Here is a 56,506-nt window from a genome sequence, read left to right on the forward strand (position 1 = left end):
CCCGGACAACGTTGCCACTCGCGTCGAGCTGGTAATGGCGGATGTCGTACATGTCGTAGGCGCGTGACAAACCGCCCATGCGCCGATGGCCCACACAGAAGAATTCGTCATGGTTCCATGGCACTTCCCAGATGCCGCCCGGGTCCTTGGTGCGAATGGCATAGATACGACGGGTCTTCCGGTTCAGGCGGATGGGGCGGCGCTTCAGCGTGAACATGTTGCGTCGCATCGGATCGAAGGCAAGCAGACCGAAGAAGCCTGCTGCGGCGAAGGCAATCAATGCGCCAATAATCGTGCCAGACCAGTACCCGCTCTTCACCATCATTTCGCCAGAGTCTCTGAATGGACTCGTAGCTGCGAGCACACCAAAAAAGAGAAATAGCGCGGTGAGTGCCGAGCAGATTATCCAAAGCATCCCGACGTTCTGCATACGAGTCTGCGACTCATCGGTGATCTCCAGGCAGGTCGAATTGATGCTGTAGATGTTACCGCTCTCTATTACGTGCTCGCCGGCGGGGCGGACAATGGACAGCCTGTGTTCCAACTCCCACGCTCCCAGCGGTTTGCCCTGTTGCCGAAAATAGAACGGCGTACGCTCATCTTTGGTCGGGAAATTCATCGATCCCCTCTACTTGAGGTCCTTGAGCCCCAATTGCACAAATTCAAACGATTCCGCCTCCAGGCTGCTGTAGCGCTCGCTGGCAGGCGCTTTGCCGAAGCGGCAGCGCTTGGTCCACTTGAGAGTGGCGGGATCGTCCAGGAGTAGGATGCCTACATTGACGGCGAGCAGCACAACGAGAAACGGCCAGCTCGGTACGCCAACCAAAAAGACCAAAAATTCTTCAGATGCCAGGGGTAGAACTGAGGCAGCGCCACCAGATACGGCTGAAGTCAGGTAGAGAGCAAACAGCCATCGATGACCTTTTCCAAATTCGTCGTAGGCATGGTACGCATCCCATCCCACTCCAACTGCTGCCCCCGCAAAACCAATCCAGCGCCCTCTGACAGCCAGCTTCTTGCCCATTTCCAGCCATTCCGCCTTCGGCGGCGAGCGCATGATGCGCCGGACTAGTGCGTGCGTCGGCGCCTTCTCCAGCACGACTCCAGCCTGCTCTGCAAGGGTCCCGGCCATGGACACCAGGCCGCCGACCAGCTTCACTCCTCTTTCGGGTTCGTCGAACTCGCCAGCAGCCCGGAACGATTGCGTGGCGTGATAGAGCGCCAGTCCCTGCAGGATGCAGGCGACCGCCCCGACATTCACGAAGCGTGAACCCAGGACCGCCTTGACTTGCCGCACCCCAGGCACGTCATTGGCGGTACGCAGCTTGAGGGCGCTCAGTTCCGGAATGCGCTCCAGGTCCTCTGTCTTGAACCACACCAATCTGGCGGTTTGAGCCATGCGCTTGGCCGCGCGTCCGAGTGCCACAGCATCCTCGCGCCGTCGGGTGCGGTCCAGTTGCTTGTACAACTCCGGATTCACTGTGGAGAGATCGTTCAGCACGACCGCTCGGATTTGCATGACGCTGGCCGTCGGAGCGATCAGGCGCACGCCGCCTAGCAGGCTCATCCCGTACAAGGCTAGCCTGGCCGCTGCCGAGCTGAAGCTGTTTGCAAGGGTCGGAATGATCTGGTCGGCCAGTATCCAGGTCAGGCGCGGTACCAGGCCCATTTTCGCTAGGGCTTCGGGAAGGGTGAGGCCCTTTGCCATGGAGTCCATCTTGTCGAGACCGCTCCTCAGGATGCCGAAGATGGCGGCATAGCCCTGATCGGTCGGGTCCGGCATGGTGTCGATGATGGGCTTGTGGTCCAGCAACAGGGCGCGCGCAAGCAGATTGCTGTGGTTTTCCGGATTCGCCTCGTTGAACCAATGCTGGATGACCCGACGGCATTCCACGGTGTCGAGCGCGTTCTCCAGGCAGCGCGTCAGGGATTCGTTGTAGACATAGCCGTGCGGCAGGTCCATCTTGTCATGCCGGTATTGCATGTAGGAAGCAAGCTGAGGACTCATGAGCCACTGTGCGAGCGAGGTCGCAATGGGTGCCAGCACGTTCTCGTTGAGGGCCTTCAGTCTGGGACTCAGGTCCTGGTGGCGCTTGCCTGGCGTGAGTTCGTCTTCGTAGGGTTTCCAGGCGGCGTCACTGGCGGCCTTCTTGCGGGCAAGTCGCGTGGCTTCGCGCGCAGCGTCTTCGCGTTTCCATCGCTCAGCCGTCGCTTTTCCATTAAACAGAATCGACATGAGTTCGTAAGCCGGAAATCCATCCGGCGTGGTCGCCATGCGCTCGGCCTCGGCTGCCGCGGCCTCCGCCTCTTTCGTGTGCTGCGCCTCGGCGTTGGCCCGGATGTTCTTTTCGAGCGTATCCAGGAACAGATCTGTTGCCTTGTCCCAGATGACGCCGTTGTTTGCCTTAGCGTGCAGCTTGGGATTGGTCAAGATGCCCAGGTCTTCAGTGATTGCGAGCGGATCATTGAACGCCAGCATCATCGCCTTGCCGGGGGACACGATCTCCATCCGGTCCGCAAGCATCGAACCGCTTGTGGGGCCAATCGGAGCAATCTCGCCCAGGTTAATGGTTCCGGGCGGTGTCGCGCTCAGATACCGGAATGCTTGTTGTTGCGCTTCGGGCGTCATGGCGAACGATGCCACGCGCTTGTTGATTTCCGTCGCGCGGCCGGCGTGTGGCTGGTTCTGGTTGCCCATCCAGGCGGCCACGTCGAGGCATTGCATATGCGCCCTACGCACATCGACTTTGTGCTTGTTGTCATCCAGTTGTGCCTTGGTCCAGGCTACATGCGAATAGGCGTACCAGACATGCGTCGCGTGCGCGGGATCGGGAATGGTGAAATACAAGGATTCAAGGCTATGGTGCGAACTGACACAGCAATTGAACGCCTCCGGGACTTTGGCTGGGCCAGGATTCTCCGGTATGACCTTCCACAGGTGACCGCCCTTCATGACCACATAGGCATCCCACATTTGCATGGCTTCATGGAAGACGTACAGGAAGCCGGCGCGCATCGTGCGAAGGATGTACTGCACCCCGCTGCCGAGCTGGGCAGGGGCGTTCTCGATCCTGAAGTTCCCTGAGAGCGGCGGCGCCCCGTTCTTGTCCTCGGGTCCGACGACGGCGTACCGGACCGGCAGCACGGCCAAACCGGGTTCATGGTGACAAAAATTGCACGCCTTCACCGGTTTGGATGAACATTCCATCGTGCTGTCAACGTTATACATGACCATGGTGGCGTTCCGATGAGATTTGCCTGGCGTGCTGCGCCATGATTTTCATGAGTTCCCAGTCGTCGCTGGACAGCGATCCCAGTGCCTGGCGCAGCGTCATTTCGCCTGCGGCCACGGCGGGCCATGCGGCCTGCAGTTTCGGTTGGTCCTCGAACGGCTGCCCAAACGCCGCGACGTGTGTGGCGTAGTGACGGCGATCCGCCGGCAGGGTCAGATGCAGCACTTCGTCGGCGTGCCGCAAGGCGCGGTCCACTGTGCGGGCCTGTGCCAGGGACGGCTTGTTGCGCCCGGCAATGCGTGTCAGGACCTGCGCAATATCGGCGGTTTGCTCGACGGTGGGCCACTGCCTGGCGTCTGGCCACCAGGGTCGCGGCAACGTCGGCGGTGCCTCCGCCAGCGTCGGTCTGGCGAACTGGTACCAATCGCCCGCCCAGGCGAAGCCCCACGACTCGCTCGGGCCAAGGAGCGCACGGAGTTGGACGGGACGCAGCAGCCACGTCATGTGCGCAAATACGCGAGGGTCGTAGAAGCGCCACAGCGCGTGTCCGCCGGCATGGTCGGTGCCGGTGAGGCAGGACGCCAGATGGCTGCTGACTTCCTGGACAGGGGCGGCGCTCTGCAGCCACGCACAGATGAGGGGCGGATCTCCACGCGCGGCTTCATCCTGGGCCACGTTCAATAGCATCTGCCGGTCTGCCGGCGACACGGTGGCCAGCTCTACCACGGCGGGCATCAGGTGTGCGTTGTCGCCGATGCCGGCGGGCAAGCACTGATGTAGCGTCAGGGCAGACAGATCCGCCAGGATGGGATCGTGATTTAGCGGATCGAGCACCAGGTAACCGTCGCCCCAGGCCTGCGGCCAGGGCAGTTGGGTCAATGGGTTGCCGATGGGTGCGGCCATGTTCGTCCTCAATGCAGAGGCACGGCACCGGCGCCGGATGCCGCCGCTCCCGCGGCCAGGTGCGAGCAGATCTTGGTGGTGGGCATCGTATAGGGAGCATTCTTTGGCCCGGTGAGCGACTTGCTGGCCGAGAACACAATCCACTTGCCCGTCGAAATGTTCTCGATGCCCTCCGGCGTGATGCGCAACTCGTTGCCTTCGACATTGACCCGAACGCCTTTCTTGCCGCTGATCTCCACCCAATCAGTTGTGGACAGCAGGCGCAGCACTTTCTGTGCGATCACATCGACGCCATCCGACTGGGCCTGCACCTCCACCTTGCCCTTGGCCGAATACAGCTTGATCCCGTCGCGCTGGACGAAGAGCGAGAAACGGTCGCTGATCGTGGCGTACATGCCACCGCCGCAGGAGAATGAGAGGTGCTGGCCGCTGGTCAGCGCAATGTGTTCGCCGCTGTAGACGTGCGTGGATCCCGGCGCGGTGGTGGCAATGCCTGCCCGGCTGGCAACGGTGATGTGCGGCTCGGTGAATTCCCCCAGCTTGCCGCCACCCTTGACCGCATCGGCCTGGCTGCGCAAAGTCTTGGCAACCTCCTGCTGCTGCCCGGTCTGGGCCTGGGCATTGACCGCGCTCTGGGCGAGCGAATCCGCCAGGGTCAGGGCTTCCATGAACACATGGATGACATCCTCCACGTTCATGGCGTTGCCCTCGGCCCGTTCACGCGGGTAGGTGGTTAGCAGCATGCCCAACGCCGCGCGTAGCGCGGCATGTCCATCGGTGCGCGCCTCCAGCCCCTCACCACGCTTGTCGCGGCGTCCCTGCACGTCAGGAATGCCGGTGATGTACCCCATGCTGATCTGCGACTGCAGGTGGTCCGATGCGAGCTGCGCCTGGATTTGTCCCTTGGTGTCGTCCAGCACCAGGTGGTTACTACGACCACCATCGTGCTCGCGGCTGCGAATGCCGGTGAGAGCGAGCTGGTCCGGCAGCTGCCATGGCGGCATGTTGAGGCTGTTCGGCACCGCCCCCATCACAATGGGCTTGTCCGGATCGCCGCCGTCCAGGAACATCACCAGCACTTCGCTGCCGATGCGCGGGATGCTGACCTGGCCGTACTGTGAGCCCGCCCACGGCGTCGCCACGCGTACCCAGCAGGACATCTTGTTGAAGCGGTCCCACGGGAACTGCACGCGGACGCGTCCATACTGATCCGGCCACACGACATGGCGGTCTTCCGGCCCGACCACGGTCGCGCTTTGCGGCCCAGCGACCACCGGCCACGGGATGCTCAGCGCCGGACGGAAGACCTCATGGGTGGGGTGGCACTCGAACTCGACGCGGCAATGCCAGCGCTGGCCCTCGCCGGAGGCCTCGGCCACGTCTTCCAGCCTGAGGCTGGCGCCAAGCACCACGTACTCGCGGTTGGCCGCCTGCTGGGGGTGTCCCTTCACGTTCATGGTGCAGCCTGGCACCACCGCGCGCAGGTTGCCGGTGCCAAAGCAGCGCAGGCCACGCGAACGGATTTCCTCCATGCGGATGCGGGCGATCATGTCGCCTTCGTCCCACGGGCGGTTGTCCGTGGCCGGCTGGGCATGCTCGCTGGGGAAGTCGTACACCTCCTGGTGCAGCGCGCCAGTGTTCAGGCCGGTGTCTCGCGGGTCCGAACTGCTGGCGCTCAGGTTGCCGCGCGGCTGGGTGAAGCTGTAGGCATTGGTCGTGTACTTGCCTGCGACCACGGCATCGACGACCGAGAACGCATCGAGGTGTTCCTGGTCGACCCTGACGCCAGGCGGATGGATTTCCAGCACCTGATACGCCTCGCTCGGCATGCTGAAATAGCCACCGACGTGATCGACCAGAACCAGGCGGTGCTTGCCGTCAGAATGTTCGAAGAACCACGATATTCCCCAGTGCTGCATGAGGCGGGCGATGAAGGTGTAATCGCTCTCGTCGCACTGGGTGCGGTAGACCCGCCTGGGGTATTTCGCCACGTCGAGCCTGCGCTCAACCGGAAAGGAGTACGCAGACAGGACCTCTTCGATGATCTCGATATCGGTGCGGTTCTCGAAGACGCGGCTGTTCCTGTTCTGGGAGGCAATCCACAGCCAGGGGCGCAGCGTCAGTCCGTAGACGAAGTGCCGCCCTTCGGCGCGCAGGTAGCGGGCGCGATCGACGATGCCGCTGATCTCGCGAGTGCCTGCGCCAATGCGTCCCGCCAACCCCGTGCCCATGCCGTCGAGTTCGATATGGACGGTCAGCTCGCGCCCGTTCATCTCGCGCAAGTCGAAATTACCTTCCGGGCCGTGGAAGTTATAGGCCTTGTCCGGCGTCTTCAGTTCGATGTCGTATTCGAACAGGCCGCAGACGCCTTCCTTGCCCTCCAGGCGTACGAAGGTGAAGGGGGACTGTCCGAAGAGTTCCGGCAACGCCGGACCAGACACGGTGACGGTGCGGGAGGAAAGGAACGGCGGTCGGTTATCCAAGTGCAGCACTCCGTAGCGTTGAACTTTCTCTTGCCGCAGAAGCACCAGTGTTCCGGTGCTTTGCTTTTCTCGTCATTTGCATGACCGTCAAGAAGATACGTTCGTCGCGTACGGTAGCCGTTATGCGTTGAGGAAGGAAGGTGGATTATTCAGATATCGCCATTGTTTTCGATTGAATGATAATTCCAATTGAAATTAAGGGATGTCCTATATCAATCTCGTTTCGCCATGATCTATAGGGTCGTTCCGTGCGATTTCGTTCGCCTTGTGAAGCGTGAAGAGTAAGCACAAAGGAAAATGACCCGACACGGAGCGACAGCCCGGGATGCGTTCTTGAGATTGGCGCCCTCTCCCACTTTGCGGGGAGCGTCCGCGGGACAGGTGGCAGCCCGCCCCGGGTCTCCGTAGCCTCAGCCGCTTGGCCTCAGCCCCGCATGAACGGGCAGCAGTCCGTTTCAAAACCGATGCCGCAACCCCACGCTCACCGACTTCGCATCATCCCCGCTGCCCGGATCGATCACGATGCTGTTGTTGCTCACGCTGCCGCCGGGGCTGTTATGCACCAGCACCGCCCGCACATAGGCGGTGGTGCGCTTGCTCAGGTCATGGTCCCACCCCAGCGTCACCGCCAGCGGCCGCTGGCCGCCGCCCAGGATCTGGCGCTTGAGTGCGGCGGCCTTGAAGGTGTCGCGCTGCGTCACGTTCCAGCTGAAGGTCACGCCGTAGTGGCGTGCCGAGCGGGTCTCGGGCCGGTCGCTGCTGGCGGCGCTGTACAGCAGGCCGATCTCCACCGGCTTGAAGCGATAGGAGCCGCCGACGAAATGGTTGGAAGTCAGCGTCGGTTCCACCGGCACGTTGGCGCCCGAATACATCCCCTGGTAGGAGTAGAACGCGTAGACGTTGCCGGCCTCGTAGGTCGCATTCATGCCGAAGTTCAGCCCTGAGCGCGCCGACCCCGGCACCTCGCCCGGGGCCACGGCCGCGCCAAAGGAGAAGCCGCCCCACTTGGGCGAGAAATACTGCACCGCGTTGTCGAAGCGGGCGCCGTAGGCCACGTGCCCGGTGCCCTGCGATGCGGTCGCGCTCAGCAGGTTGAACGGCGACACCGCGCCATTGAGCAGGAACGGATCCAGCCGCAGCAGCGCATAGAACGACGGCGTGTATTGCCGCCCCAGCCGGAACTCGCCCCAGTTGCCCGACAGGCCCAGATAGGCCTGCCGCCCGAACAGCCGGTTGTTGCCGAAGAACTCCGTGCCGTTGTCGATGTTGAAGCCCGACTCGACCAGGAAGTTGGCCTTGAGCCCGCCGCCCAGGTCCTCGATGCCGCGGATGCCCCAGCGCGACGCGGCCTGCTGGCCTTCGCGCATGCGCACCACGCTTTCCGAGCCCCTGGCGTATTCGATCGATGCATCGACCACGCCGAACAACTGCATCGTGCCGGCCACGGCATTGCCCGCGGCCAGCGCCGCGCCCATCACCATCCACTGTCTTGCCTTCACGCTGCCTGTCTCCCGTTGTTGTTGTGGTCCAGCCTTACTTCGCCTGCAGCCCCGCCACCTTCACCACCTCGCCCCACGCGGCCAGGTCGGCGCTGACCAGCTTGCCCAGGTCGGCCGGGCTCGACGGCGCGGCAGGCTGCAGGTTCATGGCGGTGAATTTGTCGCGGTCGCCCGGTGTCTGCAGGATGCGGTTCACCTCGGCGTTCAGCCGGTTGACGATCGGCGCGGGCAGGCCCCTGGGGCCGAAGATCGCGACCCAGCTGGCTTGCTGGAAGGGCACGCCCTGCTGCGACATGGTCGGCACGTCCGGCGCCGTCAGCAGGCGCTCCGGTCCGGAGACCGCAATGCCCCGGATGCGGCCGGACTTCAGGTGCGGAACCGACGAGATGGCGTCGGTGATGCCGATGGTGACGTGGCCCGCGGCCAGGTCGTTGCTGCACTGGGTGGCGGTCTTGTAGGGGATATGGCGCAGGTGGATGCCGGTCTTGGCCTTCAGGTATTCCATGGCCAGGTGGCCGCCCGAGCCCACGCCCCATGAGCAGTACGCCAGTTCCGTCTTGCTGGACCTGGCGTAGGCAATCAGCTCCTGCAGGCTGTGCACCGGCACATTGGCGCTGACCGCGAGCAGGTTGCCGCCGGGCTGGCTGGGGCGTGCGATGGGGGTGAAGTCCTTGATCGGGTCATAGGGCAGCGACGGCGTGGTCCACGGGTTCACCGTCATGGTCGCGGCATAGGTGAACAGCAGCGTGTAGCCGTCGGGCGCGGCGCGCGCCACGGTCTCGTTGGCGATGATGCCGTTGGCGCCGGGGCGGTTGTCGACCACCACCGGCTGCCTGAGCGCGGCGGTCAGGCGCTCGGCCACCAGCCGTGCCGTCTGGTCGGTCACGGTGCCCGCGCCCGAGGGCAGCACCATGCGGATGGGCTTGCTGGGGTATGGGGCCTCGGCGTGCGCGCTGGCGGCGCCCGCCAGGGCCAGCGCCGCGGCCAGGGCTGCTATGCGCGTGGCACAAGCCCTGCGGGCGCCAGTGTGCTGGCTGCTCATATTCCTGTCTCCGTTGCGGCGCATTGGCCGCGCATGCCGGTGCGTTGCCGGCGTGTCATGGGTGGGCGCACCGGGCACCGGCCCGGGCGCCCTGGCTGAACCGGCTCAGGCTTGCGCCTGCGCGGCGTGATCGAGTGCCGCCAGCCGTTCGTAGTGCCAGTCGGCATCGCCGAACAGGTTGGCGTGGGCTGCCAGGCGCTTGTAGCAGTGGCCGATTTCCATCTCGTCGGTCATGCCCACCGCACCGTGCAGCTGCACTACGTCTTCGCCGAGCGCGCGCCCGGCATCCGAGACAAAGGCCTTGGCATGCGATACCGCGCGCATGCGCGCCACCGCATCGCCATGCAGGGCGTTGGCCGCCAGCTCGGTGATGGCGCGTGCCTGCTCGACGCTGACATAGAGGTCCACCAGCCGGTGCCGGATCACCTGGTTGGCCGTCAGCGCGCGGCCGAACTGCTCGCGCGTCACCAGGTAGTCGCGGGTCAGGTCGAACGCGCGCGACATGGTGCCCACGGCTTCGGCGCAGGCCATCACCGTGGCCTGGTCGATGGCGGCTTCCACCAGCGGCCAGGCGCCGTCCACCGGGCCGATGCGCGCGCTGTCCGGCACGGTCGCGCGGCGCAGCGTCACGCTGGCGGTCTGGCGGCCGTCGTAGGTCGGCAGCGCATCGACGCTGATGCCGCGCGTGTCGGCCGGCACCGCGAACAGCGTCAGGCCGTCGCGGTCGCGGCGCTGGCCGCCGCTACGTGCCAGCACCAGCAGCACCGCGGCGCTGCCGCCGCCCAGCACCAGGGTCTTGCGGCCGTCCAGCGTCCATTGCCCCGGCTCATGCTGTTGCGCGGTGGTGCTGATATCGAAAGCGTCATAGCGTCCCTGCGTTTCCCATGCGGCCAGCGCCAGCATCGCGCCACCCTCGGCCATCGCCGCCGCGATCGCGGCGTGGGCGGGATCGCCGCAGGCGGCCAGCAGCGGCGCGCACAGCGCGGCATTGGCCAACCAGGGCTCGGCAGGCTGGGCGCGGCCCAGTTCCTCGGCCAGCAGGGCCTGGTCCGCGGCATCGCCCAGGCCGCCGCAGGCTTCGGGCAGCCCCACGGCCAGCCAGCCCATTTCGGCAAATGCCTGCCAGTGCTTGCGCGAGAAGCCATCGGGCTCGGCCAGCGCCGCGCGGCGCTGCTCGAAGCCGTAGCCGCGCTCGACATAGCGCCGCACGCTTTCCTGCAGCATGCGGCGATCGTCCGTTGAATCGCTCATGTGTTCAGTCCTTGTCCTGAATTGCGGGCACGATTGGAGCCACTACAGGCCCAGCACCTGCTTGGCCAGCAGCTCGTGCTGGATCTCGCTGGAGCCGCCGGCAATGGTGTAGCCGCGGGTGACGAAGCGGCGCGCCGATGCCGCCGCGGCGTACGCCGACTGGCCCGCTTGCGGCACGGCGGGCTCGAAGTGCGCGGCGCGGTCATAGGCCAGCGTGTCCGGCCCCAGCGCATCGACCGCCAGGTTCTCGATGTCCTGGATCAGCCGGCTGCCCAGCAGCTTGAGCATGCCGGTCTCCGGCCCCAGCGTTTCGCCGGCGCGCGCGCGCTTGCGAAAGCGCAGCACGGTTGCAGCCAGCGCTTCGAGCCGCACCTCCAGCGCGCGCATCCGGCGTGCAAACCACGGGCGCTGCGACAGCGGCTGGCCGCCCTCCTCCAGCTCGTCGCCGATGGCGCGCACCTTGGCCAGGCGGCGGCGGTTCTCCGCCACGCGCGCCAGGTTCAGCCGCTCATGCTCGAGCAGGGACTTGGCGATGGTCCAGCCGGCGTTCTCTTCGCCGACGAGGTTCTGCACTGGCACTTCCACCTCGTCGAAGAACACCTGGTTGAACAGGTGCCAGCCATGGATGCCCACCAGCGGCCGCACGCTGACGCCGGGGCTGCGCATGTCGATCAGCAGGAAGCTGATGCCCTGCTGCGCGCGCGCCTCGGTATCGGTGCGTACCAGGCAGAAGATCCAGTCCGCGTACTGCGCGTAGGAGGTCCAGATCTTGCTGCCGCTGACCACGTAGACCTCGGTGCCGTCGGGCCGCGTCCTGCGCACCGCACGCGTCTTCAGCGACGCCAGGTCGGAGCCGGCGTTCGGTTCGGAATAGCCCTGGCACCACCAGTGCTCCTGGTTCAGGATGCGCGGCAGGAAGTACTGTTGCTGCGCCGGCGTGCCGTAGCGGATCAGGATCGGGCCGATCATCTCGAAGGTGATGCCGCCGCTCTCGGGCGCGTGCGCCAGCACCAGTTCTTCCTGGAACGCGGCGCGGCGCTCGGCGCTCCAGTTGCAGCCCTGCCATTCAGGCGGCCAGTGCGGCGCCAGCCAGCCGCGTTCGGCCAGCCGGTGCTGCCAGTCGACCAGCTCTGGCTTGCTGAGTTCCAGTCCGAGGCGGACTTTCTCGCGCACGGCATGGGGCAGCGACCGGGCGACGAACTCGCGCACCTCGCGGCGGAAATCCTGCAGCGACGCGTCGTCGTCGGTGGTGATGGAATCTGTCATGGAAATATCGGTCCTCAGGAATGCTTGTCGCGCGCAGCAGATGCCATGCGCCTCGTCGCGGCGCGCATGCCGCCCTTGATCGCGGCCACGCCTTCCACCGGAAAGCCGCCGATGGTGGCGGCCAGGCCGCGCGCGCGGTCCAGCACCTCGGCGTCTTCGACCAGTTCGGTGGCAATGCCCAGGCGCAGCAACTCCGGCGCGGGCACGCGGTCGCCAAGCAGGCACAGGCGCGCGGCCACGGCCTCGGAATGGCGCAGCGCCAGCCAGTCGGCATTGCGCGGCGCCGCCATGCCCAGGCGGATCTCGCCGATCTGCAGGAAGGCCCCGGCGCCGCACACCAGCAGGTCGCCGGCCAGCGCCAGCGCCGCCCCCCCGTTGATGGCATGGCGCTCCAGCGCCACGATCCATGCCTTGCGGCTTTGCAGCAGGCCCAGGTGGACGCGCTCCCAGACCGGCGCAAACGCGGCCAGCCCGCCCGGCTCCGCCTGCAGTGCCTGCAGGTCCAGGCCGGAACAGAAGGCGCCGTCGGCGCCGCGCAGCAGCACGGCGCGCACGCTGTCGTCGGCGGCCAGGGTCTCGATGGCGTCGCCCAGCGCGCGGGCCAGCGACATGTCGACGGCATTGCGGCGGGCCGGGCGGTTCAGCACCACCTCGGCCCAGCCGGCATGGCGCTGCAGCAGTACGGGGGCTTGGGGGGTGTTCATGCGGGCTCCTGCTGGGCTTGTTCCACGCCGATCGCGCCGGCGCGGGCCATGGTGTGAATCTCCGCGGCGCTGTAGCCAAGTTCGGCCAGCACCTTGGTCGTATGCTGGCCGAGGCGCGGCACCGCGGGCATCGCCCCTGCCGGCATGCTGGCCATGGTGAAGGGCAGGCCCGGCAGCTCCAGCTGGCCGCCCTCGCCGTCGTCAACGGCTTGCAGCACGCCGCTGGCGCGCACGTCGGCGCTCGCGTTGACCTGGTGATAGTCACGCACCACGCCCACCACCACCTGGTGGCGCTCCAGCAGCGCACGGGCGGCGTCGCCGCTCAGGTGGCGCATGGCGTCGTGCAGGATGGCCAGCAGCGCCGGGCGGTTCTGCACGCGCAGCACATTGCAGGCAAAGCGCGCGTCCTGCGCGAGCGCCGGCTGGCCGATGGCCTCGCACAGGCGCGTCCAGTGTTCGTCGAGATAGGCCGACAGCACGATATGCCCGTCCGCCACCGCGATCACATCCGCGGCCGGCGCCGCCTTGGGCTGGCTGTTGCCGCTGCGCACCGGCAGCGCGCCGGAGCACTGGTACTCGGCCCACAGCTGGGCCTGCATCTGCACGCCGACCGAAAGCAGCGAGGTCTCGATAGTCTCGCCGGCGCCGGTGCGCTCGCGCCGGAACAGCGCCGCCAGGATGGCGTTGCCGGTCGCCAGCGCGGTGGCCGCGTCGATCAGCGCGAAGCCGGCCTTCAGCGGCTGCCCGCCGGCCTCGCCGGTCACGGACATCATGCCGCTCTCGGCCTGCGCGGCAATATCCAGCCCGGGCCGCGTGCGCGACGGCCCGCGTGTGCCGAAGCCGCTGATGGAGGCATGGATCAGGTCGGGACGCGCCGCGCGCAGCGTGGCGGCGTCCAGCCCCAGCGCTTCCATCACGCCCGCGCGGGTGTTGTGCAGCACCACGTCGCTGGCCAGCGCCAGCCGCCGTGCGGCGTCCAGCCCGCCGGGCGTGCGCAGGTCCAGCGCGATGCCGCGCTTGCCGCGGTTGTAGGCCAGGTACATCGGGCTCTGCGGGCTGGTGCCGTCAAAGCGCCGCGCACTGTCGCCGCGCAAGGCCTCCACCTTGACCACGTCGGCGCCCAGGTCGGCCAGCATCATGGCCGCACCCGGCGCCGCGATGAACTGCCCGAACTCCGCCACGCGTATGCCTGCCAGCGGCAGGTCTTGCCGGTTCGCCATGCGATCCCACTCCTGGAAGATGCCGGCGCTGCCGGCGGTTTGCGACGATGTGGAGCGATCATGCGTTGGCACGGCGCATCACGGCAGATGCCAAAACTGCTTCGGTGCAAACCAGCGGTTAGCACCCTGGGGTTATCCCGAACCCGCCGGAATGCCGCTATGCTGTGCGCCCAGTGCGTCGTTTGAGTGGAGCCAAATCCATGCGTCTGAGCCAAGTCCAGGACTTCATCGCCGTGGCCGAGCACGGCAGCATCCGCGCCGGGGCCCGTGCGCGCGACGTGTCGGCACCGGCACTGACCAAGAGCATCCGCCAGCTGGAAGAGGAGCTGCATGTGCCGCTGCTGACCCGCACAACCCGCGGCGTGGTGCTGTCGCGCTACGGCGACGCCTTCCTGCGGCGCGCGCGGCTGATCGCCACCGAGGCCCGCAAGGCCAGCGAGGAAATGGCGCAGATGCTGGGCGCGCGCAACGGCGTGGTGCGCGTCGGCACCACCCGCGGCCCGGCGCATGTGCTGCTGCCCGCGGTGGTCAAGCGCTTTCGCGTGCAGCATCCCGACGTGCTGGTGTGCATTGACAGCTGGGGCTACCCGACCCACCTGGACGAACTGCGCTCGGGCGTGATGGACATGGCAGTCAGCCCGGTCCCGGATGAGGGCATCGAGCGCGAATTCACCTGCGAGCCGCTCTACAACAACGACTCGGTCGTGATGGCGCACCGCGAGCATCCGCTGCGCAACGCCCGCAGCCTGCGCGAACTGATCGGCTCGGACTGGATCCTGACCGGCCAGCGCATGCACGGCCCGGGCGCCGCCATCCTCGATGCCTTCCGTGAACGCGATCTGCCGTTGCCGCGCGTGGCGGTGCGCTGCGACACCATCGGCATGATCGAGCACCTGATGCAGGACCGCCACCTGCTGTGCATGCTGCCGCGCCAGATGGTGGCCGGCCGGCTGGCCGCCAATGGCCTGGTGCCGTTGCCGATCGAGGACAAGCTGCCCAGCCACACCGTCAGCCTGATCTACCGCGCCGATTCGCCGATGACGCCGGTGGCGGCGCAGTTCGCCACCCTGCTGCGGCGTGAAGTCCACTATCTGTCCAACCTGCCTGACAGTCCGCTGCGCCGACTGGACTGAAGGCAGCCGCTACCGCAGCGCGCGCCGGCGGGGAACTCCCTGCACCCGCGCGGTGCTAACCAGCGGTTTACACCTGAAATTCCAAAACCTCCGCCGGGCCGCACCGGCGCTTGGTTTGCGGCCGGTACGCCGCATCCCGGCGGGACTTTCCCCAATCCCCGGGATGCCCCTTCTTGCGTGACAGTTGCGCTGGACGCGACCTGGTTCGCTGAGGAGGCAAGCATGCAGGACATTGAGGACCGGCCGGCGGCACTGGTCACTGGCACCGGTATCGAAAGCGTTGGCGACGGCGTGTGGCTGCTGCACGGGCAAGGGCAGAGCTTTGTCGCCGACGTGGGTGGCGGCCTGCTGGTGGTCGACAGCGGTCCCGGCGGGCGCGTCACGCGCGGCATGATCGAGGCGCTGCGCACGCAGACCGGGCTGCCGGTGCTGGCCATCTGCTACAGCCACGGCCATATGGGCTACAACGCCGGCCTGCAGCAATGGCTGGACCACGCCGCCGCGCGCGGCGAGCCCGCGCCGCGGGTGCTGGCCCACGTCAATGTGCTGGCGCGGCAGGCGCGCTACCGCGAGACCCAGCGCATGCAGGAGCGCATGGCGGAGATCCAGTTCCGCCAGCCGGCCGGCGCGCTGGCGGGAAAGCTGGTCCACATCGAACCCACCGAGACCTTTGCCGATGGCCTGACGCTGGGCCGGGGCGAGCGGCGCGCCGAAATCCTGTGGGCACCGTCCGAGACCGACGACGCCGTGGCGGTCTGGCTGCCGGGCCGGCGCCTGCTGTACGGCGGCCCCGCGGTGATCGATTCGATCCCGAACATCGGCACCCCCTTCCGCACCATGCGCGACACCGTGCGCTGGGCCGATACGCTGGAACGTTTGGCCGGCCTGCAGCCGCGCACCGTGGTGCGAGAGTTCGGCGCCACGCTGCAGGGCGAGGACGAATGCCAGCGCGTGCTGTGCCAGACCGCCAGGGCCTTGCGCTGGCTGCGCGCGGAGGTGGTGCGGCTGATGAACGCCGGCTGCAATGAACGCCAGGTGCTGGCCGCGCTCAAGCCGCCGGCTGAGCTGTTCGACCAGCCCTGGATGCGCCCCACCTATGGCGACCCCAGCTACATCGCGCGCGACATCTACCGCTCGGAGAACGGCTGGTGGGACCGCAATGCCACCACGCTGCATCCGGCCGCGCCGCAGCGGGCGGCGGCCGAGATCGCCGCGGCCGTCGCCGACCACGGCGCACTGATCCGCCACGCGCAGGCCCTGGCCGCGCGCGGCGACACGCAGCTGGCGCTGCACGTGATCGACGTGCTGGCGCTGGCGCCCGATGAAACGCCCACCGTGCGCGAGGCCCGCCAGCTCAAGGCCGCCTGGCTGCGCCAGCGCGCCACGCAGATCCGCAGCTATGTGTCGCGCAGCCTGTATGGCGCGGCCGCCGACGCGCTGGAAAGCGACGCGGCGGACAACTTCGGCATGCACTAGGGCCTGTTCACATATAAAACGTACGCGCGTTGGCCCGAGCCGGGGTCAGCTACGCGAAGGGCGTCGCCGCAAAGGGTCATTCCCTTTGCAAGGCGCCCGACAAAGTAGATGGCCCCGGCTCGGGCCAACCCGAAGGGCAAGGGGGATACGCGGCGCATGGCGTCGTTGCCAGCCGCTTGCTTGGAATGACCAAGCGGCGCGACTGGCGCCTAGCCCTGCGCCGCGTATCCCCCTTGCGCGCGCACGTTTTATATGTGAACAGGCCCTAGGGAGACGCCATGCCACAAGCAATGAACCCGGTTCCGACGGAACTGCCTGGCAACGCGCGCCGGCGCGACGTGCTGCGCGCGCTTGCCGCACTCGGTCTTGGCGCGGCGGCCGGCCCGCTGTGCGCCAGCAATGCCTGGCCCGCCAAGCCCATCCGGCTGGTGGTGCCGGCCCCGCCCGGCGGCGGCACCGACCTGTTCGCGCGCGCGCTGGCCGCATCGCTCGGCAAGGCGCTGGGCCAGACCATCGTGGTCGACAACAAGCCCGGCGCGACCGGCATCATCGGCAACGATACCGTGGCCAAGGCCAGCCCCGACGGCTACACGCTGCTGTTCACCTATGCCGCCACGGTGGTGATCAACCAGACCCTGCAGCCCAGGCTGCCCTATGACGGCCTGCGCGACCTGTTGCCGGTGGCGCAGGTCGGCGCGGGCGGCAATTTCCTGGTGGTGACGCCGGACTTCCCGGCGCGCACGCTCAAGGAGTTCGTCGCCCACGTGCTCAAGCGCCCGGATGCATACGACTACGGCTCGTGGGGCATCGGCTCGGGCGGCCACCTGACCATGGAAGCCCTCAAGATGCAGACCGGCATGAAGCTGCGCCACGTGCCGTACAAGGGCGTGGCGCAGATCCTGACCGACATGCAGGGCGGCGTGGTCAAGGTGGCCTTTGTCGATACCTCGTCGTCGCTGCCGCTGATCCGCGCCGGCAAGCTGCGCGCGCTGGCCATCAGCGGCACGCGCCGCGCGCCGGCCACGCCGGACGTGCCGACCATGACCGAACAAGGTTACCCGTTCGATACCGACAGCTGGTATGGCCTGTTCGCGCCGGCCGGCACCAGTGCCGCCATCGTGCAGCGGCTCAATGCGGAAGTGACCCGCCTGCTGGCTGACGCGCCCATGCGCGAGCGCTTCCTGCAGCTGAACATGGGCATGGCGCCCGCCAGGAGTGCCGAGCAGTTCGCGCGGACCGTGCGCGACGACGTGGGCGTGTGGGGCAAGGTGATCCAGGCCAACCACATCACGGTCGACTGAAGACCACCAGGGGACGCTGTTCTGGCGCGGCTTGCCGGAATCGTGGCGCTGCGCTTCAGTGCGAGAACAGCACCGGCACCGTCATCGACTCCAGCACCACCCTGGTCACGCCGCCCAGCACCAGCTCGCGCAGCCGGCCGTGGCCGTAGGCGCCCATCACGATCAGGTCGGCACCAAAGTCCGACGCTCGCGACAGGATCAGCTCACCGATGGCCAGGTCGCCACCGCCCGGGCCGTGCTCCACCTCAACTGCCACACCCTGTCGCGCCAGCACGTGCACGGCGTGGCTGACCGGAGTGGCATCGGCACGCGGCTCCCTGGCGGCATGGGCGCCCAGCACCCGCGCGCGTGCCCCGGCCATCAGCGGCAGCGCGTCGTGCAAGGCACGCGCGGCCTCGCGGCTGCCATTCCAGGCCACCAGCACGCGTGTGCCCACGGTGGCGAAAGCGCCGGAACAGGGCACCACCAGCGCCGGCCGGCCGCTCTCAAGCAGCAGCGCCTCCAACAGCTGCCGCGCCACCGGGCCTTCAGCGTTGTCGGCGTCGTACTGGCCGGAGACGATCAGGCCGGCCTCGCGCGCCTCGCGCAGCGCCAGTGGCACCGGATCGCGCTCAACGATGCGCCAGTCGCAGGCAACCGCCAGCTCGCGCGTGGCGGCCTCAAAGGCACAACGCATGTTCTCGCGCTGCAGCCGGCGCCGCTCCTGGTCTTCGGCCAGGCAGCGCTGGGCATTGTTCATGCGGTAGAACCAGCTGGGGTCCGGCACGCGCCCGGCCAGCAGGCCGATCAGCGGACACTGGCTGGCGGTGGCAAGGCGTGCCGCAACCTGCAAGCGCTGCATGGCCTGCCGGTTGCCGTCGAGATGGACCAGGATGCTGTCGTACGCCATGATGCCCTCGCGTCCGAATCTTTTGCTTTCAGTCTAGGCCGCGTCGCAGGCAATGCATGCCGACTTGCCGATCGCGCCAGCAACGGTGGTGCGCGGTGCGCCAGCGCCGGCACGAACCAGTCGACTTCCTCCTATATCGATGTCGGAACCTCACCGACGGCGAGCGTGCAGGCCAGCCACTAGTATGCATTCAGCAACCAGCACGCCCCCACGAATCCTGGTGCCGCAAGCGGCATCGTGGCCGCGGCTGCGCGCTGCGTGGACCGAGACCGCAAGCACAGGAGGAGCGCCATGGACCGCCGACAGTTTCTCAAATGGGGAAGTTTCCTGACCGTCACCGTTGCCACCGGCGGCCTGAGCGCCTGCGGCGGCGGCGACGACCCGGAACCCGACACCGGCAATCCGGAGAACTTCAATTTCGTCCATGGCGTCGCCTCGGGCGATCCCAAGCCCGACAGCGTGGTGGTATGGACGCGGGTGGAAGGCAGCAACGGCAAGCGGCCGGTGGTGGTGCGGCTGCAGGTGTCGACGCAGCCTGACTTCCCGCCGCCGAGCCTGCTGGTCAATCAACCGCTGATGGCCCTGCCGGACTGGGACTACACCATCCGCAACAAGGTCACGGGCCTGAGCCCCGGCACCCGCTACTACTACCGCTTCCTGCTGGGCAACCGCCCCAGCACCGTCGGCCGCACCCGCACCGCGGCAGCGGCCGGCACGCCCTTGTCACAGCTGCGTTTCGCCTTTGTCAGCTGCCAGGACTGGAATGCCAACCACTGGGCCGGCATGGAAGAACTGGCGCAGCAGGAGCTGGACTTCATCGTCCATGTCGGCGACTACATCTACGAGGCCGTCCCGGGCGGCTCGCGCGCCGGCAATGTGGAGGATCGCCACGGCGTGCTGCAGCTGCCCAATGGCACCGCGCTGCCGGACGGCAGCGTCTACGCCACCACGCTGGACGACTATCGCCACCTGTACCGCAGCTATCGCACCGACGCGCGCCTGCAGGCCCTGCATGCCGCGTTCCCGATGATTGCGATCTGGGACGACCATGAGTTCGCCGACAATTGCTGGCAGGACCGGCAGACCTACGACTCCGACGACGACCTGACGCCGCGCACCGCGCGCCGGCGCGCTGCCAACCAGGCGTGGTTCGAGTTCATGCCGGCCGATGTCAGCCTGGACGTCAACAACCCGTCGTTCCAGAACATCCAGATCTATCGCTCGTTCACCTTCGGCAATCTCGCCACCCTGCTGATGACCGACGAGCGCCTGTACCGTGCCGACCACATCATCTCCGAGCAAACCACCGGCCGCGCAGTCGGCGCGCTGTACTTCGTCCCGGCCGAGACACTGGCCGCGGCCGAAGCGCAGAAGATTGCCGCCGCCGGCGGCACGCTGACACCGGTGTCGATGCTGGGCGATGCGCAGCGCGCGTGGTGGCAGGACCGCGTCGGCGCCGACGCCACCACGTGGAAGCTGTGGGCCAACCAGCTGTCGCTGTTGCGCATGCAGGTGGATGTGATCCAGGCGGTGGCGCGGCTGATCGCCAGGGCGCTGGTGCTGGCCAACAATGCCCTGTCCTCGCTGGAGAGCGCCATTGCCAATGCGCTGGCCGACGACTTGCGCGCGGCCAAGACCGCCGGCACCTATGCCAACCTGGCCTACACGGCGCTGCGCAATGTACTGGCGCAGGTCGGCATCGACAGCGCCGCGTTCGATGCCAACATCAAGCCGCTGATCGAAAGCCGGTTGCCGGCCATCGCGCTGCTCGACCGCTTTATCCTCAATGCCGACCAGTGGGATGGCTACAACGCCGAGCGCAAGAACCTGATGGCGTTCCTGAAGAACAACGGCGTGCGCAATGTGGTGGCGCTGAGCGGCGATATCCACGCCTTCTTTGCCGGCCAGGTGATGGACGACTACGATGCGCCGACGCCAGCGCCGGTGATGGTGGACCTGGTCACGGCCGGTCTGTCTAGCAACTCCCTGCTCAGTTCATTCCGCTCGATCGTCGACAACGACCAGGCCTTCGCCGCGCTGCGTGAACTGGTCTACAGCAACGTGGGCGGCGCGGTGGTGAACACCTTCGACACCACCTTGCGCGCCTTCAACGCGTGGCTGCGCCACGCCGACTCCAACGCCGAGGGCTACGCGCTGGTCACCCTGACGCCCGAGAAGCTGAGCTGCACCTTCCATACGCTCAAGCTGCTCGAAGGCGGCACGGCTCCGGCGCTACCTGCCACGGCGAGCACGCGGCTGCTGGAGGTGGCGGCCGGCACCGCCGATGTGAGCGTGACATAGCCATCCGGACGGACCGGCACGCCGGGCCCTCAGTAGCCCGCCTGCCGGTCCACCTGGTTCAACAGTTCACGCCCGTCGCGCGCGCGCCGCAGGTTGTCGATGCATTGCCGCGCCACCAGTTCGTACGAGGGGTCGGCCGCGATATGCGGCGTGGCCTCGATGCGGGGATGGGTCCAGACCGGATCGTCCGCCGCGGGCGGCTCCTTGGCAAACACGTCAAGCGCCGCGCCGGCAAGGTGGCCTTCGTCGATCAGTGCGACCAGGTCGGGCTCGACCACATGCTCGCCACGCCCGACGTTGATCAGGAACGCCCCCTTGGGCAGCCGCGACAGCGTCTGGCGGTTCAGCATGCCCTCGGTGCGCGGCGTCAGCGGCAGCGTGCAGGCCAGGATCTCGCTCTGCGCCAGCATCGTATCCAGCCCGTCGTCGCCGGTGAAGTCGGTCACGCCGGGCAGATGCTTGGCGCTGCGACTCCAGCCGCTGACCGGGTAGCCGATGGCGGCAAACATGCGCGCCACCTCGCTGCCGATCTCGCCCAGCCCCAGCACACCCACGCGGCAGCGCGACACATCGCGCCCCGGGTGGCGCTTCCATTCGCCGCGGCGCTGCTGTTCGGCGTACCGGCCGAGCGCGCGGGTATGGCGCAGCGCCATCGCCAGCACGTAGTGGGCGATGCCGGTCTGCTGGCCGGGATCGACGATGCGCGTGACCGGCATGCCAGGCGGCAGGTCCGGCGCCGCCAGCAGCTTGTCGACGCCCGCGGTGGCGGCGCAGACCAGCCGCAGCTTAGGGTAGGCCGGCAGCACGCCGGGCTTCAGGCCCCAGGCGATGATGGCTTCGACCTGTTCCACGACGGCGGCCTCGCGGCCGTTCCACACGGTGATGTCCGGCGCGGCTTCGCGCAGCGCGGCAGTGATGGGAACCGCCATGAACGACGGCAGGTGAACGAGGATGGCCATGGTCAGTTGCGGTAGTCAGGGTTGATGCGGTCGAGGCGGCGCAGCAGGCCCGGCCAGGCCAGGTTGGAGCCCTTGCCCTTGGTGGCCTGGCGCGCCTGCTGGCCCATGTTGGCGCTGGCGGCTTCGGGCACCATGGTCAGCGGCGTGCCGCCGCTTTGCGCCAGGATCTGGATGCGGCAGGCGGACTCGAGCGTGTACATGGTCAGGAAAGCATCGGATACCGTGCGCCCGCACGTCAGCAGGCCATGGTTGCGCAGGATCATCTGCTTGCAGCGGCCCAGGTCGGCCACCAGCCGCGCCTTTTCGTCCTCGCGCAGCGCCACGCCCTCATAGTCGTGGTACGCCAGCCCGGTCAGCGCGAACATCGACTGCTGCGAGATCGGCAGCAGGCCCGCCTGCTGCGCCGAGACGGCGACGCCGTGCGAGGTATGCGTGTGCATCACGCAGCCGACTTCGGGGCGCGCCTCATGCACGGCGCTGTGGATGATGAAGCCGGCCGGGTTGACGTCATACGGCGTTTCCAGCACGGGCTGCCCTTCGTGGTCGACCTTGACCAGGCTCGATGCCGTGATCTCGTCGAACATCATCCCGTACGGGTTGATCAGGAACTGGTCCGGCGCTTCGGGCACGCGTGCCGAGATATGGGTGAAGATCAGGTCGTCCCAGCCAAAGTGGGCGACCAGGCGGTACGCGGCCGCCAGGTCCACGCGCATCTGCCATTCGGCGTCGGAGACGCGGTCCCTGATTGAATCGACGAGCTGGATTTGCGCCATATGCGTACACCTCCCCGGGGCATGTGAGTCATTGAATCGATGCATTGTCCGGGCGCACCGCGCCAAAGTCTGTTAAGTATTGGACAATCTCGGCTCCAGCAGGAGAGCGATGTGAAGGCTGATGTGAAGAGTGGATCGAGAGCGGTGGAGCCGGTGCGCACGCTGCCGCGCAGCGTGCTGGCCAGCGGCTGGCTGCGCAATGCGCCGCCGGGCGTGCTCGATGCCGTGGCGAACGCCGCACGCCGCCTGCGCTTTGGCGACGGCGAGATGATCTTCGCGCGCGGCGATCCGCCCACCTACTTCTGCATGGTGCTGTCGGGCCGGGTGCGCATGAGCCGGGTCAGCACGGGCGGGCGCGAGTCGGTGTACTCGGTGATCGGGCGTGGCCGCTGGTTCGGCGAGATCTCGCTGCTGGACGGCAAGCCGCGCACGCACGACGCCTTCGCCGTCGGCAACACGGAACTGATGGTGCTGAGCCAGCGCGACTTCCACCGCATCCTGGCCGCGCATCCGGAAGGCATGCAGCTGATCGTGCAGCAGATCTGCGCGCGCCTGCGCGTAGCGTTCGACCACGCGCAAAGCGCGGCGCAGGCGCCCATCGACGCGCGCATGGCGGCGCGCCTGCTGGAACTGGCCGACCGCACCGACCATGTCGTGCGCATCAGCGCTGAGGACCTTGGCGACATGGTCAACCGCTCGCGCCAGACCGTGGCCAAGTACCTGCAGGCGTGGGAAGACGCGGGCCTGATCCGCCGCGAGTACCGCCAGATCGAACTGCTGGACCCCGCGGCGCTCAAGCGATTGGCCCGGCGTTGACGGCCGCGCAAGATTTGCAGGCCGCGCGCGCAATTAACCTGCCCTGGCCGCGATGGCAAGGCTGGTTAACGACCGTTGCAAAATCAAACAGAATGTCAGGTGCCGCGGCGCTACAGTGACTGTTCCCTTGCCTGTAGGCGTTCTAGGAGGTACACGAATGAAGCAACATCTGGCGAAATCCCTGGTCGTGGCTGGCGCGATGATCGCGTCCTACCCGCTGTTTGCGCAGCAGGCTCAGCCCCTGCAGCCGAGCCAGCCGATGCCAATGACGCAGCCGATGCAGCCGATGCAATCCACTCAGCCGGTGCAGTCCGCCCAGCCTGTGCAAGCCATGCCGTCGGCAGCGCCGTCGGCCCAGGTGGCACCCGCAGCGGGCGGCAGCTATGCCCAGGCTCCGGTGCAGGCGGCCCAGCCGGGCATGGCGCCGGCAGCCGCCGACCCGACCATGGCAGGCAGCCCCGCCTCGGCCGTGGACCCCGCCAGCATGAGCCTGGCCCCCGATGCGCTCGGCTCGCGCCTGGGCCAGCGCAGCGCGTTCCTCGACGGGGCCTGAGCTCCCGTCTCAGCGCAGGCCCGCATCGCGCGGGCCGCGCGCCACCCTCACCCCGCTTCCCCGGCGCGCGCCGCTTCAGGTCGCCGCGGCCGCCTGCCCCTGCTGCTGCAGCCACTCCAGGAACGCGCGCAGATGCAGCGGCTTGTCGGCATCGCGCGGCACCAGCGCATGATAGGTATTGCCCGGTGCGCGGATAGCGGCAAACGGCGTCGCAATGCGCCCGCCCGCGCGGTCCGTTTCCAGGGTCGGAAAGGTGCCGATGGCAAAGCCAAGGCTGTCCACCACCGCCTGCAGCGTGACAAAGAAATGGTCGAAGCGCAGCGTGCGCACCGGCAGCAGCGAGGCATGTCCCGCCTGCTGCAGCCACGATTCCCAGCTTCCCGGCCGGGTCTCCGTATAGAGGAAGACGCCCTCCACCAGGTCCTCGACACCCTGCAACGGCACCTGCTCCAGTATCGCCGGACTGGCGATCACCGTCTGGTACTCCGAAAAGATCGGCACTGACTCGAACTGCTCGCCACGTTCGAGGGTGCGCCGTATCGCCACGTCAAAGGTGCCGTTGAATCCCGCCTCGTTGCTGAAGGCGGTCGACACACGCACATCGACCTCCGGCTGCTGGCGCCGGAAATCATCCAGCCGCGGGATCAGCCAGCGCATGGCAAAGGTTGCCGGGGCATTGACGCGCACCACCTTGCGCGTGGCAATGCGGCCATAGCGCTCGGAAGCGGCGCTGATCTGGTCGAACGCCGTGCTGATCTCGCGCGCGAACGCCTGCGCGTGGACAGTCGGCACCATGCGCTGGCCCTGGCGGATAAACAGCGGCTGCCCCAGCCATTGCTCCAGGATCTCGATCTGCCGGCTGACCGCGCCATGGGTCAGGTGCAGCTCGCGCGCGGCCGCCGAATAGCTGCCGGCGCGGGCGGCAACCTCGAAGATGCGCAGGGCGTTGAGCGGGGGCAGCTTGTGCGGCATTGTGAGATTTCCTGACAGGATCTGGAAAATAAACTCGATTGTGAGAGCTTATCGCCTAACTTAGCATGGGTCTCAGGCAAATCCCATTCACAATCCCTCCGCAAGAGACGCCATGAGCACCCAGATCCAGGTCAACGGCCACCACTACCAGCTTCCCGCCCGCCCCACCGTCATCGTCTGCATCGACGGCTGCGAGCAGGAATACATCAACCTTGCCGTGCAGGCGGGCGCCACCCCCTTCTTCGCCAGCCTGGCCAAACGCGGTACCGTGCTGACCGGCGATTGCGTGGTGCCATCGTTCACCAACCCCAACAACCTGTCGATCGTGACCGGCGTGCCGCCGTCGGTGCACGGCATCTGCGGCAACTTCTTCTACGACACCGAAGCCGGCGCCGAGGTGCTGATGAACGACGCCCGCTACCTGCGCGCCCCCACCGTGCTGGCCGCGGCAGCGCAGGCCGGCGCATCGGTGGCGGTGGTCACCGCCAAGGACAAGCTGCGCGCGTTGCTGGGCCACGGCCTCAAGGGCATCTGCTTCTCGGCGGAGAAGGCCGACCAGGCCACCATCGAAGACAACGGCATCGACGACGTGCTGCGCAAGGTCGGCATGCCGCTGCCCTCGGTCTACAGCGCCGACCTGTCCGAGTTCGTGTTCGCCGCCGGCGTGGCCTTGCTGGAAACCGTCCGCCCCGACCTGATGTACCTGTCCACCACGGACTACATCCAGCACAAGCATGCCCCGGGAACGCCGCAGGCCAGTGCCTTCTACGCCATGATCGACAGCTACCTGCAGCGCCTGGACGCGCTCGGTGCGGTCATCGGCGTCACCGCCGACCACGGCATGAATGCCAAGACCGATTCGCTGGGCAAGGCCAACATCCTGTTCCTGCAGCAGGTGCTGGACGAGCGTTTCGGCGCGGACGCCACGCGCGTGCTGCTGCCGATCACCGATCCCTACGTCGCCCACCATGGCGCACTGGGCTCCTACGCGACCGTGTACCTGCCTGCCGGCACCGATCAACAGGCCGTGCATGAAGCCATCGCCGCACTGCCCGGGATCGAACTGGTGCTGGACAAGCGCGCCGCCAGCGAGCGCTTCGAGCTGCCGCCCGACCGCATCGGCGACCTGGTGGTGGTCAGCGAACGCCTGACCGTGCTCGGCACCACGCCAGCGCGCCATGACCTGAGTGGCCTGGATGCCCCGCTGCGCTCGCACGGCGGCCTGTCCGAGCAGAAGGTGCCGCTGCTGTTCAACCGCAAGGTCACTGCGCCCGCAGGCCAGCGGCTGCGCAATTTCGACATCCTGCGGCTGGCGCTGAACCACGCGGACTAAGTCCGGTGTGTGCCGGCCTGGCCGGCACGCTTCCTCAACAAGCAGATAAGGGTGGCCGCGAAGACAGCCACCACCAGGGGGCGGCGCCATGCAAATCCTGCTTTCCCTGATGTCCGGGGTCGCACTACTGATCTGGGGCGCGCATGTGACGCGCCACGGCATGCTGGAGCTGTTGGGGCCGCGCTTGCGGCTGGTGCTGGCCGCGGGCACGGCCAGTCCCGCGCGTGGCTTCCTGGCCGGGCTTGGCGTGACCGCGCTGATCCAGAGCAGCAGCGCGACGGCGCTGATGACCAGCGCCTTCGTGGCAGGGGGCCTGGTTTCGTTGCCGGCGGCACTGCCGATCGTGCTCGGTGCCGACGTCGGCACCAGCCTGATGGCGCGCTTGCTGTCGGTCGATATCTCCTGGCTCTCGCCACTGCTGCTGGTGATCGGCATTGCCCTGCGCCTGTCCGGCAAGGCCGGCCTGCGCGGACAGGCCGGCGAAGTCATCGTGGGACTGGGGCTGATCACGCTGGCCTTGCAGCTGATCCGCCTCTACGCCGCGCCGCTGCTGCACGCCGAGATCGTGCGCGCCATCTTCACCTCGCTTGGCAACGACGCACTGCTGGCGCTGGTGATCGGCGCCCTTGTGACGTTGCTCGCGTACTCCAGCCTGGCCGCGGTACTGCTGACTGCAACGCTGGCCATGGGTGGTGTCATCGGCCCTGCCACCGCCTTGCCGCTGGTGCTCGGCGCCAATCTGGGCAGTGGACTGATAGCCTGCCTGGCCAATTCCGGCAGTGCGCCTGCTGCCCGGCGCGTATCGCTCGCGAACCTGATCTTCCGGTTCGTGGGGATACTGGCATTCCTGCCGCTGCTTGACGCCATCCCCTGGCTGCTGGCGCGCCTGGGCAGCAGTGCCGGCACCATGGCCATCGACTTCCACATGGCCTTCAACCTGACCCTGGCCGCAACGCTGATCTGGTTTGTCAATCCGGTGGCGGCCCTCTGCACCCGATGGCTGCCTGATGCGCACGACGACGCGGCGCCCGGCGGCGCGCGCTACCTGAGCCAGGGCGACCTGCGGCACCCGTCCGTCGCGCTGGGCAATGCCACGCGCGAGGTCGTGCGCATCGGCGACGTGATCGAGGAGATGCTCAATGGCATGAAGCTCTCGATCGTGGGCAACGACCGCGCCGCGAACGCCCGCTGCCGCGCGCTGGACGACCGCATCGACGACCTCTATTCCTCCGTCAAGATGTACCTGACCGACGTCGACGCCGGCAGCCTCGACGGCGAGGATGCCGCACGCTGGGACGCGATCATGCTGGTCAATATCAACCTGGAGTACGCGGGCGATATCGTCGAACGGATCCTGGTCGACCTGGACCAGCGCAAGCTCGCCCGCAACTTCTGCTTCTCGGCCGAGGGCAGCGCCGAACTGCTGGAACTTTGCGACATGCTGGTGGCCAACCTGCGTACCAGGATGTCGCTCTTTGTTGCCAACGACCGCGCAGCGTCGGCGTTGCTTCTCGAATGCGCCGGCGACTTCCAGGCGCGCGCCGAGCGCTTCACCGCCCGCCACATTGCCCGTGTCGCGCAGCGCCGTACCGCAAGCGTGGAAACCAGCGCCCTGCACCTGGACACCCTGCGCGAGCTGTCCCAGATGAACGCGCTGCTGTGCGCCGCGCCGGCAGGCATGCCCGGCGCCCTGCGCGAAGACACTTCGTTCCTGGCTGCCGGCAACCACGGCACGCCGCACGCACAGGAACGCCTGCTTAGTCCGTGACCGCCAGGACCGGGCGCTAACTACCAAGGCAACGAATATGTCTTGGTGTTGGTAAAGCTCTTCATCGCCTCCAGCACGCCTTCCTTGTAGCCCAGGCCGGAGTCCTTGATGCCGCCGAACGGCGTCAGCTCCAGGCGATAGCCCGGCACCTCGCGCACATTGACGCTGCCGACCTTCAGCTCCCGCACAAAGCGCGTGATGTAGTCGAGCCGGTTGGTGCAGACCGACGACGAAAGGCCGTAGGCGGTGCCGTTGGAGATGCGGATCGCATCTCCAATGTCCCTGAAGCGGATCACCGGCGACACCGGCCCGAAGGTCTCATGCCTGGCCACGGTCATTTCGGGATCAACATGATCGAGCACCGTCGGCGAATACAGCGCGCCGCGCCGGATATTGCCGTAGCGCAGCGTGGCCCCGGCGGCAATCGCTTCATTGACCACCGCCTCGAACTGGATCGCCGCGGCTTCGTCGATGACGGTGCCCATGTCCACCTTCGGGTCCATGGGATCGCCGTAGCTGAGCGCTTCGGTCTTCGCCACCAGCAGGTCGACAAAGCGGTCCGCCACCGACTCATGCACCAGCATGCGCTTGATCGCCGTGCAGCGCTGCCCGGAGTTCTTGTACGAGCCGCTGGCGGCCAGCGTGGCGGCCTCTTCCAGGTCGGCGTCTTCCATCACGATGATCGGGTCGTTGCCGCCCAGCTCCAGCACCTGGCGCTTGTAGGTGGCCGTGGCGGCGATGTACTTGCCGATCGGCACGCCGCCGGTGAAGGTCACCAGGTCCACGTCCGGGTGCGTCAGCATCTCGTCGGCGATCTCGCGCGGGTCGCCGGTGATGACCGACAGCATCTGCGGCGGCAGCCCGGCCTCATACAGGATATCGGCCAGCAGGTAGGCCGCCAGCGGCGTCTTCTCGCTGGGCTTGAGCACCATGCGGTTGTTGGTGGCCACCGACGGCGCCACTTTGTGGATCACCTGGTTCAACGGGTGGTTGAACGGCGTGATCGCGGTGATCACGCCCAGCAGCGGCTCGCGCAGCGTATAGACCTTGCGGCTCTTGCCGTGGTGGGTCAGGTCGCACGAGAACACCTGGCCGTCGTCGACCAGCGCCTGGTTGGCGGCAAACAGCAGCACGTCAGAGGCGCGGCCCACCTCGTACAGCGAATCCTTGCGGCACAGGCCGGATTCCAGCGTGATGGTGCGCGAGATCTCATCCAGGCGCGAGGCGATGATCTCGCCCGCGCGCATCAGGATCTTGTAGCGTTCATAGCGCGTCAGCGTGGGCTGGTAGTCGCGCGCGATGCGGTAGGCGCGGCGCACGTCGTCGAGCGTGGCCTTCGGCACGGTGGCGATGACTTCGCCGGTGTACGGATAGGTCACCTCGATCACGTCTTCGCGGTAGATCTTCTCGCCGGCGATGCGCAGCGCTTCGTGGCGGATTTCGGGGGTGGCTTGCAATGCGGTCATGAGCTTGCCCTCGCGGGTCTTGAGCAGTGGGTGGAAGGAGATGCAGCCGTCGCGGGCGGGCCGGCGCCTTGCCGGCCCGGCGCGCTCAGCGGCGGATGAAGGCCGCGATCACGGCGCTGATGATGCAGCTGGTTGCCACGATCGGGAACACCAGCGAGGTATTGCCGGACTGGTCCAGGATGCGGCCGATCAGAGGTTCGCCCAGGCCTGCGAGCAGGTACGAGAAGAAGTTCAGGATGCCGGTAGCGGTGCCGGCCCGCCTGGCGCCGACCAGGTCCGGGCACAGCGCCCAGAAGGACGAGGCGGGGCCGTACACGAAGAAGCCGGCAAGGAACAGCGCGACGATCGCGCCCATGCCCGTGGGCAGCTGGTACATGATCATCGAGGCAATCGCACCCAGCACCATGTAGAGCATGATGGCCTTGCTGCGGCTGGAGCCGAACAGGCGGTCGGAAATCCAGCCGTTGGACAGCGCGCCGAAGGCCATGCCCACCGGCAGCGCCACCGAGATCCAGGCCGGGTCGATCAGGGTCTCGGCGCTCTTCCAGTTCTTGCCCAGGAAGTGGACCGGCACCCAGACGATCAGGCCATAGCGCGCGGCATTCTGGAAACCGATCGACAGGCCCGCGACCAGCAGCCGCGGGTTGCGCAGCACGGCCTTGTAGCGCGACCAGGAGCTTTCGCCGGCATCGGTCTCGACTGCCGTGGCCTTCTCCGCATCCTCGGCCTTGGCCACGCCGGTATCGGGCGACTTGAAGCCAAGGTCTTCCGGCCGCTCGCGCACGATCAGGAAGAAGGTGATGCCGCCCACCAGCATCAGCAGCACCGGCAGGCGGAAGATCCAGCGCCAGTCCAGGTGCAGGATGTTCACGACCACGATCGAGGTGACGAACGACAGCACCGAGGCGCAGCCGGCCGCGAACACGTAGAAGCCGTAGACTTTGCCGCGCTCTTCGGCGCCCCACCAGTTCGACAGCAGCCGGCTGCCGGGCGCCCAGCCAAGGGCCTGGAAGTAGCCGTTGATGCCCCAGGGAATCGCCAGGCTCTTGAAGCCGACGGCGAAGCTGACCACCCAGTTGGCGGCGCACGACAGGATCGCGCCGGCGGTCATCACGCGGCGGCCGCCGAACTTGTCGCCCAGGTTGCCGTTGATGGCCTGCCCGATGGCGTAGCACCACAGCAGGCAGGTGGAGGCCCAGCCCAGCGCTTCCTTGGAAAACCCGAATTCCTGCTGGATGCCGGGAATGGCGAAGCCAAAGGTTTGCCGCCCGGTGTAGAAGAAGAAGTAGCAGAACATCGCGGCCAGCAGCATGCGCCACTGGGCGCGCCGGAACGAATGCTCGGCCGGAGCGACGAACGCCCCTGCCTGGATGCGATCGGCAGTTTCCATTTTTGTCTCCTCTTGTATTGTCGGCCCGTATTGCGGGCTCGTGTTGGCCGGCGGCACCGTCGGCCGGGGTCGTGCCACTAGGCCGGCACAGCGCCGATGAAGTTCTTGCCCCGGGCGCCGTCCAGCGCACGCGCGATCATGGCGCCGGCCTCGTCGTCGGAGACGCCGTAGTCGGCAAACTCGGTCTTCACGCCCAGGTCCTGCAGGAAGGCGCGCAGCCGCTGCTGCCCGTTGCCCAGCACCGGCCCGAACAGCCGCTGCAGCGTGCGGTCGCGGTCGGGCCGGCGTGCCCAGGCTTTTTCAAGCACCATCGGCAGCGTGAACGAGCACGCGATGCCGTGCGGCAGGCCATGGCGCAGCGTCATTTCGTAGGAGATGGAGTGCGCAAGTGCCGTCTTGGTATTGGAGAACGCCATTCCGGCCTTGAGGGCGGCCAGCGCCATGCGCTCACGCAGGCAAATGTCGTCCAGGTTGCGCACCAGTTCCGGCAAGGTGTCGAAGATGTCCTCCACCGCCGAAATCGCGAAGGTGTCGGAAATCGGGTTGGCGTTGACGTTCCAGATCGATTCCAGCGCGTGGGACAGGGCATCGAGCCCGGTGGAGATCGTGGTGCCCCGCGGCACCGACATCATCAGCTCCGCATCCACGATGGCCGCTTCGGGCCAGGTTGCCTGCAGGTGAAGCGAGTACTTCTTCTGGTTCGCGGCGTCCCAGATGGTGGCCCAGGGCGTCACTTCGCTGCCGGTTCCGGCAGTCGTCGGCACCGCGATCAGCGGCTTGACCTGCGCCGGCGTGAACGCCTTGCCGGTCGCCAGCAGGCTGATCAGCGAATCGAACCGGCCCGACCTGGTCCCTACCATCAACGCCTTGGCGGTATCGATCGCGCTGCCGCCACCGACCGCAACGATGGCGTCGCAGGCGTCGGCGTCTTCCCAGAAGCGGTTGTACAGGCCGGACAGCTGGGCGACATCCGGGTTCGGCTGCACATCTTCGATCAGCCCGGCAAGGTCTGCGCCCAGCAGGGCTTCAAGCCGCGCCACCAGTCCCAGCGCGCGCGCTTCGGGAAAGGTCACGACGACGACGCGCCGGCCGTGCAGCAGGGCCGGGAGCCGGTCAAGGCTGCCAGCCCCGCAATGGATCGACACGGGGTTGTGGTAGGCATGGTTCATGGGGTCTCCTCACTTCTTTTCTGGGTAGCCTGGGCGGCAGCTTGAGCCGCGTTTCCTGGTGGCTGAAGTTTGGGAGACGCCAAACCCCCGGTCCAATCGCATCTTTGACGGCGAGGTGCGCCAAAACCGATGGATCGCCGGCACGCTGCCGGCCTCGGGGAAACCCTGTACGCAACGGCACGCGTCTGTGGGAGACTCGCCGCACACACCGCGCAGAACGGCGGCCAGCCCCCATCGAGACCCCATGTTCCACCAGTACTACAAGTCGATCCGCTGCTTCCATGCGGTCGCCCGGACGGGCGGCTTCACTGCCGCGGCGCAATACCTGCATATCGGGCAGCCGACCGTGACCGACCAGGTCAAGGCGCTGGAGACGCGCTTCGGCGTGGAGCTGTTCCTGCGCGCAGGCCGCACCGTGCGCCTGACCGACACCGGCGAGCGGCTCTACGCCATCACCCAGGGCTTGTTCGGGCAGGAAGAAGAGGCCATGCAGTTCCTGCAGAGCGCGCACAAGCTCAAGACCGGGCTGGTGCGCGTGGGCGCGGTGTCGCCGCCGATCGCGCTGGGGCTGGCGCGTAGTTTCCGTTCCACCCATGCTTCGCTGGAACTGACGGTCACCATCGGCTCGGAAGCCTCGGTGCTGCGCGGCCTGCAGGATTTCGATATCGACGTCGGCATCCTGGCCGAGCCCGATCCGGTCGATGGCCTGCATATCGCGCCGTATCGGAAAGAGCGCATCGTTGCCGTGATGCCGGCCGGCCATCCGCTGGCCGCGCGCGCTTCGATCACGGTGCAGGAGGTCGCCGGCGAAGCCGTGATCCTGCGCGAGCCGGGCTCGAAGACCCGGCTCCGGGTTGAACGCGCGTGCGCACAGCATGGCGTGGCGCTGAACTGCGTGATGGAGATCAACAGCCGCGAGGCCATCCTGCATGCAGTGGCCAATGGCATGGGCATCAGCTTCGTCACGCAGATCGAATGCATCCCGCTGCCGGGCCTGCAGGTGGTGCCGGTCGACGAGCCGCTGCTGTCGATCGACTATTCGATGTGCTGCCTGGAGGTGCGCAAGGAGCGGCCGCTGATTGCGGCGCTGTTCGCGGTCGCGCTGGGCTAGTGTCCTGTTCCGCAGATAGCTTGCCAAAGTGAAATCGTCCAGTTGGTCGTCAGGCCAGGCGCGAGGAGGCGCCATAGCCGTAGCTATGGCAACGACGAGCAACGACGCATGGCGGCCAACTGGGCGATTTCATGGCAAGGTATTTGCGGAACAGGACACGAGTACCCTGCCGTCATCCGCCCCAACCTGCCTGCACGAGCGTAGCCACGCCCACGCCGACCAGGACGGCCCCGGTGAGCCGTACCGCAAGCCTGGCCACGCGCGCACCCGCCGGCATCCATCGTTCGAGCGTCATCGCCAACATCACCGCTGCCATCACGCGCAGGTCCATCACGCCCATGACGAGCAATGCCGCGGTCAGGCCCGCACAGCACCGGGTGCAGTGCGCGCCCAGCCGCAGGCCATGGCGCCACGCCGAGCCGGCATCCGCCGGCAGTGCGCGCGTGCGGCCCGCTGCGCTGGCGCAGCAGGCAAGCTGCCGTGCTTTCCACGCGGTGAACTGCAGCACGCCTGCCATCACCAGGACCACCGCAGCAGCGAGCGGCGCCGCGCGCGCCAGGCCCTGCGCCTGCACGGCTATCGCCGCCAGCGCAGCGCCAACCGGGAAAACGGCGAGGCCCACCATGCCCCACACGAAGAAGTAGCCGGCGCCCGCCAGTACCGTCGACATGCCCGGGCGCACCTGCCCTGCCGTCGCCAGCGCCTGGCGGTAGCGCCACAGCATCGGTGCCAGCGAGGGCAGCATCATCGGCACCATCATGGCGATCCACATGCCGAGGAAGGCCATTGCCGTGCGGGCCCAGGTCTGGCCGCACATCCGCATCCACGCCATCGACATGGTCCAGCCGCCGGGCATCGGCGTCGCGCCCATTGCGGGCATGGACGCATGCCAGGCGAGTGTCGCCGCCACGCCGGCGATGTATAGCACGGCCACGATGCCAAAGAAGGCAAGGCGCGGGCCGGCGCTGCGTGAGCGCGCCGGCCTGTGCGCGGTGAGTACGCTGGACACGGCCTGCCTCAGCCCTGCTCGTACTCGTCGTGCCGGCGCCACCAGACCCCGGCCTCGTTGCGTCCGCGCGGCGCGCGGTCCAGCCACTGGTACATGCCCCACAGGCCATCCAGCCCGCGCGCATAGGTGGAATAGGTGTGGTACACAACGCCATCTTCCAGCGCGAAGGCGCTCATGCCGGGCCGGTCGCGCTGGTACGTTGCGGCATCGGTGCCGCACATGACAGCAAAGCGGGCCTCGGCCGCAGCGCCGCCGGCCTCCAGCTCGGGGCGCCAGGCGAATGCCGCCTCGCGCCGGTAGTTGTAGTCGATATCGCCCTGGCGCTGTTGCGCTTCGCTGAACCAGACGTTGAAGTCCGTGTTGAAGTCGCTGCCCTGCGACGACGCCCACGAGAAGGTCCAGCCCATGCGCCGCTGGTACGCCAGCAATTTCGCCAACGGTGCCCGCGACACCGCGGCCAGCGTGACGTCGTGATGCGCCAGGTGGACGGCAAAGCCGTCAAACCCGTCCGCAATCGCGGAGCAGGACGGGCAACCTGCCTGGTAGTCCGGGCCGAACATGAAGTGGTAGACCAGCAGTTGCGAACGTCCCTGGAACAAGTCTGCCAGCGAGGCGCTGCCCGCCGCGGTCTCGAACCGGTAGGGCTTGTCGATTCGAACCCACGGCAAGGCCCGGCGCTGCCGTGCCAGTTCATCGCTGCGTCGGGTGAGATCCTTCTCGGCCTCGAGCAGTTCGCGCCGCGCGGCCAGCCAGGCTTCACGGGTTCCGGTGCTGTGTGTGGTCATCGTGCATCCCTCCGTTGGTTGGTGTTCGTGTGCTAGATTAGGCGCCGGCTTCCAACGGTGGGAGTGACAAGTGTGGCGGGATTTCTGGCGGGATTCGGATGGACTCACGCATTGCCGCCGCGGCGCTAGCGCTCGCCGCGGGCGATCCGCTTGGCGCGCTGAACCGGGTTGCCCTGCGCGACGATCCGCCGGCGCTGGCGCTGCGCGGCATCGCCATGGCGCAGCTTGGCGACCTCATCCGCGCGCGGGCACTGTTGCGCAGCGCGGCGCGCGCCTTCGGTCCGCGCGAAGCCGTCGCGCGCGCCAGGTGCGTGGTGGCCGAAACCGAAATCGCCTTTGTCTCGCGCGACCTGGGCTGGCCCGCAAAGACGCTGGACAGCGCGCGCGCCACCCTGGAAGCGCACGGCGACTGGGTCAACGCCGCCCATGCGCGCTATCTGGAGATACGGCGGCTGCTGCTGATCGGCCGCATCGACGACGCCGAGCAGGCGCTTGCCGGGCTTGACCCCACCCCCTTCCCGCCCGCATTGCGCACAACCCATGCCCTGATCGTGGCGGGCATCGCGATGCGGCGCGTGCAGACCCGGCCGGCGCGCGCCGCGCTGGCACAGGCCGCGCACGCGGCGCAGCGCGCCGGCATCCCATCCTTGCGCGCCGAGGTAGAAAGCGCGGCCCTGGCGCTGCATAGCCCCGCGGCACGCCGCATCGCGCGCGGCGAGGAACGGCCGCTGCTGCTCGAGGAAGTCGAAGCGCTGCTGGCATCGAAAGCGCTGGTCGTCGATGCGTGCCGCTATGCCGTGCGCTGCGCTGGCACCGCGGTCTCGCTCGCCAGGCGGCCGGTGTTGTTCACGCTGGCGCGCGCGCTGGCCGAGGCCTGGCCCGCCGACGTGCCCCGGGACACGCTGATCGCGCACGCCTTCCGCACCAGGCATGCCGATGCTTCGCACCGCGCGCGGCTGCGTGTCGAGATCGGGCGGCTGCGGGCGGTGCTTGGCGCATTTGCCGGCGTCACGGCAACCGGGCGCGGCTTCGCACTGGTGCCGCAGCGCGCGCGCGAGGTAGTGGTGCTGGCGCGGCCTGTGGAAGAGAAGCACGCAGCAGTGCTCGCCTTGCTGGCCGATGGCGAGTCATGGTCCAGTTCCGCGCTCGCGCTGGCGCTGGGTGCCGGCCAGCGCTCGGTGCAACGGGCACTGGAAACGCTGGCGGCAGCGGGCAAGATCCAGTCCCTTGGCCACGGGCGCGCGCGCCGCTGGATGACGCCGCCGGTGCCGGGATTCACGACGACCTTGTTACTCCCCTCGCCGCTGCCGGTTGACTAGCATGTAGCCATCCCCAAGCCAACAGGATGACAGCATGAAACGATCACAAGCCGAAGTGCTTCGCGAGTATGGCCCCTTCCCCGGCGTCGAGAACGTCCACGGTGTCAGCTATGACGGCCAGCGGGTCTGGTTTGCCAGCGGAGACAAGCTCAATGCCCTGGACCCGGTCACCGGCAGGACACTGCGCTCGCTCGATGTCGCCGCCCATGCCGGAACGGCTTTCGACGGCCAGCACCTGTACCAGATTGCCGAGGACCGGATCCAGAAGATCGATCCGCAAAGCGGCCGCGTGCTGGCCACGATCCCCGCGCCGGGCGGCGGCGGCGACTCGGGGCTTGCCTGGGCCGAAGGCACCTTGTGGGTGGGCCAGTACCGGGAGCGGAAGATCCACCAGGTCGATCCACAGACCGGGGCGATCCTGCGCACCATCACGTCCGACCGCTTTGTCACCGGCGTCACCTGGGTCGATGCCGAGCTCTGGCACGGCACCTGGGAAGGTGACCAGAGCGAGCTGCGGCACATCGACCCGCAATCGGGCGCGGTGCTGGAATCGGTCACCATGCCGGCCGGTGCGGGCGTGTCGGGGCTGGAGTCCGATGGCGGCGACCAGTTCTTCTGCGGCGGCGGCAACAGCGGCAAGATCCGTGCGGTGCGCCGGCCCGGGCCAGCCGGAAAGCGCCCCGCCGGCGCCGCGGGCAAGTAGCCGGCATTCATCCTGAGCGGATCGTTTTCACTATTCCTTACAGACAAAGACGTTGCCACCATCTATTCTCCTGTCGCAAACGGAATCCCCCACAACAAGGAGAATGCGATGAAATCCGCTCTGGCCCTTCTGGTCGCCTGCAGCGCACTGCTGGGCGGCTGCGTGGTAGCCCCTTATGACACCTACGGCAGCGGCCCCCAGGGCTGCCCGCCTGGGCAGGCAAAGAAGGGCAACTGCCGCGTCGACCCGTACGGCAACGAGTCCTTCTGCCCGCCGGGACAGGCCAAGAAAGGCCGCTGCTGAGCCAGCGCCGGCGCCGCACTGACCGGCGGCCCCGGCTGCCCCCGGCACCAGCCGGTGTTGCACGGGCCGGCCTGGCGGACGGAGAATGGCCGGATGCGGGCATCTCGTCCGCAGGAGAGCGCCATGCAATCCCGCACGCCATCCCGGTGTATCGGCGAACTGTGCGTCGCCGCTGTCGTGCTCGGCTCGCTCGGGGCCTGTGCGACCTTGCAGCCGGAACAGACCGGCAAGCGAATGATCGGCAGCCCGGAAAGTGCCGTACGCAGTACATTCGGATCCCCCACCGAGACCTACCGCCTCGCCGACGGCACCAGCCGCTGGATCTGGTCGCGCCAGCCCCTTGGCCATGAGGTCTACGCCGCCGATTTCGACGCCGACGGCAAGCTCACCAACTATCGCCAGATGCTGACCGAGACGGAGATCTACCGCGCCCAGGTCGGGGCCTGGACCAAGAAGGACGTGCAGGAGCACTTTGGCCTGCCGCGCGAGCCCATCCAGTACTACGCCCTGATGAAACGTGAAGCCTGGTCCTGGCGCATGTACAAAGATGGCTTGCAGACCGCGCATTTCAGCTGCTACTTCGATGACGCCGGCGTGCTGCGCCAGACCATGATCATCGTCGACCCGCTCGGCGGCGACGCGCGCCGCTCGCGCTGAAGCGACGCCAGCGAGGCAGCCGGTGCCATTGCCGGCAGCAGGGGCTCCCCGGCCCACGGGCTTTTTTGCGCGCAGAATGGTGACGATGCGGCAAGCGCCGCCAACCCTCCATGCGGAAACGAACGTGACCACTGCGATCCTGCTCGAGAACATCCACCAGAGCGCCAATGCCCGGCTGGCTGAAGCCGGCCTGCAGGTCGAGCGCCGCACCGGCGCCCTGGCCGGTGCCGAACTGCGCCAGGTGCTGGCCAGCCACGACGTGGTCGGCATCCGCTCTGCCACCCACCTGCGCGCCGACGACATCCGCAGCGCGCCCGAGCTGCTCTCGATTGGCTGCTTCTGCATCGGGACCTCGCAGGTGGACCTGGAAGCCGCCACCACGGCCGGCATCCCGGTGTTCAACGCGCCCTTCTCCAACACCCGCTCGGTGGCCGAGCTGGTGGTGTCGGAAGCAGTGATGCTGCTGCGCCGGATTCCGGAAAAGAACGCCCTGGCACACGCCGGCAAGTGGGCCAAGGGCGCCGCCGGCGCGTTCGAGGCGCGCGGCAAGACCATTGCCATCGTCGGCTACGGCAATATCGGCTCGCAGGTAGGCGTGCTGGCCGAATCGATGGGCATGCGCGTGGTCTACTACGACGTGCTGGCGCGGCTCTCGCACGGTTCCGCGCGCGCCGCGGGATCGCTGGAAGAGGCAGTGTCGCAGGCCGAAGTGGTGACCCTGCATGTGCCAGCCACGCCGCGCACGCGCAATATGATCGATGCGCGCATCCTGGCCGCCTGCAAGCCGGGCGCGATCCTGATCAATGCCTCGCGCGGCAGCGTGGTGGACATCGCCGCGCTGGCCGCGGCGCTGCGCGAGAAGCGCCTGGGCGGCGCCGCCATCGACGTGTTCCCGGAGGAGCCGAAGACCAACAACGATCCATTCGTCAGCGAACTGCAGAACCTGCCCAACGTACTGCTGACCCCGCACGTGGGCGGCAGCACCGAAGAGGCGCAGGAGAATATCGGCACCGAAGTGGCGGCCAAGCTGGCGCACTTCCTGGCCACCGGCGGCACCATCGGCGCCGTCAACTTCCCCGAGGTCGATCCCGGCCCGCTGCACGCGCCGGCGCGGCTGCTCAATGTGCACGGCAACGCGCCGGGCGCCCTGGCGGCACTGAACACGCTGCTGGCGCAGGAAGGCGTGAATATCACCGGCCAGCACCTGCAGACGCGCGGCCACACCGGCTATGTGGTCACCGACCTCGACCGCGTGCCGTCAGACCAGCTGATGCAGGCGCTGCGCACCCATGCAGGCTTTGCCCGCTCGCGGCTGATCCTGCGATAGGACAGCGGCCGTCCCCAGGCTCAATTGTCACAGAAGTGTCATAACTCTTAAGAATGTTCTGAAACCGTCGCTATGATGAATATGGCCCACGCGCGGATCCGTGGGCCTGCACTGTGCCGGTTCTCAGTGGCGCCCTGTCTCGGGGCCACGCTGACAATAAGAGAGAGGGGTAGTCATGAAAACGGTCGAACTCAGCAGGAAGACCGCCGGCGTTGCCGGCCGGCTGGTCGCAGCGGGCGTTCTGGCAGCCGCGGGTATCGGCCCCGCTGCCGCGCATACCGGCACCCTTACGTTCCTTGGGGGAATCTCGTATCCGTCCTGCGGCTTCCGTCCGTCCGCCGGACAGTTGCAGGCGAGCTGCCAGCAGCCGTCGGGGCAGATCGTCTCGGCGCCGTTGCCGTTGTCGCCTGCCCGGATGCCCGGGCAAGCCCGCATTGGCGTGGCAAGGCTGGACGTCGAGCCCGCCCGTGCCAGGCAACGCGGCACGCCGGACGCGTACGTGGTGGTAGTGACCTACCAGTAAACGCGCGGCAGGCAGGCGCCCGCACCAGCCGGCCCTGCCTGCCGCCATGCCCTGCCGGGGCCGCGTCAGTCCAGGCGGATATTGGACGCCCGGATCGCGTCAGCCCAGTAGGTCTGCTCCACCTTCACCACATCGGCAAAGGCCGCGGGCGAGCTTCCCTTGACGATGATGCCGAGATCGACCAGCCGTGTGTGCAGCTCGGGGTTGGCCAGCACGCGGTTGACGTCGGCAGACACCTTGTCGACCACGGCGCGCGGCGTCGCCGCCGGCGCGAACAGGCCCAGCCAGCCCTGGCGCTCCAGCCCGGGCACGCCCGCCTCCTGGAAGGTCGGCACCTCCGGCAGCAGCGGCGAGCGCGACTGCCCGGCCACGGCGACTACCTTGAACTTGCCGGCGCGCGCATGCTGGCGCGCGGTGACCGCGGCCACCATGCCGGCTGGCAGTTGCCCGCCAAGCAGGTCATTGACCAGCGGGCCCTCGCCCTTATAGGGCACGTGGGTCAGCTCGACCCTGGCGTTGCGGCCGAAGATCTCCATCTGCAGGTGCCCGCTGGAACCCAGGCCGTAGGTGCCGTACGGCAGCGGCTTGCCCAGCTTGCGGATGTAGTCGATCAGTTGCTTCACGTTGGCGGCCGGCACCTCGGGCTGGACCACCAGCGCCAGGTTGGAGGTCGCCAGCTCCGAGATCGGCGCGAAGTCACGCACCGCGTTGTAGCTTGCCTTGCTGTACAGGAGCGGGGCCTGGACCAGGCCGGTCAGCGCGAACAACAGCGTATAGCCGTCGGGCTCCGCCTTGGCCACCATGTCCGCGCCGATCATGCCCCCGGCACCCGGCCGGTTGTCCACCACAACCGCCTTGCCCCATGCCTTGGCCAGGCCGTCCGCTACCATGCGCGCGACCACGTCGCCGGTCCCGCCCGCGGCGTACGGCATCACGATGCGCACCGTGCGTGCCGGGAAATCCACGCCTTGGGCACCACCCTGCGCCCGCGCGCCCAGACCAACCCCTGCCAGCGCCGCACCCGCGACGCCCAGACCCATCTGCTGCAGAACCCTGCGCCTGCCTTGCTGCATGCCTTGTCTCCTGTGTCTCGTCTCCGGCAGCCGGCCTCGTACCGTGCCGGCATCCCTGCCACGCCACGCCCGGCCAGCCTCTGCGGACCGCTGCCGGGAGCGCGTGCGGGCCACTGTAGGAGGCTCGGGCGACGGTGTCGTCCATCGAAGGGAGGAAATTCGGCAAACCGGCAGAATCGTCCAAAGGAACTAGGACGCAACCCTCAGCGCCGTGGAACAATCGCCCGGACCTGATGCCCCGCGCCAGAATATTGCCGATGCGGCACTTTTAGTCCTGTTCACCGCATGCGGGCCACGGTGGCAGTGGCGGCATCGCCCCCCAGGAGAGTGCATTGCATCCCTTTGCCAACCATGCCGCGGGCGGCGGCCCGCCGCCGCTGCCGACGGTGCTCGCCTCCAAGCTCGCGCCCCCCGTGGCGCACCCCGCCACCATCGGCCGGCCGCACCTGGTCGCGCGCATGGCGCAGGACCGCGCGGCGCGCGTGATCCTGGTGCGGGCCGCGGCCGGCTTTGGCAAGACCACGCTGATGCAGCAATACGCAGACTATTGCGCAGCCCAGCAGCAAGCCACGGTGTGGCTGCGCCTGGATGCGGGCGACAATGACCTGGAACGGCTGCTGGTCCACCTGGACGCCGGCCTGGCCGCGCTGCGCGGCGGCAAGCGGCGCGGGGCGGCAGCGCCGGAGCCGGCCAGCGGACCACGCCTGGCGCAGCGCATCCTGGGGCTGGTGGGCGCCGCGGCGCAGCCGTTCGCGATCGTGCTGGACGATTTCGAGACCTTGCAGAGCCTGCCGGCGCTGGACCTGGTGCAGCAGCTGATCGAGGCGATGCCGCCCAGTGGCACGCTGGTGATCGGCTCGCGCACCGCGCCGGAAATCGGCTTGGGCCGGCTGCGCGCGCGCGGGCAGTTGCTGGAGATCCCGCCCGCCGCCCTGCATTTTTCCGTCGACGAGGCCACGCAGCTGCTGCGCGAGCGCTGCGGCCTGCCGCTGCGCGACAGCGACATTGCCACGCTGCACCGCCGCACCGAAGGCTGGGCCACCGCGATCTACCTGGCCGCGCTGTCGCTGCAGCAGCGCGGCGACCACGCCGCCTTCGTCGCCGCGTTTTCCGGCACCCACCTGGAGCTGGGCGAATTCCTGGCCGAGGACATCCTGGCGCGGCAGTCCGACGCGTGCCGCGCCTTCCTGCTGGAAACCAGCGTGCTGGGCCAGCTGAGCGCGCCGCTGTGCGACGCCCTCACCGGCCGCGCCGACGCGCGCGCGATGCTGGACCACCTCGAACGCGCCAACCTGCTACTGTTTCCACTCGATGCCGAACGCACCTGGTACCGCTACCACCGCCTCTTTGCCAGCTTCCTGCAGCACCGGCTGGCCGTGCAGGCGCCGGAGCGGGTCGCGCCGCTGCACCTGGCCGCCGCGCACTGGTACCTGGAGCACAGCTACCCGATCCCCGCGGTGGACCACCTGCTGCAGGCGGGCCGGCATGAAGAGGCCCTCAGCGCCATTGCCAGCCAGTCCGACTCGCTGCTGGGCACTGGCCGGGTGCGCCTGCTGTTGCGCTGGTTCGAGCAGATCCATCCCGCAACGCTGGCGCGGCAACCGGCGCTGGCGCTGACGCGCGCGTGGGTGCTGCTGCTCAACCGGCGCCACGCCGAAGCCATGGCCGCACTGGCGTCATTCCAGCGCGAACTTGAGCAACCCGGCGACGACAACCAGCGTGCGCGCCTGGGGGTGGAAGCACAGACCATCCACTGCGTGCTGCTGGCCATGACCGACCAGGTCGAGGCCTGCCGCGATGCCGCCGGCGCGCACCTGCGCCGCCTGGCGCCCGACGAGCCCTTTCAGTACCGCATCCTGGCCAATTCGCTGGCCTACGCGCTGATCTGCACGCACCGCTACGACGAAGCGCGCAGCGTGCTGTCGCGGGCGACGCTGCGCGCGCAGCAGCCGCAGCCGGTACGCAGCCTCAGCGACACGCTGGAAGGCGTGATCGACCTGGTGCAGGGGCGCCTGGGCAACGCGCTGGCGCGCCTGCGCGCCGCGTCCGGCGACAGCCCGGGCAGCGACGTGTTCTGGGCACTGGCGCTGTATGAGCACGATGCCCTGGAAGAGGCCGGGCGCCTGCTGGCCAACGCGCTGCCCTACAGCAAGGGCAACGGCCCGCCCGATTCGCTGATCGCCTGCCACGTGCTCAGCGCGCGGCAGGCGCTGGCGCGCGGGGACCGCGGCCAGTGGCTGCAGCGCCTGGCTGAACTGGAGCAACTGGGACAGCAGTCCGGCACCGCGCGCATCGTGTGCTCGGCCTGGCTGGAGCGGGCCCGCGTCGCCACGCTGGAAGGCAAGCTGGAAACCGCATCGCAGGCGTTGCAGGCCGCCGACCTGTACGGCGGCTGGGAAGCGCTGGACGCCACCGGCCATGCCAACGACATCGACCGGCCTTCCATCGCGCGCTGCCGGCTCGACATAGCGCGCGGCAATATCGCGCCGGCGCTGTCCGCGCTGGATGCCGCCATCGACGCCGCACTGGCACGCCAGCGCTACTGGCGCCTGATCCGGCTGCGCGTCCTGCGCGCCACCGCGCTCGACGGCATGCAGCAGCGCGATGCCGCGCTGCAGGAAATGACCGAAGCCCTGCGCCTGGCCAGCCATGAAGGCTTCCTGCGCTCCTTCCTGGAAGAAGGCGAACGCGTTGCCGTGCTGCTGCGGGCCTGGGCAGGTGTCCATCTGGCACAGGCAGCAGCGCTTGGCGTGGCCGAGCCCTTTGTCGCCAGCCTGCTCGCGCGGCTTGCCGACGCAGGCTCGACCAGGCCGGCCGCAGAACCGCCGGCGGAACCGGCGCACCAGCCCGACCCGCTGACCGGGCGCGAACTGGAAGTGCTGCGCATGTTGTCCGCGGGTTACCGCAATCGGGTGATCGCGCAGAAGCTGTTCCTGTCCGAGCTGACCGTCAAGTCGCACCTGCGCCGCATCCATGCCAAGCTGGGCGCGCAAAGCCGCACCGAAGCAGTGGCACTGGGCCGCGCGCGCGGCCTGATCCCGTGAGCCGTGGGCACGGGTAAGCGAGTGCAGTCTTGACACCTTGGCTGGCGCTTCCTTTAATGGTGTAACGCATCAGGTGTCTTGCCTGATCACTTTTGCCGATTACTTCACGCCATGATGGAAACCGGTGAAGCCCACGATCCGCAGCGCAAGCAAGAAGAACTGCGCAGTTTCCTTTTCCTGACCGCCGTGATGGTGCCGGTACTCTCCGTCATCATCGTGGCGGGCTATGGGTTCATTGTCTGGATGACCCAACTGATCAGCGGTCCGCCGTCGCATTGAGCGGCCCGGCAGCCCGGTGCGCAATACCTGCCGCGACCGGGGCGGCATTTGACAAATAAAAACAAGCTGCAGCACAGACTGAAACGGCATCGAACCGGAGCTTGCGCATGCCCGCAGCAAGACGTGCCATCCCCATCCAGCCGCTGCCCGCGAGCGCAGAGTGGCATATCGCCGGCATCGTCGTGCATGCCATTCCCGACAGCCTGGCGCAGGTGCGCGCCGCGATCGACGCCATCACTGGCGCCGAAGTCCACGCCGCCAGCGACGCCGGCAAGCTCGTGGTCACCATTGAAGCCCCCACCTCGCGCGCCATCGCCGCGCACCTGACATACCTGCACCAGCTCGAGGGCGTGCTGTCGGCCGCGCTCGTCTACCAGCACAACGAAGACGCCGAGGCAATGCACGAAGCGATGGACCCGGCGATGAACGAGGAGGCAGGCACATGACCATCTCTCGTCGTGATTTCATCAAGCAGACCGCTGTCGCCGCGACCGCATCAGTTGCCGGCGTGGCGCTGCCGGCCGGGGCCGCCAACTTTGTCACCGACAGCGACATGACCAAGCTGAAGTGGTCCAAGGCGCCCTGCCGCTTCTGCGGCACCGGCTGCGGCGTGACCGTGGCGGTCAAGGACAACAAGGTGGTGGCCACCCAGGGCGATCCGCTGGCCGAGGTCAACAAGGGGCTGAACTGCGTCAAGGGCTATTTCCTGTCGAAGATCATGTACGGCCAGGACCGGCTGACCAAGCCGCTCTTGCGCATGACGAACGGCAAGTACGACAAGAACGGCGAATTCGCCCCGGTCACGTGGGAGCGCGCCTTCGACGAGATGGAGCGCCAGTTCAAGCGCGTGCTGAAGGAAAAAGGTCCGACCGCGGTGGGCATGTTCGGTTCCGGCCAGTGGACTGTGTGGGAAGGCTATGCCGCGTCCAAGCTTTACAAGGCGGGCTTCCGCTCCAACAATATCGACCCCAACGCGCGCCACTGCATGGCATCGGCCGTGCAGGGCTTCATGCGTACCTTCGGCATGGACGAGCCGATGGGCTGCTACGACGATTTCGAGGCCGCCGATGCCTTCGTGCTGTGGGGCTCGAACATGGCCGAGATGCACCCGATCCTGTGGACCCGCATCACCGACCGGCGCCTGAGCTACCCCAAGACGCGCGTGGCGGTGCTGTCGACCTTCACGCACCGTTCCTTCGACCTGGCCGACATCCCGGTCATCTTCAAGCCGCAGACTGACCTGGCGATGATGAACTACATCGCCCATTACATCATCAAGAACAACAAGGTCAACAAGGACTTCGTCAACAAGCATACGGTCTTCAAGGAAGGCGTGACCGACATCGGCTATGGCCTGCGCCCGGAACATCCGCTGCAGAAGGCGGCCAAGAACGCTGCCGATCCCGGCGCCTCGCGCCCGATCACCTTCGATGACTTCGCGCGCTTCGTGGCCAAGTATGACGCCGACCACGTCAGCAAGCTGTCGGGCGTGCCCAAGGCCAAGCTGGACCAGCTGGCCGAGCTGTATGCCGACCCCAACGTCAAGGTGATGTCGCTGTGGACCATGGGCTTCAACCAGCATACGCGCGGCAGCTGGGCCAACAACATGGTCTACAACCTGCACCTGCTGACCGGCAAGATCGCCACGCCGGGCAACAGCCCGTTCTCGCTGACGGGGCAGCCGTCGGCATGCGGCACCGCGCGCGAGGTGGGCACCTTCTCGCACCGGCTGCCGGCCGACATGGTGGTGACCAACCCCAAGCACCGCGAAGAGGCCGAGCGCATCTGGAAGCTGCCGGCGGGCACCATCCCCGACAAGCCAGGCTACCACGCCGTGCTGCAGAACCGCATGCTCAAGGACGGCAAGCTCAATGCCTACTGGGTGCAGGTCAACAACAACATGCAGGCCGCCGCCAACCTGATGGAAGAAGGGCTGCCGGGCTACCGCAACCCGCAGAACTTCGTGGTGGTGTCGGACGCCTACCCCACCGTGACCGCGCTGGCCGCCGACCTGATCCTGCCCAGCGCGATGTGGGTGGAAAAGGAAGGCGCCTACGGCAATGCCGAGCGCCGCACGCAGTTCTGGCACCAGCTGGTCGATGCGCCGGGCGACGCGCGCTCCGACCTGTGGCAGCTGATGGAATTCTCCAAGCGCTTCAAGGTCGAGGACGTCTGGCCCGCCGACCTGATCGCGAAGAAGCCGGAGTATCGCGGCAAGAGCCTGTTCGACGTGCTCTACCGCAATGGCCAGGTCGACAAGTTCCCGCTCAAGGAAGTCAGCGCCGAGTACCACAACGCCGAGGCCAAGGCCTTCGGCTTCTATGTGCAGAAAGGCCTGTTTGAAGAGTACGCAAGCTTCGGCCGCGGCCACGGCCACGACCTGGCGCCGTTCGATGCCTACCACGAGGCGCGCGGGCTGCGCTGGCCCGTGGTCAACGGCAAGGAGACCCGCTGGCGCTACCGCGAGGGCAGCGACCCTTACGTCAAGGCCGGCACCGGCTACCAGTTCTACGGCAACCCCGACGGCAAGGCGGTGATCTTCGCCCTGCCCTATGAGCCGGCAGCCGAATCGCCCGACAAGGAATACCCGTTCTGGCTGGCCACCGGCCGCGTGCTGGAGCACTGGCATTCCGGCTCGATGACGCGGCGCGTGCCGGAGTTGTACCGCGCCTTCCCCAACGCGGTGGTGTTCATGCATCCGGAAGACGCCAAGGCAATGGGGCTGCGCCGCGGCGTCGAGGTGGAAGTGGTGTCGCGGCGCGGGCGCATGCGCTCGCGCGTGGAGACCCGCGGGCGTGACGCGCCGCCGCGCGGGCTGGTGTTCGTTCCGTGGTTCGATGCCAGCCAGCTGATCAACAAGGTGACGCTGGACGCCACCTGCCCGATCTCGCTGCAGACGGACTTCAAGAAGTGCGCGGTCAAGATCGTCAAGGTCTAGCCCGGAATCGAACAGGGAGACGCCATGAAACCAAGCCGGTCCTGGATGCCCCTGCTGGCCCTGTGCGCGCTGCTGCTGGCCGTGCTGGCGCTGCAGGTGAGCGCACCCGCGCGCGCGCAGGGCGTGGTCGACGCGATGCGCGGGCCCACGCCCATCGCCAGCGAGAGCAAGGCGCCGCTGCTCTACCCGACCGAGAACAAGGACATCCGCCGCACCCGCAACTACACCATGCAGCCGCCGACGATCCCGCACAAGATCGACGGCTACCAGCTCGACAAGGACTTCAACCGCTGCATGTTCTGCCACGCCCGCACGCGCACCGAGGAAACCCAGGCAATCCCGGTCAGCATCACGCACTACATGGACCGCGACAACAACGTGCTGGCCGACGTCTCGCCGCGCCGCTACTTCTGCACGCAGTGCCATGTGCCGCAGGCCGACGCCAAGCCGCTGGTGGGCAACACCTTCGTCGACGTCGAACAGCTGCTCAAGCGCAAGCCCGGCGTCAAGGGCTCGTCCAACTAGCGGATGCGCGCCATGCTCGACCTGCTCAAGCGTTACTGGCGAACCATCAACCGGCCCAGCGCGTATTTCAGCCTGGGCTTCCTGACGCTCGGCGGCTTTATCGCCGGCGTGGTGTTCTGGGGCGCGTTCAACACCGCGCTGGAACTGACCAACACCGAGCAGTTCTGCACCGGCTGCCACGAGATGCGCGACAACGTCTACCAGGAGCTGCAGGGCACCATCCACTTCACCAACCGCAGCGGCGTGCGCGCCAAATGCTCGGACTGCCACGTGCCGCACAACTGGACCTCCAAGATGGCGCGCAAGATGCAGGCGTCCAAGGAGGTCTGGGCCAAGATCTTCGGCACCGTCGACACCCGGGAAAAGTTCCAGGTGCACCGGCTCACGCTGGCGCAGCATGAATGGGCACGCTTCAAGGCCAACGATTCACTGGAATGCCGCAACTGCCACGACTACCAGTCGATGGACTTCACGCGGCAGAGCCCGCGCGCGCAGGCCATGCATTCCACCTACCTGGCCAACAAGGAGAAGACCTGCATCGACTGCCACAAGGGCATCGCGCACCACCTTCCCGACATCTCCAAGGCCGAGGAGAAATGACGCGTGCCAGTCCGCTCGCCCGCGCCGCCACCCGAGCTTCCGCCTGAATCCCCACGTTGCGCCGCGCCCGTGCTGAGCGCGAGCGGGCTGGCGCTCTCGCGCGCCGGACGCCCGGTGCTGCGCGGCATCGACCTCGACCTCGCCCCCGGCGGCCTGCTGCAGGTGCTCGGCCCCAACGGCAGCGGCAAGACCAGCCTGCTGCGCGTGCTGTGCGGGCTGGCCATGGCCGATGCCGGCACGCTGCACTGGCGCGGCCGCGCGGTGCGCGCCGCCGACCCTGACTATCAGCAGGCGCTGGCGTATGTCGGCCACACCAATGGCATCGACCCTGAACTGAGCCCGGCGGAGAACCTGCGCTTTGCCGCGCGGCTCGCTGGTGACAGCGCCGGCAGCGTCGCGCGCGCACTCGCCGCGCAGGGGCTGGAGCGCGTCGCGCACGCGCCGGCGCGCACGCTCTCGCAGGGGCAGCGCCGGCGCGTCGCGCTGGCGCGCCTGTCGCTGGCGCCGCGCGCCCTGTGGCTGCTGGATGAACCGGTGACCGCGCTCGATGCCGATGCCTGCGCGCGCTTCGATACCCAGCTCGGCGCGCACCTCGCCGCCGGCGGCATGGCCGTGATCGCCACGCACCAGCCGCTGCCCGCGGGCGGCGCGGTGCTGCACCTGGAGGCGCCGGCATGATGCGCACGCTCGCCGCCATCGTCGCGCACGATGTCTCGCTGTCCTGGCGGCGGCGTGGCAGCCTGCTCGGCGGCGTGGTGTTCTTTGTCATTGCCGCCAGCCTGTTCCCGCTGGCGATCGGCCCCGAGCCGCAGCAGCTGCGCGCGCTGGCACCGGGCATCCTGTGGGTCACGGCTCTGCTGGCGTCAATGCTGTCGCTGTCGCGGCTGTTCGCGCAGGAGCACGCCGATGGCAGCCTGGACCAGCTGCTGCTGTCGCCGCATCCGCTGGCGCTTCTGGTGCTGGCCAAGATCGCCGCGCACTGGCTCACCAGCGGCGTGCCGCTGCTGTTGCTGACGCCGCTGCTGGCGCAGCAGTACGGGCTGCCCCTGGGTGCATCGCTGCTGCTGGCGGCGTCGCTGCTGGTCGGCACGCCGGCGCTGAGCCTGATCGGCGCGGTCGGCGCGGCGCTGACGCTGGGCGTGCGCGGCGGCGCCGTGCTGCTGTGCATCCTGGTGCTGCCGCTGTGTGTGCCGGTGCTGGTGTTTGGCGCCAGCGCCGCGGCCGCGGCCGATGCCGGACTGGACGTGATGCCGCAGTTCTCGCTGCTGGGCGCCTGCCTGGCGCTTTCGCTGTTCCTGTGCCCGCTGGCCACCGCCGCCGGGCTGCGCATTGCCATGGAGACGCCGGCATGAGCCAGCCGCCGCCATCCGTCCACCCTGCTGCCGCGCCGCGGCCCCCGGTGCGCGCCGGCTGGCTGTCCTATGCGGCGCCGGTGCGCTTCTATCCGCTGGCGGGGCGCATGGCCCCATGGTTCTTTGCCGCGGCGGCACTGTTCGCGGTGGCGGGACTGTGGCTCGGCTTTGGCGTGGCCCCTACCGATGCGCAGCAGGGCGAGGTCTACCGCATCATCTTCATCCATGTGCCGGCGGCGTGGATGTCGATGTTCATCTACCTGGTCATGGCCGGCTACTGCGCGCTGGCACTGGTGCTGCGCACGCGGCTGTCGTCGATGATGGCCTCGGCGCTGGCGCCCACCGGCGCGCTCTTCACCGCGCTGGCGCTGTGGACCGGCGCGCTGTGGGGCCAGCCCACCTGGGGCACCTGGTGGGTCTGGGATGCGCGGCTCACCTCCGAGCTGATCCTGCTGTTCCTGTACCTGGGCTTTATCGCGCTGGAAGCGGCCATCGACGAGCCGCGCCGGGCCGAGCGCGCCTGCGCGGTGCTGGCGCTGGTGGGGGTGGTCAATATCCCGGTGATCTATTTCTCGGTGCAGTGGTGGAACACGCTGCACCAGGGCGCATCGGTCAGCCTGACCGCGGCGCCGTCGATGGCGGCCACCATGCTGGCTGGCATGCTGCTGATGACGATTGCGTGCTGGATGTACACGGTGGCGGTGGCGCTGGTGCGCGTGCGCTGCATCCTGCGCGAACGCGGCGAGGTGCCGCACGGCCCTGCCATGGTTCCCGGAGAGACCTCATGACGCTGTCCTCGCTGCTGCCCTACGGGCATCACGGCATCTTCATCGCCGGCGCCTTTGGCGTCAGCGCGGTGCTGCTGGCGCTGGAGCTGGTGCTGCTGGCCCGCCGCTGCCGTGCCACGCGCCAGCAAGCCGGCCAATGACGCCGCGCCAGCGCCGCTTCGGGCTGCTGGCCGCGGCGCTGGCCTGCTGCGGCATCGCGGCGGCGCTGGTGCTCAATGCCTTCCGCTCCAACCTGGTGTTCTTCTTCAGTCCCAGCCAGGTCGCCGCGCACGAGGCGCCGGTGGCACGCAGCTTCCGGCTGGGCGGGCTGGTGGCACCCGGCTCGATCCGGCGCGAGGGCGACGGCATGACGGTGCGCTTCGTGGTCACCGACACGGCGCGCCAGGTGCCGGTGCTGTACCGCGGCCTGCTGCCCGACCTGTTCCGCGAAGGCAAGGGCGTGGTCGCGCGCGGCCAGTTGCAGGCGGACGGCACCTTCATCGCCAGCGAAGTGCTGGCCAAGCACGATGAAAACTACATGCCGCCCGAAGCCGCAGACGCGCTCAAACAGGCCGAACAGGTGAACCGCCGCATGGCCGAAGCCGCGCCGGCACAGGGAGTGCGCCAGTGATCGCGGAACTCGGCCATTTCGCGCTGATCGTGGCGCTGCTGGTCGCGCTGGTGCAGGCCGTGGTGCCGCTGGCCGGGGCCGCGCGCGGCCAGCTGGCCTGGATGGCACTGGCGCGCCCCGCCGCGCGCGTGCAGTGCCTGCTGGTGGCGCTGTCCTTCGCCGCGCTGGCCTGGTCCTTCGTCAGCAACGACTTCAGCGTGCGCTATGTCGCCGCCAACGCCAACAGCGCGCTGCCGCTGGCGTACCGCATCGCCGCGGTGTGGGGCGGGCACGAGGGCTCGATGCTGCTGTGGACGCTGATGCTGGGCCTGTGGTCGCTGGCCGTGTCCGTGTGCAGCCGGCAGCTGCCGCTGGCCGCCGTGGCCCGCGTGCTGGCCGTGATGGGCGCGATCAGCGCCGGCTTCCTGGCTTTCCTGCTGTTCGCCTCCAATCCCTTCGTGCGGCTGCTGCCGCCCGCGATGGAAGGCCGCGACCTCAACCCGCTGCTGCAGGATCCGGGCATGGTGTTCCACCCGCCCCTGCTCTACATGGGCTACGTGGGCTTCTCGGTGACCTTTGCCTTTGCCGTGGCGGCGCTGCTGGCCGGGCGCGTCGATCCCGCCTGGGCACGCTGGTCGCGGCCGTGGACCACGGTGGCGTGGGCCTTCCTGACGCTGGGCATCATGCTGGGCAGCGCCTGGGCCTACTACGAGCTGGGCTGGGGCGGCTGGTGGTTCTGGGACCCGGTCGAGAATGCCTCGTTCATGCCGTGGCTGGCCGGCACCGCGCTGATGCATTCGCTGGCGGTCACCGAGAAGCGCGGCGCCTTCCGCGCCTGGACCGTGCTGCTCGCCATCTTCACTTTCTCGCTGAGCCTGCTTGGCACCTTCCTGGTCCGTTCCGGCGTGCTGACCTCCGTCCACGCCTTCGCCGTGGACCCGAAGCGCGGCATCTTCATCCTGGCGCTGCTGGGGCTGGTTGCCGGGCTGGCACTGGCGCTGTATGCGTGGCGCGCGCCGCGGCTGGCGCGGCGCGTGGAGTTTGCGGCGGTATCGCGCGAGTCGATGCTGCTGGCCAACAACGCGCTGCTGGCGGTGGCCGCCGCCACGGTGCTGCTGGGCACGCTCTACCCGCTGCTGGTCGATGTGCTGGGGCTGGGCAAGATCTCGGTCGGCCCGGCCTATTTCGAGCAGGTCTTCGTGCCCTTGATGGCGCCCGCGGTGCTGCTGATGGGCGCCGCACCGCTGGCGCGCTGGCGCCACGGCAGCCTGCCCGACATGGCGCGCCGCCTGCGCTGGGCCGCCGTGGCCAGCGCGGCCATCGGCCTGGGGCTGCTGCTGGTGCTGCGCAATGCCTCGGCGCTGAGCGGGCTGGGGCTGCTGCTGGCGGCGTGGTGCATCCTGAGCGCCGTGGCCAGCCTGGCGGCGCGTCTGCGCCAACAGCAGGGGCGCCGCCTGGCCGCGCTGCGCCAGTTCACGCCCAGCTACTGGGGCATGCTGCTCGCCCACGCCGGCGTGGGCGTCTTTATCGCCGGCGTGACGCTGGTATCCAGCCAGGAAAGCCTGCGCGAACTGCCCATGCGCGCCGGCGACAGCGTCAGCGTGGGCAGCTATGACTTCCGCTTCGCCGGCGTGACCCAGGCCGGCGGGCCCAACTACGACGCGCTGCGCGGCACGCTGGTGGCTTCGCACGATGGCCGGCGGGTTGCGGTGCTCCACCCCGAGCGCCGCATCTACCGCAGCCAGGACATGCCTACCACCGAGGCCGCGATCGACAGCGGCGTCACGCGCGACCTCTACGTGGCGCTGGGCGGGAATGTCGATGGCAGCGCCTGGGCCGTGCGCATCCACGTCAAGCCCTTTGTCGACTGGATCTGGGCCGGCTGCGTGCTGATGGCGCTGGGCGGGCTGCTGGCCGTCTGCGACAAGCGTTACCGGCTGCGCCGCCGTGCCGCCAATCCTGCCACCGCGCCGGCCGCGCCGGATGCGCCCGCAGTGCCGGCATTGGCCTCCGCCCATGAGGAGACGCCGGCATGACGCGTTTCCTGCTGCCGCTGGCCGCCTTCCTCGCCCTTGCCGTCGCGCTGGCGGCCGGGCTGCGCCACGACCCGCGCGAACTGCCCTCGCCGCTGGTCGGCAAGGCCGCGCCGGCGTTCCGCCTGCCGCTGCTCGAGCCCGAAGGCCGCACGCTGGCCAGCGCCGAAATGCGCGGCAAGGTCTGGCTGCTGAATGTGTGGGCGTCGTGGTGCGCGGCCTGCCGTACCGAGCATCCGCTGCTGGTGGATTTTGCCGCGCGCTCGCCGGTGCCGCTGTATGGCCTCAACTACAAGGACGAGACCGGCGCCGCGCGCGACTGGCTGCAGCGGCTGGGCAACCCCTATGCGGCATCGCTGGTCGATGCCGCCGGCCCCCACGGCCGCGTCGGCATCGACTACGGCGTCTACGGCGTGCCCGAGACCTTTGTCATCGACCAGCACGGCGTGGTGCGCTACCGCCAGGTGGGCCCGGTCACGCGCGAGGTGCTGGAGCGCAAGCTGATCCCGCTGATCGAGCAGCTGGAACGGCAGGGAGGCAGCCATGCGTAGCCGGATCCGCACAACGCTTGCCGTGTGGCTTTGCTGCGTTTCGCTGCAGGCGATGGCGCTGACGGAAGCCGAACTCGATGCGCGCGTGCACGCGCTGTCCAACCAGTTGCGCTGCCTGGTCTGCCAGAACCAGACCCTGGCCGACTCCAACGCCGACCTGGCGGTCGACCTGCGGCGCCAGATCCGCGCGCAGCTGCGTGGCGGCGCCAGCGACGAGGCGGTGAAGGACTACCTGGTGCAGCGTTATGGCGACTTCGTGCTGTACAAGCCGCCGCTGCGGCCGCTGACGTGGCTGCTGTGGTTCGGCCCGCTGCTGCTGGTGGCCGGCGTGGCGGCCGCGATCGTGCGCGTGCGCGTGCGCTCGCGCAATCGCCAGGCCGATGCGACGCTGGACGCCAGCGCGCAGCGCCAGCTTGCAGACTTGCTGGACGAATCGGCCACGCCAATGGAGCACCGCCAGCCATGACCACCTTCTGGCTGCTCGCCGCCGCGCTGATCGCCGCCGCCACGGCCTGCCTGCTGTGGCCGCTGCTGCGCCGCCGGGCAGTGCCAGACCCGGGCACGCCGGAACGCACCTTGCTGGTTGACCTATACCACGACCAGTTGCGCGAGCTCGACACCGACCTGCGCGGCGGCACCCTCACCGCGGCGCGCCACGCCGAAGCCCGCGACGAGCTCGGCCGCCGGCTGCTCGATGACGCCGCCGGCGCCGCCACCGGCGCGGGACGGGCAGGCACCTCGCCGCTGCTCGCCGCGCTGCTGCTCGCATTGCTTCCCAGCGCCGCCATCCTGCTCTATCTGCACCTGGGCAACCCGGTCGCGCTCTGGCGTGCCGACGACCTGCCCGAAAACACCGGCAGCCAGCACCAGTTGAGCGGCGCGCAGATAGAGGGCATGGTGAACCAGCTCGCGCAGCGCCTGCGCGAGTCGCCCGGCGACGCGCAGGGCTGGGCCATGCTGGCGCGCTCATACAGCGTGATGAAACGCCACGCCGATGCCGCCGCGGCGTACGCGCGGGCAGTCGAACTGGCGCCGGACGTGGCCGCGCTGCGCTCGGACTACGCCGATGTGCTGGCCAGCCTGAACGGCGGCTCACTAGAAGGCCCGCCCATGGCACAGGTGCGCCAGGCCCTGGCACTGGACCCGGACGACCCCAAGGCGCTGGCGCTTGCGGCCAGCGCCGCGGCCGAACGCGGCGACAAGCAGGCGGCGATCGGATATTGGGAGCACCTGTACCGGCTGCTGCCGGCGGATTCGCAGACCGCGGCGCGCATCGCCGCCAACCTCGCGGCCGCGCGCGGCACGGATGCCGCGGCGCAAACCCCGAAGATCACCGGCATGGTCACGCTCAGCGAAAAGGCCGGGCGCACGCCGCAACCGGGCGACACGCTCTTTGTCTATGCGCTGCCCGCCGACGGCTCACGCATGCCGCTGGCGGTGCTGCGCCGGCAGGCGCGCGATCTGCCGCTGTCGTTCACCCTGGACGATGTGATGGCGATGCGGCCCGACCACCGGCTGTCAGGGCAGCAACAGGTCATGCTGGAAGCGCGCATCTCCGCCAGCGGCAGCGCCTTGCCGAAAGCCGGGGACCTGGTGGGACGCACCGGACCGGTGGCAGTCGGCACCGAGGGCACCCGCATCGCCATCGACGGCACGATCGCGCCATAGCGTCTCAGGCGGGCAGCGTCGCCTTCAGGTTGGCCAGCATGTCCGCCACCATCTCCTTCAGGCCGTACTCCGCCTGCCAGCCCCAGTCCGCGCGCGCGACCGAATCGTCGATCGAATCCGGCCAGCCTTGCGCAATCGCCTGGCGATAGTCGGGTTCATAGCGGATCTGGAAGCCCGGCACCTGCTCGCGGATGGCCGCGGCGATCTGCGCGGGCGTGAAGCTCATGCCGGCGATGTTGTAGCTGCCGCGCTCGCTCAGCTTGCCGGCCGGGACTTCCATCAGTTCGACGGTGGCGCGGATCGCATCGGGCATGTACATCATTGGCAGGGCCTCGTCTTCCTTCAGGAAGCAGGTGTAGGGCTCGCCCTTCACCGCCGCATGGAAGATGTCGACCGCATAGTCGGTGGTGCCGCCGCCGGGCGGGGTCTTGTGCGAGATCAGACCGGGATAGCGCACGCTGCGCACATCCACGCCATGGTTGGCGTGATACCAGCGGCACCAGCCCTCGCCCGCCTGCTTGGAGATGCCGTAGACCGTGGTGGGCTCCATCACGGTCTTCTGCGGTGTCTGTCCGGCAGGCGTGGTCGGGCCGAAGGCCGCAATCGAGCTTGGCCAGAACACCCGCTCCAGCCCGGTCTGCCGCGCCAGCTCCAGCACATTGAGCAGGCTGGTCATATTGAGGTTCCAGGCCCACTGCGGCGCCTTTTCGCCGGTGGCGGACAGCGCGGCCGCCAGCAGGTAGACCTGGGTGATGCCGTGGCGCTCGACCACGGTGGCGAGCTCGCCGCGGTCGGTGGCGTTGAGCATCTCGTGCGTCAGGTGCACATGGCGGCCGGTGGGCACCACGTCGGAGGTGATCACGTTGGTGCGCCCGTAGCGCTCGGCCAGCGCCAATGCCAGTTCAGACCCGATCTGGCCGTTGGCGCCGACGATCAGGATCTTCGGTTTGCCGTCTTCCATCAGATCAGCCCCAGTTCACGGCCAGCCTGGCCGAAGGCATCCAGCGCCGCCTGCAGCGCGGCCTCGTCATGCAGCGCGCTCATCTGCACGCGGATGCGCGCCTGGCCCTTGGGCACCACCGGGTAGAAGAAGCCGACCACGTACACGCCCAGCTCCAGCAGGCGCTGCGCCAGTTGCTGCGCCTTGTCGGCGTCGTAGACCATGATCGGGATGATGGGGTGGTCGCCCGCCTTGACGTCGAAGCCCAGCTGGTCCAGTCCCGCGCGGAAGAACCTGGTATTGCCCTCCAGCCGGTCGCGCAGCTCGGTGCTGGCTTCCAGGATGTCGAGCACCGCGATCGACGCTCCCACGATGGCCGGCGCCACCGTATTGGAGAACAGGTAGGGCCGCGAGCGCTGGCGCAGCAGCGCCACGACTTCCTTGCGCGCGCTGGTGAAGCCGCCGGAGGCGCCGCCCAGCGCCTTGCCC

The 56,506-nt window shown here is 68.1% G+C and carries 52 protein-coding genes (2 of these 52 cut by a window edge); 30 read left to right on the forward strand and 22 right to left on the reverse strand.

What is annotated here, in order from left to right; all coding sequences use genetic code 11:
* The 10 genes from AC3WON_RS01510 to AC3WON_RS01555 form a co-directional block, all read right to left on the reverse strand.
* On the reverse strand, window positions 1-619 hold the 5' portion of the coding sequence (locus AC3WON_RS01510; protein WP_492350950.1) for a DUF6708 domain-containing protein. It extends 497 nt beyond the left edge of the window; 619 of the gene's 1,116 nt are visible here — the first part of the coding sequence; the start codon lies at window positions 617-619; its stop codon lies off the left edge, out of view.
* Window positions 620-628: 9 nt separating this feature from the next.
* Entirely contained in the window at window positions 629-3,235 is a 2,607-nt protein-coding gene (locus AC3WON_RS01515; protein ID WP_492350951.1) for a T6SS effector BTH_I2691 family protein, read from the reverse strand.
* A complete protein-coding gene (locus tag AC3WON_RS01520; protein ID WP_492350952.1) occupies window positions 3,222-4,136 on the reverse strand; it encodes a DUF4123 domain-containing protein in 915 nt (304 codons plus the stop codon). The genes AC3WON_RS01515 and AC3WON_RS01520 overlap by 14 nt, the downstream gene beginning before the upstream one ends.
* A gap of 8 nt (window positions 4,137-4,144) precedes the next feature.
* Window positions 4,145-6,619: a type VI secretion system Vgr family protein gene (locus AC3WON_RS01525; RefSeq protein ID WP_492350953.1), complete on the reverse strand. Its 2,475-nt coding sequence runs from the start codon at window positions 6,617-6,619 to the stop codon at window positions 4,145-4,147.
* Between the two features lie 455 nt (window positions 6,620-7,074).
* Entirely contained in the window at window positions 7,075-8,100 is a 1,026-nt protein-coding gene (locus AC3WON_RS01530; RefSeq protein ID WP_010813380.1) for a porin, read from the reverse strand.
* A 52-nt stretch (window positions 8,101-8,152) separates the two neighbouring features.
* Entirely contained in the window at window positions 8,153-9,160 is a 1,008-nt protein-coding gene (locus tag AC3WON_RS01535; protein ID WP_492319140.1) for a Bug family tripartite tricarboxylate transporter substrate binding protein, read from the reverse strand.
* A 105-nt stretch (window positions 9,161-9,265) separates the two neighbouring features.
* Window positions 9,266-10,411 (reverse strand): acyl-CoA dehydrogenase family protein, encoded by a 1,146-nt coding sequence (locus AC3WON_RS01540; protein ID WP_492319139.1) that lies wholly within the window; start codon window positions 10,409-10,411, stop codon window positions 9,266-9,268.
* A gap of 42 nt (window positions 10,412-10,453) precedes the next feature.
* A complete protein-coding gene (locus tag AC3WON_RS01545; protein ID WP_492319138.1) occupies window positions 10,454-11,677 on the reverse strand; it encodes an acyl-CoA dehydrogenase family protein in 1,224 nt (407 codons plus the stop codon).
* A gap of 14 nt (window positions 11,678-11,691) precedes the next feature.
* Window positions 11,692-12,381: an enoyl-CoA hydratase/isomerase family protein gene (locus AC3WON_RS01550; protein ID WP_492319137.1), complete on the reverse strand. Its 690-nt coding sequence runs from the start codon at window positions 12,379-12,381 to the stop codon at window positions 11,692-11,694.
* Window positions 12,378-13,601 carry a CaiB/BaiF CoA transferase family protein gene (locus AC3WON_RS01555; protein ID WP_492350954.1) on the reverse strand — a complete coding sequence of 408 codons (1,224 nt, stop codon included), beginning with the start codon at window positions 13,599-13,601 and terminating at the stop codon, window positions 12,378-12,380. The genes AC3WON_RS01550 and AC3WON_RS01555 overlap by 4 nt, the downstream gene beginning before the upstream one ends.
* A 200-nt stretch (window positions 13,602-13,801) precedes the next feature.
* Between AC3WON_RS01555 and AC3WON_RS01560 the strand changes: the two genes are divergently transcribed.
* The 3 genes from AC3WON_RS01560 (at window position 13,802) to AC3WON_RS01570 (ending at window position 17,511) form a co-directional block, all read left to right on the forward strand.
* Window positions 13,802-14,734, forward strand: a complete 933-nt coding sequence (locus AC3WON_RS01560; RefSeq protein WP_010813374.1) for a LysR family transcriptional regulator — start codon at window positions 13,802-13,804, stop codon at window positions 14,732-14,734.
* A gap of 222 nt (window positions 14,735-14,956) precedes the next feature.
* Window positions 14,957-16,210 (forward strand): alkyl sulfatase dimerization domain-containing protein, encoded by a 1,254-nt coding sequence (locus AC3WON_RS01565; RefSeq protein ID WP_492350955.1) that lies wholly within the window; start codon window positions 14,957-14,959, stop codon window positions 16,208-16,210.
* 278 nt (window positions 16,211-16,488) lie between these two features.
* Window positions 16,489-17,511: a Bug family tripartite tricarboxylate transporter substrate binding protein gene (locus AC3WON_RS01570; RefSeq protein ID WP_492350956.1), complete on the forward strand. Its 1,023-nt coding sequence runs from the start codon at window positions 16,489-16,491 to the stop codon at window positions 17,509-17,511.
* Window positions 17,512-17,566: 55 nt separating this feature from the next.
* On the opposite strand, the gene AC3WON_RS01575 is transcribed toward AC3WON_RS01570, so the two are convergent.
* Window positions 17,567-18,400: a universal stress protein gene (locus AC3WON_RS01575; RefSeq protein WP_492319133.1), complete on the reverse strand. Its 834-nt coding sequence runs from the start codon at window positions 18,398-18,400 to the stop codon at window positions 17,567-17,569.
* 291 nt (window positions 18,401-18,691) lie between these two features.
* On the opposite strand from AC3WON_RS01575, the gene AC3WON_RS01580 reads away from it, so the two are divergent.
* Window positions 18,692-20,701 (forward strand): alkaline phosphatase D family protein, encoded by a 2,010-nt coding sequence (locus tag AC3WON_RS01580; RefSeq protein WP_492340459.1) that lies wholly within the window; start codon window positions 18,692-18,694, stop codon window positions 20,699-20,701.
* A 29-nt stretch (window positions 20,702-20,730) separates the two neighbouring features.
* On the opposite strand, the gene AC3WON_RS01585 is transcribed toward AC3WON_RS01580, so the two are convergent.
* On the reverse strand, window positions 20,731-21,660 hold the full coding sequence (locus AC3WON_RS01585) for a 2-hydroxyacid dehydrogenase (protein WP_492350957.1): 930 nt from the start codon (window positions 21,658-21,660) through the stop codon (window positions 20,731-20,733).
* Window positions 21,661-21,662: 2 nt separating this feature from the next.
* Window positions 21,663-22,433 carry a class II aldolase/adducin family protein gene (locus tag AC3WON_RS01590; protein ID WP_492319131.1) on the reverse strand — a complete coding sequence of 257 codons (771 nt, stop codon included), beginning with the start codon at window positions 22,431-22,433 and terminating at the stop codon, window positions 21,663-21,665.
* A 111-nt stretch (window positions 22,434-22,544) separates the two neighbouring features.
* Between AC3WON_RS01590 and AC3WON_RS01595 the strand changes: the two genes are divergently transcribed.
* Together AC3WON_RS01595 and AC3WON_RS01600 are read left to right on the forward strand one after the other, a co-directional pair.
* Window positions 22,545-23,249 (forward strand): Crp/Fnr family transcriptional regulator, encoded by a 705-nt coding sequence (locus AC3WON_RS01595; RefSeq protein WP_492319130.1) that lies wholly within the window; start codon window positions 22,545-22,547, stop codon window positions 23,247-23,249.
* Window positions 23,250-23,406: 157 nt separating this feature from the next.
* Complete coding sequence (locus AC3WON_RS01600) at window positions 23,407-23,802, forward strand: hypothetical protein (RefSeq protein ID WP_492350958.1); 396 nt, start codon at window positions 23,407-23,409, stop codon at window positions 23,800-23,802.
* Between the two features lie 75 nt (window positions 23,803-23,877).
* On the opposite strand, the gene AC3WON_RS01605 is transcribed toward AC3WON_RS01600, so the two are convergent.
* On the reverse strand, window positions 23,878-24,774 hold the full coding sequence (locus AC3WON_RS01605) for a LysR substrate-binding domain-containing protein (protein ID WP_492319128.1): 897 nt from the start codon (window positions 24,772-24,774) through the stop codon (window positions 23,878-23,880).
* A 112-nt stretch (window positions 24,775-24,886) separates the two neighbouring features.
* On the opposite strand from AC3WON_RS01605, the gene phnA reads away from it, so the two are divergent.
* Both phnA and AC3WON_RS01615 read left to right on the forward strand, forming a co-directional pair.
* Entirely contained in the window at window positions 24,887-26,107 is a 1,221-nt protein-coding gene (phnA, locus tag AC3WON_RS01610) for a phosphonoacetate hydrolase (protein WP_492350959.1), read from the forward strand.
* Between the two features lie 88 nt (window positions 26,108-26,195).
* Window positions 26,196-27,875: a Na/Pi cotransporter family protein gene (locus tag AC3WON_RS01615; protein ID WP_492350960.1), complete on the forward strand. Its 1,680-nt coding sequence runs from the start codon at window positions 26,196-26,198 to the stop codon at window positions 27,873-27,875.
* 20 nt (window positions 27,876-27,895) lie between these two features.
* On the opposite strand, the gene phnY is transcribed toward AC3WON_RS01615, so the two are convergent.
* From phnY to psrA, 3 genes are all read right to left on the reverse strand, one after another.
* Window positions 27,896-29,341, reverse strand: coding sequence for a phosphonoacetaldehyde dehydrogenase (gene phnY, locus AC3WON_RS01620; protein WP_492319125.1), 1,446 nt, complete (start codon window positions 29,339-29,341; stop codon window positions 27,896-27,898).
* 85 nt (window positions 29,342-29,426) lie between these two features.
* Window positions 29,427-30,731, reverse strand: coding sequence for an MFS transporter (locus tag AC3WON_RS01625; protein WP_492350961.1), 1,305 nt, complete (start codon window positions 30,729-30,731; stop codon window positions 29,427-29,429).
* Window positions 30,732-30,808: 77 nt separating this feature from the next.
* Entirely contained in the window at window positions 30,809-31,900 is a 1,092-nt protein-coding gene (psrA, locus tag AC3WON_RS01630; protein ID WP_492350962.1) for an iron-containing alcohol dehydrogenase PsrA, read from the reverse strand.
* Between the two features lie 244 nt (window positions 31,901-32,144).
* Between psrA and AC3WON_RS01635 the strand changes: the two genes are divergently transcribed.
* On the forward strand, window positions 32,145-33,011 hold the full coding sequence (locus AC3WON_RS01635) for a LysR substrate-binding domain-containing protein (RefSeq protein ID WP_492350963.1): 867 nt from the start codon (window positions 32,145-32,147) through the stop codon (window positions 33,009-33,011).
* A gap of 172 nt (window positions 33,012-33,183) precedes the next feature.
* On the opposite strand, the gene AC3WON_RS01640 is transcribed toward AC3WON_RS01635, so the two are convergent.
* Window positions 33,184-34,020 carry a DUF2182 domain-containing protein gene (locus AC3WON_RS01640; RefSeq protein WP_492319121.1) on the reverse strand — a complete coding sequence of 279 codons (837 nt, stop codon included), beginning with the start codon at window positions 34,018-34,020 and terminating at the stop codon, window positions 33,184-33,186.
* A gap of 8 nt (window positions 34,021-34,028) precedes the next feature.
* Complete coding sequence (locus AC3WON_RS01645) at window positions 34,029-34,805, reverse strand: DUF899 domain-containing protein (protein WP_492319120.1); 777 nt, start codon at window positions 34,803-34,805, stop codon at window positions 34,029-34,031.
* 98 nt (window positions 34,806-34,903) lie between these two features.
* Here AC3WON_RS01645 and AC3WON_RS01650 point away from each other — a divergent pair, with 98 nt between their 5' ends.
* The 6 genes from AC3WON_RS01650 (at window position 34,904) to AC3WON_RS01675 (ending at window position 39,637) form a co-directional block, all read left to right on the forward strand.
* The gene (locus AC3WON_RS01650; protein WP_492350964.1) at window positions 34,904-36,124 is read left to right on the forward strand and encodes a helix-turn-helix domain-containing protein; all 1,221 of its coding nucleotides are present in this window, start codon (window positions 34,904-34,906) and stop codon (window positions 36,122-36,124) included.
* 34 nt (window positions 36,125-36,158) lie between these two features.
* Window positions 36,159-36,827 carry a Vgb family protein gene (locus AC3WON_RS01655; RefSeq protein WP_492319118.1) on the forward strand — a complete coding sequence of 223 codons (669 nt, stop codon included), beginning with the start codon at window positions 36,159-36,161 and terminating at the stop codon, window positions 36,825-36,827.
* A 108-nt stretch (window positions 36,828-36,935) separates the two neighbouring features.
* Window positions 36,936-37,130 carry a lipoprotein gene (locus tag AC3WON_RS01660; protein ID WP_010813486.1) on the forward strand — a complete coding sequence of 65 codons (195 nt, stop codon included), beginning with the start codon at window positions 36,936-36,938 and terminating at the stop codon, window positions 37,128-37,130.
* Between the two features lie 123 nt (window positions 37,131-37,253).
* A complete protein-coding gene (locus AC3WON_RS01665; protein ID WP_492350965.1) occupies window positions 37,254-37,787 on the forward strand; it encodes a hypothetical protein in 534 nt (177 codons plus the stop codon).
* 76 nt (window positions 37,788-37,863) lie between these two features.
* The gene (gene serA / locus AC3WON_RS01670) at window positions 37,864-39,114 is read left to right on the forward strand and encodes a phosphoglycerate dehydrogenase (protein WP_492319116.1); all 1,251 of its coding nucleotides are present in this window, start codon (window positions 37,864-37,866) and stop codon (window positions 39,112-39,114) included.
* Between the two features lie 175 nt (window positions 39,115-39,289).
* Complete coding sequence (locus AC3WON_RS01675) at window positions 39,290-39,637, forward strand: hypothetical protein (protein WP_492350966.1); 348 nt, start codon at window positions 39,290-39,292, stop codon at window positions 39,635-39,637.
* A gap of 65 nt (window positions 39,638-39,702) precedes the next feature.
* On the opposite strand, the gene AC3WON_RS01680 is transcribed toward AC3WON_RS01675, so the two are convergent.
* Window positions 39,703-40,710 carry a Bug family tripartite tricarboxylate transporter substrate binding protein gene (locus AC3WON_RS01680; protein ID WP_492350967.1) on the reverse strand — a complete coding sequence of 336 codons (1,008 nt, stop codon included), beginning with the start codon at window positions 40,708-40,710 and terminating at the stop codon, window positions 39,703-39,705.
* A gap of 332 nt (window positions 40,711-41,042) precedes the next feature.
* Between AC3WON_RS01680 and AC3WON_RS01685 the strand changes: the two genes are divergently transcribed.
* The 15 genes from AC3WON_RS01685 to ccmI all read left to right on the forward strand — a co-directional run bounded on the left by AC3WON_RS01685 (window position 41,043) and on the right by ccmI (window position 55,077).
* Window positions 41,043-43,754, forward strand: coding sequence for a winged helix-turn-helix domain-containing protein (locus AC3WON_RS01685; RefSeq protein WP_492350968.1), 2,712 nt, complete (start codon window positions 41,043-41,045; stop codon window positions 43,752-43,754).
* Between the two features lie 111 nt (window positions 43,755-43,865).
* Window positions 43,866-44,033 (forward strand): periplasmic nitrate reductase, NapE protein, encoded by a 168-nt coding sequence (napE, locus tag AC3WON_RS01690; protein ID WP_013952465.1) that lies wholly within the window; start codon window positions 43,866-43,868, stop codon window positions 44,031-44,033.
* A gap of 107 nt (window positions 44,034-44,140) precedes the next feature.
* Complete coding sequence (locus tag AC3WON_RS01695) at window positions 44,141-44,479, forward strand: chaperone NapD (protein ID WP_035819411.1); 339 nt, start codon at window positions 44,141-44,143, stop codon at window positions 44,477-44,479.
* On the forward strand, window positions 44,476-46,971 hold the full coding sequence (gene napA / locus AC3WON_RS01700) for a periplasmic nitrate reductase subunit alpha (RefSeq protein ID WP_492350969.1): 2,496 nt from the start codon (window positions 44,476-44,478) through the stop codon (window positions 46,969-46,971). The genes AC3WON_RS01695 and napA overlap by 4 nt, the downstream gene beginning before the upstream one ends.
* Window positions 46,972-46,995: 24 nt before the next feature.
* Window positions 46,996-47,496: a nitrate reductase cytochrome c-type subunit gene (locus tag AC3WON_RS01705; protein ID WP_492350970.1), complete on the forward strand. Its 501-nt coding sequence runs from the start codon at window positions 46,996-46,998 to the stop codon at window positions 47,494-47,496.
* 12 nt (window positions 47,497-47,508) lie between these two features.
* Entirely contained in the window at window positions 47,509-48,096 is a 588-nt protein-coding gene (locus tag AC3WON_RS01710) for a NapC/NirT family cytochrome c (protein WP_492350971.1), read from the forward strand.
* A gap of 3 nt (window positions 48,097-48,099) precedes the next feature.
* On the forward strand, window positions 48,100-48,774 hold the full coding sequence (ccmA, locus tag AC3WON_RS01715) for a cytochrome c biogenesis heme-transporting ATPase CcmA (RefSeq protein ID WP_492350972.1): 675 nt from the start codon (window positions 48,100-48,102) through the stop codon (window positions 48,772-48,774).
* Window positions 48,771-49,448, forward strand: a complete 678-nt coding sequence (gene ccmB / locus AC3WON_RS01720) for a heme exporter protein CcmB (protein ID WP_492350973.1) — start codon at window positions 48,771-48,773, stop codon at window positions 49,446-49,448. The genes ccmA and ccmB overlap by 4 nt, the downstream gene beginning before the upstream one ends.
* Window positions 49,445-50,236 (forward strand): heme ABC transporter permease, encoded by a 792-nt coding sequence (locus AC3WON_RS01725; RefSeq protein WP_492350974.1) that lies wholly within the window; start codon window positions 49,445-49,447, stop codon window positions 50,234-50,236. The genes ccmB and AC3WON_RS01725 overlap by 4 nt, the downstream gene beginning before the upstream one ends.
* Complete coding sequence (gene ccmD, locus AC3WON_RS01730) at window positions 50,233-50,376, forward strand: heme exporter protein CcmD (RefSeq protein WP_492350975.1); 144 nt, start codon at window positions 50,233-50,235, stop codon at window positions 50,374-50,376. Before AC3WON_RS01725 ends, ccmD begins: the two co-directional genes overlap by 4 nt.
* Window positions 50,373-50,846, forward strand: a complete 474-nt coding sequence (gene ccmE, locus AC3WON_RS01735) for a cytochrome c maturation protein CcmE (protein WP_492350976.1) — start codon at window positions 50,373-50,375, stop codon at window positions 50,844-50,846. Before ccmD ends, ccmE begins: the two co-directional genes overlap by 4 nt.
* Window positions 50,843-52,861: a heme lyase CcmF/NrfE family subunit gene (locus AC3WON_RS01740; RefSeq protein ID WP_492350977.1), complete on the forward strand. Its 2,019-nt coding sequence runs from the start codon at window positions 50,843-50,845 to the stop codon at window positions 52,859-52,861. The genes ccmE and AC3WON_RS01740 overlap by 4 nt, the downstream gene beginning before the upstream one ends.
* Window positions 52,858-53,409, forward strand: coding sequence for a DsbE family thiol:disulfide interchange protein (locus tag AC3WON_RS01745; protein WP_492350978.1), 552 nt, complete (start codon window positions 52,858-52,860; stop codon window positions 53,407-53,409). The genes AC3WON_RS01740 and AC3WON_RS01745 overlap by 4 nt, the downstream gene beginning before the upstream one ends.
* Entirely contained in the window at window positions 53,402-53,875 is a 474-nt protein-coding gene (locus AC3WON_RS01750) for a cytochrome c-type biogenesis protein (RefSeq protein WP_492350979.1), read from the forward strand. Before AC3WON_RS01745 ends, AC3WON_RS01750 begins: the two co-directional genes overlap by 8 nt.
* A complete protein-coding gene (gene ccmI, locus AC3WON_RS01755) occupies window positions 53,872-55,077 on the forward strand; it encodes a c-type cytochrome biogenesis protein CcmI (protein ID WP_492350980.1) in 1,206 nt (401 codons plus the stop codon). The genes AC3WON_RS01750 and ccmI overlap by 4 nt, the downstream gene beginning before the upstream one ends.
* A gap of 4 nt (window positions 55,078-55,081) precedes the next feature.
* Here ccmI and AC3WON_RS01760 read toward each other — a convergent pair whose 3' ends face one another.
* Window positions 55,082-56,038 (reverse strand): L-threonine 3-dehydrogenase, encoded by a 957-nt coding sequence (locus tag AC3WON_RS01760; RefSeq protein WP_492350981.1) that lies wholly within the window; start codon window positions 56,036-56,038, stop codon window positions 55,082-55,084.
* Window positions 56,038-56,506, reverse strand: the final stretch of a protein-coding gene (gene kbl, locus AC3WON_RS01765) for a glycine C-acetyltransferase (RefSeq protein WP_492319111.1). The gene runs 731 nt beyond the window's last position; 469 of the gene's 1,200 nt are visible here — the last part of the coding sequence; its start codon lies beyond the right edge, outside the window — the gene reads right to left on this strand; it ends in the stop codon at window positions 56,038-56,040. The genes AC3WON_RS01760 and kbl overlap by 1 nt, the downstream gene beginning before the upstream one ends.

It is taken from the genome of Cupriavidus sp. FW305-46 (assembly GCF_058787075.1).

Bases quoted from the DNA above. Each gene is read 5' to 3' on its own strand.
- AC3WON_RS01675 (WP_492350966.1), top strand. From the start codon at position 39,290: ATGAAAACGGTCGAACTCAGCAGGAAGACCGCCGGCGTTGCCGGCCGG.
- AC3WON_RS01750 (WP_492350979.1), top strand. From the start codon at position 53,402: ATGCGTAGCCGGATCCGCACAACGCTTGCCGTGTGGCTTTGCTGCGTT.
- AC3WON_RS01555 (WP_492350954.1), bottom strand. From the start codon at position 13,601: ATGGCGAACCGGCAAGACCTGCCGCTGGCAGGCATACGCGTGGCGGAG.
- AC3WON_RS01635 (WP_492350963.1), top strand. From the start codon at position 32,145: ATGTTCCACCAGTACTACAAGTCGATCCGCTGCTTCCATGCGGTCGCC.
- AC3WON_RS01665 (WP_492350965.1), top strand. From the start codon at position 37,254: ATGCAATCCCGCACGCCATCCCGGTGTATCGGCGAACTGTGCGTCGCC.
- ccmI (WP_492350980.1), top strand. From the start codon at position 53,872: ATGACCACCTTCTGGCTGCTCGCCGCCGCGCTGATCGCCGCCGCCACG.
- phnA (WP_492350959.1), top strand. From the start codon at position 24,887: ATGAGCACCCAGATCCAGGTCAACGGCCACCACTACCAGCTTCCCGCC.
- napE (WP_013952465.1), top strand. From the start codon at position 43,866: ATGATGGAAACCGGTGAAGCCCACGATCCGCAGCGCAAGCAAGAAGAA.
- AC3WON_RS01655 (WP_492319118.1), top strand. From the start codon at position 36,159: ATGAAACGATCACAAGCCGAAGTGCTTCGCGAGTATGGCCCCTTCCCC.
- AC3WON_RS01605 (WP_492319128.1), bottom strand. From the start codon at position 24,774: ATGCCGCACAAGCTGCCCCCGCTCAACGCCCTGCGCATCTTCGAGGTT.
- AC3WON_RS01535 (WP_492319140.1), bottom strand. From the start codon at position 9,160: ATGAGCAGCCAGCACACTGGCGCCCGCAGGGCTTGTGCCACGCGCATA.
- AC3WON_RS01530 (WP_010813380.1), bottom strand. From the start codon at position 8,100: ATGGTGATGGGCGCGGCGCTGGCCGCGGGCAATGCCGTGGCCGGCACG.
- AC3WON_RS01695 (WP_035819411.1), top strand. From the start codon at position 44,141: ATGCCCGCAGCAAGACGTGCCATCCCCATCCAGCCGCTGCCCGCGAGC.
- AC3WON_RS01590 (WP_492319131.1), bottom strand. From the start codon at position 22,433: ATGGCGCAAATCCAGCTCGTCGATTCAATCAGGGACCGCGTCTCCGAC.
- AC3WON_RS01615 (WP_492350960.1), top strand. From the start codon at position 26,196: ATGCAAATCCTGCTTTCCCTGATGTCCGGGGTCGCACTACTGATCTGG.
- serA (WP_492319116.1), top strand. From the start codon at position 37,864: ATGGTGACGATGCGGCAAGCGCCGCCAACCCTCCATGCGGAAACGAAC.
- AC3WON_RS01560 (WP_010813374.1), top strand. From the start codon at position 13,802: ATGCGTCTGAGCCAAGTCCAGGACTTCATCGCCGTGGCCGAGCACGGC.
- AC3WON_RS01585 (WP_492350957.1), bottom strand. From the start codon at position 21,660: ATGGCCATCCTCGTTCACCTGCCGTCGTTCATGGCGGTTCCCATCACT.
- AC3WON_RS01725 (WP_492350974.1), top strand. From the start codon at position 49,445: ATGAGCCAGCCGCCGCCATCCGTCCACCCTGCTGCCGCGCCGCGGCCC.
- AC3WON_RS01570 (WP_492350956.1), top strand. From the start codon at position 16,489: ATGCCACAAGCAATGAACCCGGTTCCGACGGAACTGCCTGGCAACGCG.
- napA (WP_492350969.1), top strand. From the start codon at position 44,476: ATGACCATCTCTCGTCGTGATTTCATCAAGCAGACCGCTGTCGCCGCG.
- AC3WON_RS01645 (WP_492319120.1), bottom strand. From the start codon at position 34,805: ATGACCACACACAGCACCGGAACCCGTGAAGCCTGGCTGGCCGCGCGG.
- AC3WON_RS01540 (WP_492319139.1), bottom strand. From the start codon at position 10,411: ATGAGCGATTCAACGGACGATCGCCGCATGCTGCAGGAAAGCGTGCGG.
- AC3WON_RS01680 (WP_492350967.1), bottom strand. From the start codon at position 40,710: ATGCAGCAAGGCAGGCGCAGGGTTCTGCAGCAGATGGGTCTGGGCGTC.
- psrA (WP_492350962.1), bottom strand. From the start codon at position 31,900: ATGAACCATGCCTACCACAACCCCGTGTCGATCCATTGCGGGGCTGGC.
- AC3WON_RS01600 (WP_492350958.1), top strand. From the start codon at position 23,407: ATGAAGCAACATCTGGCGAAATCCCTGGTCGTGGCTGGCGCGATGATC.
- AC3WON_RS01745 (WP_492350978.1), top strand. From the start codon at position 52,858: ATGACGCGTTTCCTGCTGCCGCTGGCCGCCTTCCTCGCCCTTGCCGTC.
- AC3WON_RS01650 (WP_492350964.1), top strand. From the start codon at position 34,904: ATGGACTCACGCATTGCCGCCGCGGCGCTAGCGCTCGCCGCGGGCGAT.
- AC3WON_RS01705 (WP_492350970.1), top strand. From the start codon at position 46,996: ATGAAACCAAGCCGGTCCTGGATGCCCCTGCTGGCCCTGTGCGCGCTG.
- ccmD (WP_492350975.1), top strand. From the start codon at position 50,233: ATGACGCTGTCCTCGCTGCTGCCCTACGGGCATCACGGCATCTTCATC.
- AC3WON_RS01710 (WP_492350971.1), top strand. From the start codon at position 47,509: ATGCTCGACCTGCTCAAGCGTTACTGGCGAACCATCAACCGGCCCAGC.
- AC3WON_RS01545 (WP_492319138.1), bottom strand. From the start codon at position 11,677: ATGACAGATTCCATCACCACCGACGACGACGCGTCGCTGCAGGATTTC.
- AC3WON_RS01580 (WP_492340459.1), top strand. From the start codon at position 18,692: ATGGACCGCCGACAGTTTCTCAAATGGGGAAGTTTCCTGACCGTCACC.
- AC3WON_RS01660 (WP_010813486.1), top strand. From the start codon at position 36,936: ATGAAATCCGCTCTGGCCCTTCTGGTCGCCTGCAGCGCACTGCTGGGC.
- ccmB (WP_492350973.1), top strand. From the start codon at position 48,771: ATGATGCGCACGCTCGCCGCCATCGTCGCGCACGATGTCTCGCTGTCC.
- AC3WON_RS01520 (WP_492350952.1), bottom strand. From the start codon at position 4,136: ATGGCCGCACCCATCGGCAACCCATTGACCCAACTGCCCTGGCCGCAG.
- AC3WON_RS01515 (WP_492350951.1), bottom strand. From the start codon at position 3,235: ATGGTCATGTATAACGTTGACAGCACGATGGAATGTTCATCCAAACCG.
- AC3WON_RS01760 (WP_492350981.1), bottom strand. From the start codon at position 56,038: ATGGAAGACGGCAAACCGAAGATCCTGATCGTCGGCGCCAACGGCCAG.
- AC3WON_RS01565 (WP_492350955.1), top strand. From the start codon at position 14,957: ATGCAGGACATTGAGGACCGGCCGGCGGCACTGGTCACTGGCACCGGT.
- AC3WON_RS01575 (WP_492319133.1), bottom strand. From the start codon at position 18,400: ATGGCGTACGACAGCATCCTGGTCCATCTCGACGGCAACCGGCAGGCC.
- AC3WON_RS01550 (WP_492319137.1), bottom strand. From the start codon at position 12,381: ATGAACACCCCCCAAGCCCCCGTACTGCTGCAGCGCCATGCCGGCTGG.
- phnY (WP_492319125.1), bottom strand. From the start codon at position 29,341: ATGACCGCATTGCAAGCCACCCCCGAAATCCGCCACGAAGCGCTGCGC.
- AC3WON_RS01625 (WP_492350961.1), bottom strand. From the start codon at position 30,731: ATGGAAACTGCCGATCGCATCCAGGCAGGGGCGTTCGTCGCTCCGGCC.
- ccmE (WP_492350976.1), top strand. From the start codon at position 50,373: ATGACGCCGCGCCAGCGCCGCTTCGGGCTGCTGGCCGCGGCGCTGGCC.